General features: G+C 42.7%; 52 protein-coding genes and 1 riboswitch (1 of these 53 cut by a window edge). Of the genes, 36 read left to right on the forward strand and 16 right to left on the reverse strand.

Annotation, left to right across the window (positions count from 1 at the left end; translation table 11 throughout):
- The first annotated feature begins 18 nt into the window (after window positions 1-18).
- Window positions 19-882, forward strand: coding sequence for an alpha/beta hydrolase family protein (locus I6N90_RS13020; RefSeq protein ID WP_232242971.1), 864 nt, complete (start codon window positions 19-21; stop codon window positions 880-882).
- Window positions 879-1,973: a threonine aldolase family protein gene (locus I6N90_RS13025; RefSeq protein ID WP_197936049.1), complete on the forward strand. Its 1,095-nt coding sequence runs from the start codon at window positions 879-881 to the stop codon at window positions 1,971-1,973. Before I6N90_RS13020 ends, I6N90_RS13025 begins: the two co-directional genes overlap by 4 nt.
- Window positions 1,974-2,332: 359 nt before the next feature.
- Here the strand turns inward: I6N90_RS13025 and I6N90_RS13030 are convergent, their stop codons facing one another.
- A complete protein-coding gene (locus I6N90_RS13030; RefSeq protein ID WP_232242972.1) occupies window positions 2,333-3,718 on the reverse strand; it encodes a stalk domain-containing protein in 1,386 nt (461 codons plus the stop codon).
- 470 nt (window positions 3,719-4,188) lie between these two features.
- Between I6N90_RS13030 and I6N90_RS13035 the strand changes: the two genes are divergently transcribed.
- A complete protein-coding gene (locus I6N90_RS13035; protein WP_197936051.1) occupies window positions 4,189-5,112 on the forward strand; it encodes a hypothetical protein in 924 nt (307 codons plus the stop codon).
- A 12-nt stretch (window positions 5,113-5,124) separates the two neighbouring features.
- On the forward strand, window positions 5,125-5,598 hold the full coding sequence (locus I6N90_RS13040) for a hypothetical protein (RefSeq protein WP_197936052.1): 474 nt from the start codon (window positions 5,125-5,127) through the stop codon (window positions 5,596-5,598).
- 69 nt (window positions 5,599-5,667) lie between these two features.
- On the opposite strand, the gene I6N90_RS13045 is transcribed toward I6N90_RS13040, so the two are convergent.
- The 3 genes from I6N90_RS13045 to I6N90_RS13055 are packed head-to-tail and all read right to left on the reverse strand — an operon-like array spanning window position 5,668 to window position 8,235.
- Window positions 5,668-6,339 carry an amino acid ABC transporter permease gene (locus I6N90_RS13045; RefSeq protein WP_197936053.1) on the reverse strand — a complete coding sequence of 224 codons (672 nt, stop codon included), beginning with the start codon at window positions 6,337-6,339 and terminating at the stop codon, window positions 5,668-5,670.
- Between the two features lie 4 nt (window positions 6,340-6,343).
- A complete protein-coding gene (locus I6N90_RS13050; protein ID WP_197936054.1) occupies window positions 6,344-7,189 on the reverse strand; it encodes a transporter substrate-binding domain-containing protein in 846 nt (281 codons plus the stop codon).
- Between the two features lie 41 nt (window positions 7,190-7,230).
- On the reverse strand, window positions 7,231-8,235 hold the full coding sequence (locus tag I6N90_RS13055; protein ID WP_197936055.1) for an oxidoreductase: 1,005 nt from the start codon (window positions 8,233-8,235) through the stop codon (window positions 7,231-7,233).
- A gap of 220 nt (window positions 8,236-8,455) precedes the next feature.
- Between I6N90_RS13055 and I6N90_RS13060 the strand changes: the two genes are divergently transcribed.
- The 6 genes from I6N90_RS13060 (at window position 8,456) to I6N90_RS13085 (ending at window position 13,899) form a co-directional block, all read left to right on the forward strand.
- Entirely contained in the window at window positions 8,456-9,520 is a 1,065-nt protein-coding gene (locus I6N90_RS13060; RefSeq protein ID WP_197936056.1) for an LLM class flavin-dependent oxidoreductase, read from the forward strand.
- Window positions 9,521-9,977: 457 nt separating this feature from the next.
- Window positions 9,978-10,934 carry a LysR family transcriptional regulator gene (locus tag I6N90_RS13065; RefSeq protein ID WP_197936057.1) on the forward strand — a complete coding sequence of 319 codons (957 nt, stop codon included), beginning with the start codon at window positions 9,978-9,980 and terminating at the stop codon, window positions 10,932-10,934.
- Window positions 10,935-11,128: 194 nt separating this feature from the next.
- Window positions 11,129-11,947, forward strand: a complete 819-nt coding sequence (locus I6N90_RS13070; RefSeq protein ID WP_197936058.1) for an amino acid ABC transporter substrate-binding protein — start codon at window positions 11,129-11,131, stop codon at window positions 11,945-11,947.
- A gap of 35 nt (window positions 11,948-11,982) precedes the next feature.
- On the forward strand, window positions 11,983-12,657 hold the full coding sequence (locus I6N90_RS13075) for an amino acid ABC transporter permease (RefSeq protein WP_197936059.1): 675 nt from the start codon (window positions 11,983-11,985) through the stop codon (window positions 12,655-12,657).
- 28 nt (window positions 12,658-12,685) lie between these two features.
- Window positions 12,686-13,285 (forward strand): OsmC family protein, encoded by a 600-nt coding sequence (locus I6N90_RS13080; RefSeq protein WP_197936060.1) that lies wholly within the window; start codon window positions 12,686-12,688, stop codon window positions 13,283-13,285.
- Between the two features lie 155 nt (window positions 13,286-13,440).
- Window positions 13,441-13,899: a hypothetical protein gene (locus I6N90_RS13085; RefSeq protein ID WP_197936061.1), complete on the forward strand. Its 459-nt coding sequence runs from the start codon at window positions 13,441-13,443 to the stop codon at window positions 13,897-13,899.
- Between the two features lie 13 nt (window positions 13,900-13,912).
- Here the strand turns inward: I6N90_RS13085 and I6N90_RS13090 are convergent, their stop codons facing one another.
- From I6N90_RS13090 to I6N90_RS13100, 3 genes are read right to left on the reverse strand one after another with little or no spacing between them, the layout of a single operon-like run.
- Entirely contained in the window at window positions 13,913-14,530 is a 618-nt protein-coding gene (locus I6N90_RS13090; RefSeq protein WP_197936062.1) for a DsbA family oxidoreductase, read from the reverse strand.
- A gap of 23 nt (window positions 14,531-14,553) precedes the next feature.
- Entirely contained in the window at window positions 14,554-15,204 is a 651-nt protein-coding gene (locus I6N90_RS13095) for a DsbA family oxidoreductase (RefSeq protein WP_197936063.1), read from the reverse strand.
- A 37-nt stretch (window positions 15,205-15,241) separates the two neighbouring features.
- Window positions 15,242-15,784, reverse strand: coding sequence for an NADPH-dependent FMN reductase (locus I6N90_RS13100; protein WP_197936064.1), 543 nt, complete (start codon window positions 15,782-15,784; stop codon window positions 15,242-15,244).
- A 244-nt stretch (window positions 15,785-16,028) separates the two neighbouring features.
- On the opposite strand from I6N90_RS13100, the gene I6N90_RS13105 reads away from it, so the two are divergent.
- The 6 genes from I6N90_RS13105 to I6N90_RS13130 all read left to right on the forward strand — a co-directional run bounded on the left by I6N90_RS13105 (window position 16,029) and on the right by I6N90_RS13130 (window position 23,071).
- Window positions 16,029-16,559 carry an acireductone dioxygenase gene (locus I6N90_RS13105; protein WP_197936065.1) on the forward strand — a complete coding sequence of 177 codons (531 nt, stop codon included), beginning with the start codon at window positions 16,029-16,031 and terminating at the stop codon, window positions 16,557-16,559.
- Between the two features lie 213 nt (window positions 16,560-16,772).
- On the forward strand, window positions 16,773-18,587 hold the full coding sequence (gene asnB, locus I6N90_RS13110) for an asparagine synthase (glutamine-hydrolyzing) (protein WP_197936066.1): 1,815 nt from the start codon (window positions 16,773-16,775) through the stop codon (window positions 18,585-18,587).
- A gap of 5 nt (window positions 18,588-18,592) precedes the next feature.
- On the forward strand, window positions 18,593-19,636 hold the full coding sequence (locus I6N90_RS13115; RefSeq protein WP_197936067.1) for a PrpF domain-containing protein: 1,044 nt from the start codon (window positions 18,593-18,595) through the stop codon (window positions 19,634-19,636).
- The gene (locus I6N90_RS13120) at window positions 19,606-20,715 is read left to right on the forward strand and encodes an acyl-CoA dehydrogenase family protein (protein ID WP_197936068.1); all 1,110 of its coding nucleotides are present in this window, start codon (window positions 19,606-19,608) and stop codon (window positions 20,713-20,715) included. The genes I6N90_RS13115 and I6N90_RS13120 overlap by 31 nt, the downstream gene beginning before the upstream one ends.
- A 31-nt stretch (window positions 20,716-20,746) precedes the next feature.
- Window positions 20,747-22,165: a dihydroorotase gene (locus tag I6N90_RS13125; protein WP_197936069.1), complete on the forward strand. Its 1,419-nt coding sequence runs from the start codon at window positions 20,747-20,749 to the stop codon at window positions 22,163-22,165.
- A 90-nt stretch (window positions 22,166-22,255) separates the two neighbouring features.
- A complete protein-coding gene (locus tag I6N90_RS13130) occupies window positions 22,256-23,071 on the forward strand; it encodes a cupin domain-containing protein (protein ID WP_197936070.1) in 816 nt (271 codons plus the stop codon).
- Window positions 23,072-23,423: 352 nt separating this feature from the next.
- Here I6N90_RS13130 and I6N90_RS13135 read toward each other — a convergent pair whose 3' ends face one another.
- From I6N90_RS13135 to I6N90_RS13145, 3 genes are read right to left on the reverse strand one after another with little or no spacing between them, the layout of a single operon-like run.
- The gene (locus I6N90_RS13135; RefSeq protein WP_197936071.1) at window positions 23,424-24,545 is read right to left on the reverse strand and encodes an ABC transporter substrate-binding protein; all 1,122 of its coding nucleotides are present in this window, start codon (window positions 24,543-24,545) and stop codon (window positions 23,424-23,426) included.
- 42 nt (window positions 24,546-24,587) lie between these two features.
- On the reverse strand, window positions 24,588-25,412 hold the full coding sequence (locus tag I6N90_RS13140) for an ABC transporter permease (RefSeq protein WP_197936072.1): 825 nt from the start codon (window positions 25,410-25,412) through the stop codon (window positions 24,588-24,590).
- Complete coding sequence (locus tag I6N90_RS13145; protein ID WP_232242973.1) at window positions 25,381-26,181, reverse strand: ABC transporter ATP-binding protein; 801 nt, start codon at window positions 26,179-26,181, stop codon at window positions 25,381-25,383. The genes I6N90_RS13140 and I6N90_RS13145 overlap by 32 nt, the downstream gene beginning before the upstream one ends.
- A gap of 318 nt (window positions 26,182-26,499) precedes the next feature.
- On the opposite strand from I6N90_RS13145, the gene I6N90_RS13150 reads away from it, so the two are divergent.
- From I6N90_RS13150 to I6N90_RS13190, 9 genes are all read left to right on the forward strand, one after another.
- Window positions 26,500-28,113: a helix-turn-helix domain-containing protein gene (locus I6N90_RS13150; protein ID WP_197936073.1), complete on the forward strand. Its 1,614-nt coding sequence runs from the start codon at window positions 26,500-26,502 to the stop codon at window positions 28,111-28,113.
- A 94-nt stretch (window positions 28,114-28,207) separates the two neighbouring features.
- Complete coding sequence (locus I6N90_RS13155; protein WP_197936074.1) at window positions 28,208-28,993, forward strand: ABC transporter substrate-binding protein; 786 nt, start codon at window positions 28,208-28,210, stop codon at window positions 28,991-28,993.
- The gene (locus I6N90_RS13160) at window positions 28,965-29,207 is read left to right on the forward strand and encodes an ABC transporter substrate-binding protein (protein WP_197936075.1); all 243 of its coding nucleotides are present in this window, start codon (window positions 28,965-28,967) and stop codon (window positions 29,205-29,207) included. Before I6N90_RS13155 ends, I6N90_RS13160 begins: the two co-directional genes overlap by 29 nt.
- The gene (locus I6N90_RS13165; RefSeq protein WP_197936076.1) at window positions 29,204-30,304 is read left to right on the forward strand and encodes a serine hydrolase domain-containing protein; all 1,101 of its coding nucleotides are present in this window, start codon (window positions 29,204-29,206) and stop codon (window positions 30,302-30,304) included. The genes I6N90_RS13160 and I6N90_RS13165 overlap by 4 nt, the downstream gene beginning before the upstream one ends.
- Before the next feature lie 84 nt (window positions 30,305-30,388).
- Window positions 30,389-30,790, forward strand: coding sequence for an RrF2 family transcriptional regulator (locus I6N90_RS13170; RefSeq protein WP_197936077.1), 402 nt, complete (start codon window positions 30,389-30,391; stop codon window positions 30,788-30,790).
- An 88-nt stretch (window positions 30,791-30,878) separates the two neighbouring features.
- Window positions 30,879-31,799, forward strand: a complete 921-nt coding sequence (locus tag I6N90_RS13175; protein WP_197936078.1) for an NAD(P)/FAD-dependent oxidoreductase — start codon at window positions 30,879-30,881, stop codon at window positions 31,797-31,799.
- 33 nt (window positions 31,800-31,832) lie between these two features.
- Window positions 31,833-32,537 (forward strand): class I SAM-dependent methyltransferase, encoded by a 705-nt coding sequence (locus I6N90_RS13180; protein ID WP_197936079.1) that lies wholly within the window; start codon window positions 31,833-31,835, stop codon window positions 32,535-32,537.
- A gap of 127 nt (window positions 32,538-32,664) precedes the next feature.
- Window positions 32,665-33,510, forward strand: a complete 846-nt coding sequence (locus tag I6N90_RS13185) for a sulfurtransferase (RefSeq protein ID WP_197936080.1) — start codon at window positions 32,665-32,667, stop codon at window positions 33,508-33,510.
- Window positions 33,511-33,913: 403 nt separating this feature from the next.
- Entirely contained in the window at window positions 33,914-35,449 is a 1,536-nt protein-coding gene (locus tag I6N90_RS13190) for an S-layer homology domain-containing protein (protein WP_197936081.1), read from the forward strand.
- Window positions 35,450-35,500: 51 nt separating this feature from the next.
- Here I6N90_RS13190 and secA2 read toward each other — a convergent pair whose 3' ends face one another.
- Entirely contained in the window at window positions 35,501-37,792 is a 2,292-nt protein-coding gene (secA2, locus tag I6N90_RS13195; protein WP_197936082.1) for an accessory Sec system translocase SecA2, read from the reverse strand.
- 289 nt (window positions 37,793-38,081) lie between these two features.
- Here secA2 and I6N90_RS13200 point away from each other — a divergent pair, with 289 nt between their 5' ends.
- Window positions 38,082-39,605, forward strand: a complete 1,524-nt coding sequence (locus I6N90_RS13200) for a transglutaminase domain-containing protein (RefSeq protein ID WP_197936083.1) — start codon at window positions 38,082-38,084, stop codon at window positions 39,603-39,605.
- A gap of 102 nt (window positions 39,606-39,707) precedes the next feature.
- Here the strand turns inward: I6N90_RS13200 and I6N90_RS13205 are convergent, their stop codons facing one another.
- Entirely contained in the window at window positions 39,708-40,400 is a 693-nt protein-coding gene (locus I6N90_RS13205; RefSeq protein ID WP_197936084.1) for a queuosine precursor transporter, read from the reverse strand.
- Between the two features lie 10 nt (window positions 40,401-40,410).
- Window positions 40,411-40,456, reverse strand: a riboswitch (PreQ1 riboswitch).
- A gap of 305 nt (window positions 40,457-40,761) precedes the next feature.
- Between I6N90_RS13205 and I6N90_RS13210 the strand changes: the two genes are divergently transcribed.
- The 3 genes from I6N90_RS13210 (at window position 40,762) to I6N90_RS13220 (ending at window position 45,910) form a co-directional block, all read left to right on the forward strand.
- Window positions 40,762-43,041: a YcdB/YcdC domain-containing protein gene (locus I6N90_RS13210; RefSeq protein WP_197936085.1), complete on the forward strand. Its 2,280-nt coding sequence runs from the start codon at window positions 40,762-40,764 to the stop codon at window positions 43,039-43,041.
- A gap of 229 nt (window positions 43,042-43,270) precedes the next feature.
- Window positions 43,271-44,662 (forward strand): hypothetical protein, encoded by a 1,392-nt coding sequence (locus I6N90_RS13215; protein WP_197936086.1) that lies wholly within the window; start codon window positions 43,271-43,273, stop codon window positions 44,660-44,662.
- Between the two features lie 30 nt (window positions 44,663-44,692).
- Entirely contained in the window at window positions 44,693-45,910 is a 1,218-nt protein-coding gene (locus tag I6N90_RS13220; protein ID WP_197936087.1) for a hypothetical protein, read from the forward strand.
- Between the two features lie 100 nt (window positions 45,911-46,010).
- Here I6N90_RS13220 and I6N90_RS13225 read toward each other — a convergent pair whose 3' ends face one another.
- From I6N90_RS13225 to I6N90_RS13235, 3 genes are all read right to left on the reverse strand, one after another.
- Complete coding sequence (locus I6N90_RS13225) at window positions 46,011-46,964, reverse strand: ABC transporter substrate-binding protein (protein WP_197936088.1); 954 nt, start codon at window positions 46,962-46,964, stop codon at window positions 46,011-46,013.
- 148 nt (window positions 46,965-47,112) lie between these two features.
- Window positions 47,113-48,696, reverse strand: a complete 1,584-nt coding sequence (locus I6N90_RS13230; protein ID WP_197936089.1) for an AraC family transcriptional regulator — start codon at window positions 48,694-48,696, stop codon at window positions 47,113-47,115.
- A gap of 120 nt (window positions 48,697-48,816) precedes the next feature.
- Window positions 48,817-49,056, reverse strand: a complete 240-nt coding sequence (locus I6N90_RS13235; RefSeq protein WP_197936090.1) for a hypothetical protein — start codon at window positions 49,054-49,056, stop codon at window positions 48,817-48,819.
- Between the two features lie 397 nt (window positions 49,057-49,453).
- On the opposite strand from I6N90_RS13235, the gene trpB reads away from it, so the two are divergent.
- From trpB to I6N90_RS13265, 6 genes are all read left to right on the forward strand, one after another.
- Window positions 49,454-50,614: a tryptophan synthase subunit beta gene (gene trpB / locus I6N90_RS13240; protein ID WP_197936091.1), complete on the forward strand. Its 1,161-nt coding sequence runs from the start codon at window positions 49,454-49,456 to the stop codon at window positions 50,612-50,614.
- 305 nt (window positions 50,615-50,919) lie between these two features.
- Window positions 50,920-52,644 carry an RCC1 domain-containing protein gene (locus I6N90_RS13245; RefSeq protein WP_197936092.1) on the forward strand — a complete coding sequence of 575 codons (1,725 nt, stop codon included), beginning with the start codon at window positions 50,920-50,922 and terminating at the stop codon, window positions 52,642-52,644.
- Between the two features lie 187 nt (window positions 52,645-52,831).
- The gene (locus I6N90_RS13250) at window positions 52,832-53,665 is read left to right on the forward strand and encodes an imm11 family protein (protein WP_197936093.1); all 834 of its coding nucleotides are present in this window, start codon (window positions 52,832-52,834) and stop codon (window positions 53,663-53,665) included.
- A gap of 526 nt (window positions 53,666-54,191) precedes the next feature.
- Entirely contained in the window at window positions 54,192-55,103 is a 912-nt protein-coding gene (locus I6N90_RS13255; protein WP_197936094.1) for an SDR family oxidoreductase, read from the forward strand.
- Complete coding sequence (locus I6N90_RS24770; RefSeq protein ID WP_232242974.1) at window positions 55,066-55,668, forward strand: MarR family winged helix-turn-helix transcriptional regulator; 603 nt, start codon at window positions 55,066-55,068, stop codon at window positions 55,666-55,668. Before I6N90_RS13255 ends, I6N90_RS24770 begins: the two co-directional genes overlap by 38 nt.
- Before the next feature lie 33 nt (window positions 55,669-55,701).
- Window positions 55,702-56,073, forward strand: a complete 372-nt coding sequence (locus I6N90_RS13265; protein WP_232242975.1) for a VOC family protein — start codon at window positions 55,702-55,704, stop codon at window positions 56,071-56,073.
- A 45-nt stretch (window positions 56,074-56,118) separates the two neighbouring features.
- On the opposite strand, the gene I6N90_RS13270 is transcribed toward I6N90_RS13265, so the two are convergent.
- The gene (locus I6N90_RS13270; RefSeq protein ID WP_197936095.1) at window positions 56,119-56,898 is read right to left on the reverse strand and encodes a DUF817 domain-containing protein; all 780 of its coding nucleotides are present in this window, start codon (window positions 56,896-56,898) and stop codon (window positions 56,119-56,121) included.
- Window positions 56,899-57,381: 483 nt separating this feature from the next.
- Between I6N90_RS13270 and I6N90_RS13280 the strand changes: the two genes are divergently transcribed.
- Window positions 57,382-57,671 carry the start of an MFS transporter gene (locus I6N90_RS13280; RefSeq protein WP_197936097.1) on the forward strand. The gene runs 970 nt beyond the window's last position, so 290 of the gene's 1,260 nt are visible here — the first part of the coding sequence; the start codon lies at window positions 57,382-57,384; its stop codon lies beyond the right edge, outside the window.

Below are 57,671 nucleotides of genomic sequence, written 5' to 3' on the forward strand. Positions count from 1 at the left end.
GAGAGGTGGGGAATGTTGATGTCGTATGTACATGAGGAACTTATGCATGAGAGATTCGAGATGGAGCGGGCGAAGGATGTTTGGATTAGGGGAGATGTTCGGGTATGTATAGAAACAACAACATTAACAAAAAAACCTGTCCTTTTGTTCTTACATGGTTTCAAAGGGTTTAAAGACTGGGGGTTCTTCCCGTATGCTGCGGAGAGCTTTGCAAAGCTTGGGTATGCGGTAATTACGTTCAATTTCTCACATAATGGTGTGAAGGAAACTGATTTCGATGAGTTAGATAAGTTCGGAGGAGCTACTCATTCGAAGGAGCAGTTTGATATTGAGTATGTAGTTGATGCTCTGCAGGATGAAAGATTACCATTATCGGAGTATTTGGATAAAGATAGGCTTCTAATTGTAGGTCATAGCCGAGGTGGAGGGAACAGCGTCATCTTTGCCTCCGCCTTTCCGGGAGTTAAAGCGGCGGTAGCATGGAACGGAATTGCCGATTGTAATCTGTTCGGTGAAGCATTCCGAGAGCAAGTACTTAAAGATGGTATCGGTTATGTCGATAATGCAAGAACGAAGCAGCAGATGCCGATACAAGCTCAGTTTTTTGAAGACTTAGACAGCCATAAGGAGCGGTACGATATTGTTGCCCAGGCGGCGGGATCAACTGTCCCGATGATATTTATCCAAGGTGATCAGGATTCAGAGTTTATTCGATCGGGGTATGAAAGATTGAGAGCAGAGGCATCTCAGCATCAATTCATCACCATAGAAGGGGCCAATCATACATTTGGGGCGAAGCATCCTTTTTCTGGAACGACAGATGAGTTGGAGAAGGCAATTGTGTTGACTGATCAATTTTTGAGAGGGAGTGTTAATCTATGACAAAGCTAATTGATGCATACAATCAAGCAAGTTATCCTTTGGTCGGCCATGGTAAAAGGAATGCTAACGTACTTAAGGAAGTATTTGAGGCTGTAGACGGTTCTTTGGAAAGTGATATGTACGGAACAGGCAAAGTAATTGAGGATTATCAGGAGAAAATGGCAAATCTGCTCGGCAAGGAATCAGCAGTATTTTTCCCAAGTGGTACGATGGCTGGACAGATTGCACTCCGTATATGGAGTGATAGAAAGCAGAATAAGAAAGTAGCTTATCATCCGACGTGCCATTTGGAAATCCATGAAAAGGATGGCCTTAAGGAGTTGCACCATCTGGAGCCTATTCTGCTCGCAGACATGACAAGACCCGTTCTTCTTCAAGATTTACTGAATTTAAAAGAGGATGTTGCTTGTATTTTGCTGGAGTTACCGCAGAGGGAAATAGGCGGTCAGTTGCCGGAATACTCGGAACTTGAAGCGATGTCGGCATTTTGCCGGGAGAGAGGTATTAAACTTCATCTGGATGGTGCTAGACTGTTTGAAGTACTTCCTTACTATGGTAAGTCAGCAAACGAGGTATGTGCGCTTTTCGATAGTGTCTATATTTCGGTTTACAAAGGGATTGGCGGTATAGCAGGAGCTATTCTTGCTGGCGATGGAGACTTTACTGAAGAGTCGAAAATATGGAAGAGACGCCATGGTGGAGATCTAATTAGCTTATATCCATACATCCTTGCGGCCGATTATTATATGGAGCGGCGGTTGCCTCTGATGGACAAATACTACAAAGAAGCGGTGGAGTTAGCCGCTTACTATAATGGTTGTCATAACATTAAGACAAGTCCTGCCGTTCCTGTCTGTAATATGTTTCACGTTCACTCGGATGTCGGGAAAGAGGAGTTGGAACGTACTTTCGCAGAAATTGCGCTACAGACAGGAGTCGGATTAACATCTTCGGTTCGGGAGCGGGATGATGGGGGCTCTAACTTTGAAATCAGTATAGGAGATCGTTATGGATTTGCTCCTAGAGAGGCTGTTACTGAAGCTTTCCGATTGTTGGATTTGAAGCTTTGTGAGGTTAAAGTAAAGGGCTAGTACTTGTGTTGGATGAGGAGTAAGTAGGGGAGTGTCGGTTTTGATAGATGCTCATTAGTTGTTGGGTCTAATCTAAGCGCAAATATACACTTATTTTCGAGTGTTGATTGATATTTTCGGATATTAAACGCATAAATGTTGTTAGTTTCGTCGATTGGTTCGAATATTAGGAATTTAAGTGTACAAATACACTTATTCGTTCGCACATTTCAATAAACTTAGATTTGTTAGGGATGTCTCCTTTTGAGACATCCCTATTTTTATTGAAAGAATGTGTAACTAAAACTAACGTTACCTGTTGGGAAATCCATATTTTCTATAGACATAATGTAGATAAAGTAATATTTAAATATAACAATCTACTTTGTACTAATAGTATCAATATTGACAGACGAACTTTTGTTATCCCAGCTAACGTTTTTACCAAGTGCTTCACCAATGAAACGAAGTGGTACGTAGGAGGAGTTGTTTTTAACTACAGGTGCTACAGTTAGTTGCTTTGCTTCACCGTTCACATAAGCGATCTTAGAGCCAATAGTTAATTTAATTGATAAACCTTCTTTAGTCCCAACTATAGTCTTCGAATTTGGGTCCCAATCTACAGCTAGATCCAAGCTTTCAAATAGTGAGCGGAACGGCACCATAACAGTACCTTCGCTTTTGAAAGGTGAAACTGACATAGGTAAGGATTGATTATCCGAATAAACTTGTATTTGTTTTTTGCCGAATGCAACAAGTCCGATGTCCATGTTCGTAGAATAGATGTTTCCATTGTTCCCGATTAGTACCGAAGTAATCTTATGCCAAAATGCGTTTCTAAGAAAAACGAAGATTTCATGCCCTTCACTGTTCAGCCCGATAATATTGCCAGATCCTGTTGTGAAGTAGACATTACCAATCTTATCGGTAATGAGAGTATGATATGTATCGATACCTTGTTTTTCAGTTTCCCTCGGCTTATAACTCCATAACGATGTTCCTTTGTAATCGATTTTTTGGATACTCCCCCGAATAGTTATGTAATACCCGCCTTTACCATCAGTTGGAATACCTGAGGATTGGATATCAGTTAAATCAGAGTTACTTGATATTGAAACATTTCGTCCATCAGTTGTGTTCAAAGCATACAATCCATCTTTCGTAAGCATATACAGAATTCCGCTGTCAGAGAAATATGGTTCGAACACAGTATAAGGGTCAAGAAAGCGCTGTGGTTGTGAACGCCATCTTACGTTACCCTTTGAATCAATTGAGATGATTTCTTTATCGTCGGAATTAACATAAATGTTTCCATTTGGATCGGAATACACTTTTGATGTATGGAAATTATTTAATAATTCGTGAGCGTTGCGAGATATAACATCTTCATTTACCCAATTAATTTCGCCGTTCGCATTTCGTGAGACTAACCCTTTATCGGAAAAATAAATAAAATTTCCAAGTATGTCTCCAGCAAAATGATTATCGTGCCGGCTGTAAACGTTATCGGATTTGATTTCCCAATTAATAACTCCTTCTGGAGATATGGCAAAAATAGACGTCAGTGCAATGGGATCGGAAAAGTTGTTGCCGGACTCATAGGCGTAAAGGGTTCCATCTTGTCCCATTTTCATATTTATGACACCTAAATCTATGTCTAATTGAAGCTTCCATTTTACTTTTCCGTTCGGATAAACAGCGTATACGATATTATCATAAGTGATCGTGTACAGAACTCCGTTTGGATCTTGAACCAAGCCAAACATAAGGGGGCTATCAATTTTCCATTTGTGTTCGTAGTTTTCCGAGTTTAATAATTTGGGATAAGGACGTTTGGGTGGGGTCTCGTTAATTTCCCAGTTCAGTTGAATTCCGCTGGAATCGGGTAAGTGGGGGTTGGTTGCGGCAAGGGCAGTACTGGGTACGCTTGTAATTGCTAGTATTAAAATGATAGAGGTAAGAAAACTTTTCATAGCTTTAACATCCTTCCATTTATATTAAAATTATTATAGAAGAATGTGGATATTTAAGGTAGTATAATTTCTAAGTAATGCGAACTTCCTAATCGATGGGTTCTATAGTAGTTAACTACTTATTGAGTTAGTGGTGTTTGGAAAAATGTTAATGTGCAAACTACCTCGCCATACTTTTGCCATGTTCAGTCATTCTCATTACAGGCATAATACAGTTAACAAATTTAGAAGGTTTTTAGTATTTCCTTCGAGGAGACGTTAACATGCTAAAACAAACGGTAGAGTTGCAATCTTTTGCCGATATATCAGAATTTATTGAAGGGTTTAACATTGTCTCGACCAAATTCGGAGCGGATGGCCGCGTTTATGTCTTGCTGATTAACGAGATCCCGGAGCGGGAAAAAGGTATGTTCGTACCTGCGACTTTAAAGCAGGTATATACCTACAAAGTGTTGATCGTAACGGATAAATATATTGATGAAGTAGTGATTGGAAATCAGAAGTACAATTATCATTATGTACAGCCACTTCAAAATCATCTTTTGTTAGTTGGAGCTCGTTGCTCGTATTATGCTTTTGGGAAACACGATCTTAATGCAAAAGTGTGTGATTATGATGGACGTACTGTTCGAGAGTTTCTTTTAGGCGACGGAATTCAAAGTGTTCAAGTGACTGAAAAAGGTACAATTTGGACTAGCTACTTCGACGAAGGTATATTCGGTAATTATGGGTGGGATGACCCCGTTGGGGCGAATGGACTTCTTGCTTGGGACGAGTTTGGTAACAAATTATATGAAAATCAAGTTGCTGAAATATGCGACTGTTATGCTTTAAATGTAGTTGATGAAAAGGAAATATGGTTTTACTATTACACAGATTTTTCGCTCGGTTGTATTTCAGGCGGACTTGATCAATCCAAAATTACTTTTATGAACCCAGAGATTTCTGGCTCATCTGGTTTTTGTACGGATGGTTATCACTTTTTGTTCGACGGTGGTTATGGAAAACATGGTACGTTTATTCTTAAGAAAAATGTGAAACCGGGAAGCTTGTCCAATGGGCACAAAATAAACTTTTTAAATGAACAAGGCAAGCCACTCATTGCGGATAAACGAGATTTTCGAAAAAATCGCGTTCTGTTTAGTGAAGGAAGCTTGTTGTATCAGGTAGCGGTTGAACAATTGTAAGGGAGAAACGCAATGAAAAAATTCAGCACCGTAATTATTCTTATGCTGTTGACTGCTATGTTTGTCAGTGCTTGTTCAAAATCTAACAGTGAAAGTAACGAACAATTAATCGAGAAAGCGGAGAGTCTATTTAATGAAGAAAGGTCCCTCTCAGATAAATTTGATGAGGATGTAGTGAAGTTATATTCTGATGAGGCAGAAATTAAATTTGTTATCATTCAATCAGGTAAGAAACAGGAAATGAAATACGGCGGGAAAGAGTTCAAAGAAATGGTCGCTAGGTCTATGTCTCTTGCAAAAGAAAGAAATGATAAAGATGTATATTCTGATGTGAAATACGAAGTTTTGGAAGATAAAAGAGTTAAGATTACTGCAAATAGATATTCGAATCTATACAAATATGATAGTCCATTTTCCTGTATCGTTGGGCCAGATACAAACGGTGAATGGAAGTTTTTAAAAGTGGATTTTGAAATGCACAGATAGATGGGGAAGGCCTCTAGTAATGCGAAAATACATGAGATAGAGGCCTCTAATAAGGTTAAACATACATTATTACCGCGCATAAGGCCTGCCCACTTTCTTCTCCAGCTTTCCTTGGAACTTGCCGAAGAGAAGGGCGACGATGAGATAGAGTAGGCTAACAGAGAGGAACGTTTCCATAACCTTTAACGTATCGGCTGCCATTAGCTTTGCTTGGCCCATCATTTCTGTTAAGCCTAGCGTGAAACCGAGTGACGTTTCCTTGATGATGACGAGAAAGGTATTGCCTAGTGAAGGCAAGGCGATCCGATAAGCTTGCGGAAAAACAATCCGCCTAAAAGCTTGCATACGGGTCATCCCAACAGACTGTGCAGCTTCCATCTGACCGCGGTCAACCGAATCAATCGCACCTCGAAATATTTCTGCAAGATAAGCCCCGTTGTTCAAACTAATTCCTATAATCGTTGCTTGGAACGCATCCATAGCACTTAGTGCAGGGAATATTTGCGGTAGCCCATAATAGAGTAAGAACAGTTGCACAAGCAGCGGCGTCGATCGGAAAAATAAGATATAAGCGTTCGCGGAAGCCGCAATAACTTTTAATGGAGAACGTATCATAGCTTCGAGAATAATACCGAGTATAACCGCGAATAACATGGATAAAACAGCCAGCATGAGTGTAATGGGCAGGTAACTTAATAGCCGAGGAAGGCTGTTTACGAAATAAGACAGATCAAAGTTCATCCCGTTAATCCGCCGGCTTGCTTAAGTCTTGGCCGTACCATTTTTCCGCAAGCTTCTTTAATGTGCCATCATCTCTTAGCTCTTTCAGTGCGACATTCACTTCTTCCACGAAAACTTTGTTTGAGTCGTTAATAAGAAATGGGCTTCCGGCGGGAATAACGACGAATTGTTCGCCTGCGAGTTTAAGCGGTTGGCCTGTCTTTTTGATTTGTGCAAGTGCAGCTGCTTTAGTCGAAAATGTGGCATCAAGCCTACCTAATAACACATCGCGGAAAGCACCTTCGCCAGTTTCGTAGGTAACGACTTCGATCTTCCCTTCTGGGTCAGCTTCTTTTATGTAATTCAGCATAATTTTATTGCCTGCAACAAGTCCGATTTTTTTACCTTTCAAATCTTCAAGCGAATGGACTGTCGAATTGTCTTCCTTCACGACAAGCTGTGCACCCGAATAGACATAGGGCTCAGTGAAAAGGTATTTCTCTTTTCGTTCTTTTGATAGGGCAATAGAATTGACAATCGTATCGATTTTATTTGATTCAAGCGCTCCGAATAAACTTGCAAAATCTGTTAATGTATATTCGATAGAGAGATTTAATTTTTTTGCAATTTCAGCCCAAATATCAATTTCATAACCTTCGAGCTTATCTCCATTTTCCGTATTTTTGAACGTATAAGGGTAGAAAGCCCCGTTCGTTCCGATTCGAATTACTTTTTTCTCATTAGCTGATTCGGCAGACGTGTGTTTCGTTTCAGTGCTACATGCAGACAACAGCAAGAGGGTTGCAAGGGTCCAAATAATTGCTGAGTACCATCGGTTTGACTTATTCCATTGTTTGCGTTTGTTTAACACTGTATTACCGCCTTTTTAGTATGATGGATGACGCTTGTTTTCTATCGTTCAGTGGACAAAAGAGGGTGTTTGCCAAGCAGTCGTCCCGCGAAATCAGGGTCGTCCAGCAGTGGCCGTCCGACCGCTATGAAATCTGCGAGTTGCTCCGAAATTACTCTTTCCGCCAAAGCTGGTTGATGAATACCGCCTACCGCAATAACAGGCAAAGATAGCTTTGACTTCATAATTGCAGCGTATGGAATTTGATAGCCGGGATGAACATCAAGAGGGCGGTTCGGCGTTAGACCACCTGAACTAACATGGACTGCATCAAGTAATTGCGCAAGTCCACTAATGATGTTCACAACTTGTAACGGTATAAGTCCAATTTTGTCATAATCTGAAGCGGATACCCGAATTTGAACGGGATAGTCTGGCCCAACTGCTTCACGTACGGCGAGTACAACTTGCAAGACGAAGTGAAATCTCCTATTTGCGCTCCCGCCATATGAATCTATACGGTGGTTAGTTATTGGTGACAAAAATTGATGGAGCAAATAGCCATGTGCAGCATGTAGTTCGATACCATCGAATCCGGCTTCTTTGCTGCGAATGGCGGCCTGGCGGTACTGATCCAGGATACGTGCGATGTCAGCATCATTTAGAGCATTTGGAGTTCCATAATCGTCGTTGAATGCAAGTGGGCTTGGGGCGACTAGCCTCTCACGGTGCTGCGGATATGATTTTCTGCCTCCATGCGATAATTGGATGAAGATACGTGCATCTTTGTTATGTACAGCCTTCACGATTTTGCTTAACGGCTTAATATGGGAGTCGGAATAAATGCTGATATCATCATGATAAAGCCTGCCTTCCGGTGAAACGGAAGTAGATTCAATAATGACAAGACCGACATCCCCCGCTCGCCGTCCGTAATGTTCTACATGATAATCTGTCGCGTGCCCATCTAATGTACCTTTTCGCTGCTGCATAGGGGCGAGTATGAGACGGTTTTTTAACGTTAATGTATTAATTTTCCCTGACGAGTGTAATGAGGGCGCCATCATTCAACCCTCCTTTCCGTTTATTCTTATAGGTTTTATCGGGTTATTAATGTAATTATAGAGGCATCTAATTACTCAAATCCAATACAAAGTTCGCTATTGCTTTCATTGGTTTGGCCTATGAATTCGATATGGAAATTAATATTGGAGTTTGATGATGACTTCCCCTTATGATTTATGGTAGTAAATGGTTTGATGTTTAGGAGTACAGGAGGGAATAAATATGAGCTTCGAATTTGGTTTATATACATTTGGGGACTTGACGCGTGATCCACATAGCGGGCGGGCGATGAGTGCCAAGCAGAGGCTCGATGAGGTTGTTGCGGCAGCTAAACTTGCTGAAGATGTTGGTTTGGATGTGTTTGGACTTGGCGAACATCATACGCTCAACTTCTCCGTTACTGCAACCCCTGTTGTACTATCGGCAATTGCTCAGTATACGACTAAAATCAGGCTGACAAGTGCAACAACAGTGCTCAGTACGGTTGACCCAGTGCGGCTTTATGAGGATTTTGCAACGCTTGATCTGTTGTCGAATGGGAGAGCGGAGATTATCGCTGGTCGTGGGGCGTTAGTATTTTCAGATACGTACAAGTTGTTTGGTTACGATTTGGCCGATTATGATGACTTATTCGATGAAAAGATCGAGTTGTTGTTGAAAGTTAATGAGAACGAGACTGTGACATGGAATGGTCGCTTTCGACCGGAGCTAGTTGAATCTGAAGTGGGCCCTAGACCACTAGGTGGGAAGTTACCAATATGGATCGGTGTCGGAAGGACACTTGCGAGCGCGGAACGGGCAGGCAGGTTAGGGGCGGGTCTCGCCCTGGCGCAGCTTAGCGGTGATCCGATCCGGCTGAAGCCACTCGTCGAAGCATACAGAGCAGCAGGAAAGGCTGCCGGATTTAAGCCGGAGCAACTGCCTGTCTCGATATCTAGTCATGGATATATTGGACGAACGCCGAGGCAAGCCGTGGACGAATATTTTCCTTACCATGCAAATTATTTCGAACATATTATGCAAAAGCGAAATTCAGCAGATCGGCCTTCTCGTGAAGAGTTCGAGCTTGCAACAGCTCCAGACAATGCTTTGGCTGTAGGAGGCCCTCAGCAAATTATTGAGAAGATTCTCCTTCAGCACGAATTGATTGGGCATAACCGTTATATGCTTCAATTGGATATCGGAGGAGTTCCATACGCACAAGTTGCAAATGCAATCGAGCTGCTCGCAACAGAAGTTATTCCTGTAGTTAGGCGAGAGCTGAACAAAAAAGCTGCCATTGTGTAGGGAGGAGCACAATGAATGCAAGTACGAGTGTGAGAGCCAAACGTTTAGAAAATGTGGTCTTGCAACGCAGATGACACTCTATGGAGGGTAAAAGCAGCATTGAAAGCAGCAGAGATTTGAGCTGCAAAGGTCATTTCGACCCTTGCAGCAGTGAAAGCAGCCTGTAGAAGTGTTACAAGAGTAGTATTACTTCTTGTACAAGAAGCAAAAAACTTCCCCATCAATTGAATTGATGAGGGGAGTTTTTTATGTATAGGATTCCAACTCAATTCATAATTATTTAATTATAGGATTATATTGACCATCCCTATCATTATGTCTAGAATAGGAACAAGTCACAAAAATATACATTTCATTCCACACTTGATGTCGAACAGATAACTGTAGACTCGAAGCGGTTGCTTCGAGTCTTTTTTTGCCCTAAGAAAGCCGCTTCAAAATAGAGAGGAGAATGAGAATGGACCTACTGCAATTAAAATATTTCCAAACGGTTGCTCGCAGAGAGCATATTACACAAGCGGCTAAGGAGTTGAATATTGCGCAACCTTCTTTGAGCCAAACAATCGCAAGGCTGGAGGATGATCTTGGTGTTTCTTTATTTGATCGTCTTGGTCGGAACATTCGGCTTAATGAGGCTGGGAGAACCTTTTTGCAACATGTCGAACGTGCATTTACTGAACTGGAGAAGGGTAAGCGTGAAGCGATTCGGATTTCTGGCAACTATGAAGAGGTGATAACGGTTGCTTCCATTCACTTGCCATTCGTATCAGAGATGCTTGCTGCCTTTGTATCGAAGTATCCTGAGACACGGTTCCGATTTCATCAAGGCTGCTACAATTCGATGAAACAGCTGCTTAAAGATAAGGAAATCGATTTATGTGTTTCAGCGCCTCCAATTGAGTTGCCGAATACGACTAACATTACTTTGTTAACGGAAGAATTGAAACTACTCGTGCCAACCGGACATCCTCTAGCTAACCGAGATTCTGTACAATTAATTGAAGTAGAGAAGGAAGCTTTTATTGGGCTTAAGGCTGGATTTGGACTACGGGATGCGACGGATGGTCTATGCCAAAAAGCCGGTTATACGCCAAATGTTATTTTCGAAGTAGAAGATCCTGCTTTATTGCATAAGCTCGTTCGTGCTGGGATTGGAATTTCCTTTATTCCTTCGTTATGGGAATTAGAAAATACAGATCCGTCTACGGTTGCTGTACGAATTACAGATCCGAATTTCTCACGTACGATTAGTTTAACTTGGCCGGAACGCCAGGAACTTTCGCCTAGTTTTGAACGATTTAGAATATATGTAGTTGAATACTTCCATAAGCTTCAGCAACGTTTAGCAAGCACACCAGCACAGGGTGGAGTGGAGAAACAGCGTTATGTTATAGGTTTGGAACGATTAATATGATATGTATTTTCGTATTGGATAGGTAGTAAGGAGTAACCTTATAATCATTTTGTAGCCAAAATACCCATTAAACTCATAGGGTAACTTTGAAAATTAGGGGATGCAGTTTCCGGTATGCCATTCTACAAAGAGAAGAAAGTAGTAGGTTACGGAGGATAGCGGCGACAAAATGACCGATAAGGGAGTGTTCAGAAATGCACAAAAGGTTTAAAGGGATGGGTGTAGCTCTGTTGTTAGTTTTGCTGACGTTCGTGTTGCTGCTTACAGCATGCGGAGCGAACTCTGAAGAGACAGGGGCGAAAGCCACGGGAAAGAAACTGGTTATTGGGTCGACAGGGGGATTTTATCCTTATGTGTTCCAGAACAGTGAAACGAATAAGCTAGAAGGTTTCGAAGTTGATTTATGGGAAGAAATCGCGAAGCTGACAGGTTATGAAGTTGAATGGAAAACGTCAGAGTTCAGCGGCTTGTTCGGGCTACTGGATACAGGGAAAATTGATACGATTGCAAACTCAATTGCCGTTACTGAAGAGCGAAAGAAAAAATATTTGTTCAGCGAACCATATGTGTATTCGGGTGCTCAGCTCGTCGTGAAAGAAGGAAATACATCCATTCAGTCATTGGAGGATTTAAAAGGGAAAAAAGTTGGCATCCAACTCGGAACAAATTTCGTTAACTTGGTTAAGGAATTTGATAAAGCCGGAGAGATAGAAATCGTTAACTATGAATCGGCAGACGCAGGATTTCAAGATGTAGCCATTGGGCGAATTGATGCAACGTTTGCTACTAAAGCTTCGGCGTTAGGCACGATTCAAAAAACAAAGTTGCCGCTTCAGCTTGGAGGAAAACAATTAACGACGATACCTGCAGCTAACCCTTTTGTGAATAAAGAGGAAAATAACGAATTGGTTGTGCAGGTGAATGATGCACTCAAAAAGCTTCGCGAGGACGGCACATTAGCAAAAATTTCTGAAAAATGGTTTACACAAAACCTCACTAATCCCGAAAACTAGCCTGAATTTCGTGCTGGAGGAGAGGGAGGTCATCGATGTTTGATTTGGCGTATTTGCTGTCGGCGCTGCCAAGGCTGCTGCAGTTCATGTATTTAACGGTTACGATTGCGGTCCTCGCTATCACAATTGGACTTATACTCGGCCTTCTACTCGAAACAGCGATTAGGCGTAACATGTTATTTCTATCCACTTTTTCGAAAATATATATTTCGTTCTTTCGAGCAACGCCCTTGCTCGTACAACTATTTATTTTATATTACGGAATTCCACAAGTGTTCCCTGCATTCGGAGATATGAATGCCTATACCGCAACGGTTATAGGTATCAGCTTAAATTGTGCGGCTTATTTGGCAGAAATTATACGGGCAGCTATCCGCTCTATCGATTACGGACAGTGGGAAGCGTGCCAGTCGATCGGCATGACGCGCTGGCAGAGTATGAGGCGTATAATTTTGCCACAGGCGCTTCGGATCGCTTTACCGTCGTTCGGAAACACATTTGTAACGGTTATTAAGGAAACGTCATTAGGATTCACTTTAGGTTTAACGGAAATGATGGCACAGGCAAAGTTGATGGCGGCTGATACGTACAAATTTCTTGAAGCATTTCTTGCAGCTGCTATTTTGTATTGGCTTGTCGCTATCGTTTATGGCTACATTCAAACTGCTATGGAAAAAAGGGTGAATCGCCCTTATGGCAGTGAAGTGTAGTTGATGATAATTGGAAGGAGTTAGATGGATGAGCAAATTAAATGAATATTTAAAGGATAAAAAGGAGGCAATTGATGCTCGCAATCAGCGTTTAGCACTAGAGAGCACCGTTGTTTCACAGAAGTTGAAGGCTGGAGTAAGAGTTGCAGGACGAAGTGGTGTACGGGAGATTCGTATTCGTGATTTTCAAGTGATTAGCGATAGCGGTCCTGACTTTGGTGGGCATCAGCTTGGTCCTGCATCGCCCGAGCTTCAACTTGGTGTACTGGGAAGTTGCCTTTCACATATTACGTTAATTCAAGCTGCGGTGCGCGGTGTGCCGCTTGATGCGGTAGAGGTGGACGTAACAGGAGATATGCATCCGCTTGCTGGAAAACCTGGCTACGAGGACATTCCTGTCTATGTTCACAATATTGCGTATACACTACGAATTGAGTCAAGCGCTACTGCTAAGGAATTAGCAGAGCTACATGAAGCGGTAGAAATTGCATGCCCAATTCTGAACTTACTGCAACAGCCGCAGCATGTGTCGGGGACACTTTTACATATTCAAACGGAGGAGGCTGCGGTGCAAGGTAAAGCTAAAGTAAGTAGAAGACAAAGCAAACCGAAGACAAGGCAAGCATAAACAGAAATAAGCACGAAGAGAAACAAGCACGAACAGAAACAAGCACGAACAGAAACAAGGATGAACAGAAATAAGCACAGTACAAAATAAGAAGAAACCAAAGTTAGCTGATAGGAAGGAAGGAAGGAAGGAAGGAAGGAAGCAAACAAACAAGCATGCAAACAAGCAAACAAACAAGCAAGCAAGAAAGAAAGAAAAGAAAAGAAAAGAAAAGAAAAGAAGCAAACAAGCAAGAAAGAAAGAAAGAAAGAAAAGAAGCAAACAAACAAGCAAACAAACAAGCAAACAAGCAAGCAAGAAAGAAAGAAAGAAAGAAAGAAAGAAAGAAAGAAAGAAAAGAAGCAAACAAACAAGCAAGCAAGCAAGAAAGAAAGAAAGAAAGAAAGAAAGAAAGAAAGAAAGAAAGAAAGAAAGAAAGAAAGCAAGAAAGCAAACAAGAAAGAAAGAAAAGAAGCAAACAAGCAAGAAAGAAAAGAAGCAAACAAGCAAGAAAGCAAGAAAGCAAAAAAGCAAAAAAGAAAGCAATGAAGCAAGGAAGGGGCAGGCCCAAAAAACACTTTTGGGTTTGCCCCTTCTTTGTACACTATACGTACCCACTATTAGCTAATAACTGACGTCATACATTACTTAGCCAGCCACGGATTCTTTCGCGCGATCAAGCTCGCGCTCGATAGCTTCAAGAAATTGATGTTTAAACGCCATTCCTTTAATGACCGTTTGGCCGATGATGAAGGTAGGAGCCGCACTAATATTAGCAACGTGATAAGCATGGTTTAACGCTTCACGATGCTTTTCACGATACGTTCTTTCTTCAAGCGCTTTGCGATAAGCTACTTGATCTAGCCCAACTTCACCAGCGAGTGCTGTTAGTACATCAATTTCGCCGATGTTTTTACTCTCTAGGAAGAAGGCCTCGTACATCCGTTTATTGTATTCTTTTGCTTTACCATGTTCGATTGCGAACTGATAACCTTCAAAAGCGAGGTGTGTGTAGGGCTGAGGGGAGAAGGGAGGTTTTACAATAGGAATGCCTAGCTCGGCTGCAATCGGGAATACTCGTTCACGCCAATCTTTCGTAATATATTCACCCTCAGGGCGCAAGGTAGGAGTAGGATATGGGCGAAGCTCGAAGGGTAAATATTCGACCTCAACCCCTTTTTCTGCAGCAGCAGCTTCAAGCTCTCCTTCGGCTAAAATACAATAAGGGCATACAAAATCAGAATAAACTTGCAGTTTCAATGTCATAGGTAAAATCTCCTCTCTTTAGGTTAAGAGCAGCCATCAATAGTACAACTAATGCCTGTGCTCCACTGTTCAAGCCTCTGTTTCTTTAATTCAGCATCTATCGCTTCCAGAAATTGCTCCTTATAAAGCAACCACTTAATTGGTGTGTTTCCTATTATATAAGTGGGAGCAGCTGTAATATTAGCTTCGTATAACGCGTGATGCAACGCTTTTTTGTGTGCCTCCTGATAGGTCCCGGACTCCAGCGCTTCGCGGTAAGCAAGGCCATCAAGCCCGAGTTCCACTGCAAGCTCTGTCAACACTTCTGTGTCGCCAATATTTAAACCATCCTGAAAAAAAGCTTTATACATTCGCGAATGATAGGTTTCGCCAACTCCTGCGTTCTTTGCAAATTGATATCCTTCAAACGCCAAATGTGTATGCGGCTGAGGGGAGAGGGTCGGCATTCGAATAGGAATACCGAGTTGTTCCGCTATGGGATACACTTTCTCCCTCCAGTTCGTTTGCATATATTCATCCTCTGGACGGAGAGTAGGTGTTGGATACGGACGGAGTTCAAAAGGCAGATGAGTGACAATGACATCTCTTTCCGTAGCCGCTTCTTTTAACTGACCTTCCGCCAGCAAGCAGAACGGACATACATAATCAGAGTACACTTTGATCGATAACGCCATTAATGTGACTCCTTTATTCCGAAATGTGTAGCTTCGATCATACGCCTTCTTTTACTTTTATTGCGGAAATAAGATCTTGTACGAGCGACTGGAGCGCATTAACACCAGCTTCGTCAATAAAGATGCCATGTGAGTCAATTTGATTTGGATCAGCCACGTATTGGGATGGCAGTACGTTAGCTTGCACACCGCGAAGGACAATACGTAAGTTGTTAAGCGCATTTATGCCTCCTTTGCCGCCGCCAGCTGCTGCTGCAATTGCAACAGGCTTATTCCGGAAGTGGTCACCATTCAAAAAGTCCAGCGCGTTCTTAAGTGCGCCGCTTATACCGTTATGGTATTCGGGAGTAACGATAAAAAAGGCATCAGCTTCTTGAACGAGTTTTCGAAGTTGAATGACGGAATCCAGCTCGTTCTGAGTAGGTTCACCATTAAACAGTGGCAATACATGACGATGTAGATCGAGAAGTTGCGCGTTACCTTGCTTATCCCGTAGCAAACGATAAACGACATTAACGACCGCTTTTGTATTAGCTGCGGCACGGGGGCTTCCACTAATGAACAATACATTTTGACTCATAATTTACACGCTCCACATCATTTGAATTTTTATTAGTCACTCTCGTTAATCCCATCTATTCCGAGTACATTTAAATTATAACGAGGAAGTGAAAGTGACTTCCAATACCAAAATCACAATGGGTTTGATAGCCTGCGAATTATGAGCATATTGTACGGAAACAATCAATTTAATTATGAATTGACAGGCGACAATAATCCCTATTATGATATTTGACAATTCTTATTGGAATAGGAGGGGTAAGATGGCTTATTTACAAAATGGTGGACAATTTGAAGTTGAAACGGAGAGGGATCTTCATCAATTTTTGGAGAAACAAGGGGTGTATTATGAGAGGTTGGAGGAGAACCACACCCCGAAATTTTTTGAAAAAAAACTGGTGTTATCGGAAGATGAGAAGCTAGAGTTACTGCACGTTTATAAGGATTTTATTGCAGATTTTGCGACGCGTAGAGGGTATGAGAAATGGGATATTGCAATCTTATCGGAACAGACGCCCGATATGCTGAAGAAGTTCGGATCCCTGCATTATCATTTGGAGGATGAAGTGCGGATTGTAGTAGGTGGAGGAGGGATATTTACAATACATTCACATGACGGAAGTGGTTATTTTGAACTAAAAGCAATCGCTGGAGATGTAGTCGTTGTACCTGCTAACAGGGCGCACGCTTTCCGTCTTTCCGATCACCTTCAATTTATAGTAGTTCGTTTGTTCGAAGGAGAAGCCTCATCTATCACATTTCCAGTCGATGATCCAGCATTTATTGTCAAATGATGTTGGAACGATAGTTTAATAATAATAGGATTGATTGAGTAAGAAGTATTGGACGATACCAAAAAGGGGGAGTACAGTCTAATTGTAAAACCTAGTAACTATATCGGTATAGTTATTGATTTACTAAACTAATTCAAAGGAAGGAGGGAAATGATGCGATTAAACATAGAAAGTATAGGCTAGGGTAGATAAAGATAATAGGGAGTGGGTAATATGTGCCGTATTTTTGGGTACCTCGGCAATGATTATGTTGACCCTGAAAAGTTGAAGCTCGTTTCCGATCTACAACTCGCAGGCGGTCCCGATCAACAGTCGGTATTGGCAGAGCGGAATTGGGCTATAGGCAACAATAGGTTGGCTATAGTTGGACTCGATGGAGGCGAACAGCCTTACAGCTTAGGTAATTCCATTCGAATTGTATTAAATGGCGAAATTTATAACCATCGTGAACTCAGAAGCAAGCTCGAAGCAAAGGGCTATACATTCAACGATTATTGCGATGGATCGATTTTGCCAGCATTGTATGCGGAATATGGTCTTGATTTCGCCCGGTACTTAGACGGTATGTTCGCGATTGCGGTTATCGACTTAAGAGAGCAGGTAACGTTAACGCTAGCGACAGACCCTTCGGGTATTAAGTCACTGTACTACCACTTTGATGAGCAAAGTGAGACGCTATACTTCTCATCAGAGCTGCCGTCCTTGCTCGCTTTTGGAACCGTTCCTTCAAGCCTTTGGCTGCCGGGAGTTGATTTTTATTTGACTACAAAAGTTGTGTTTGGAGAAAGGACGTTGTTTGACAATGTGTATGCGCTACCACGTTCTTCAATTCTGCAAGTGAAGCTTGGTTCCAAGCCAACGATTCGCCGTTATAAAACGTTGTTGAGGTCAGAGCCTCTTGGTCAAGAGGGAGATGCAGCGGCTGTATCGCTCCGAGAGCAGCTTGATAGAGAAGTAGAAGCATTGTTGTTAGCGGATGTTCCCGTATCAACGATTAATAGCGGTGGTTTGGATTCAAGTCTCATTACTGCGCTTGCAAGTCAAAGGCAGGCTGGTATTCATTCTTTCAATCTGTCTTACGTCGGTAATTGGCCGCTGGATGAAAAACAATATGCAAGACAAGTATCCGAAAGATATGGTACAACACATCACGAAGTTTTAGTTGATCCAAAAGATTTCGAGAAGCTGCTGCCCCTAGTTGCCGAGCGATTAGGGCAGCCGAATGCTGATCCCATTACACTGAGTAGCTATGCATTATTTGAGGCTGTCAATCAAGCAGGCTTCAAGGTGACCATATCAGGTGATGGTGCTGATGAAATGTTCGGGGGGTATGATCGTTTTCTTGAAGCATCGGAGGCAAAGGATGACTGGATTAGACCTTATGTGGCGGCGCTTGGCGTAGCTTCACCGGGGCTACGCAAGGAGCTATACAGTAATGACTATCGTGCTTTCATTCATGATAACGGTTCGATTGAGGATCAGATTGTGGGCAGTCTTCGCACAGCGCATCATAAGAAGGGAAGACTGGACGCTATTTTAGATTTCGAAAGAGAGTATCGTTTGCCGTCCTATCATTTAAGACGTGTTGATCATCTCAGTATGGCGCACTCTGTTGAAGTACGAGTACCATTTTGTCAGCCACGCATTCTAGATTTGGCGGGTAAGCTGCCTGCAGATTGGCGTGTCAGTGAAGGCAAAGTAAAACGATTGCTTTACCGTGCAGCTGAAGGACAGTTACCTGATTCTATTCTTCACCGAAAAAAGCAACCGTTTACATTGCCTATCGATGCGATGATGAGAAAAGGTCTCCCTCTATACGATGCTGTAGCTCGGATATTGGATGGCGATACATTGCGTCGTCACAACTTGTTTAGTTATGAAGCAGTAGAAAAGCTTTTACGTAAGCAAGCCATTCAGCCAGATGGCAAGACGGCGTTGACGTTATGGTCATTAGTTATTTTTCAACTATGGATTAATCATAATGGGGTTGCTATTGGATCTTCCAAACAATATCAATTTGAGGGGTGATCAACATGCAAACGTATTTGGCCCTTGCCGAAGGAAGCGTGTCTTCATCGATCATCATTGACGGAATGGAGCTGCCTTCTTCGCCTGACGCAATCATACCTATATTAAGTGGAATTAATGCTGATCTAGATCATGAGGTCCAGCCCCACGGTCTAATTTCCAAGTTTGTTGTTATTCGTCCGTCTACACATCCCATGTATGATTTAAATTACCGTTTCTTTCAGCTTGTACCAGGAAATCCAGTCACCTTCGATTACTCTGGCAGTTGCGGGCATTCGATTCTAGCAGCGATACAAGTTGCAATGAAATGGGGATGGTTGCCACATGCTAGCCCAGGGCTCAGAGTCCGTGTATATGTGGAAAATGTGGGGGATTCTCTCGTTTGTGAAATTGATCATGCTGTTCGGTCGGGAATGAATTGTACCGCTCATTTTATTGTTGATCCTCATACGACACTGGAAAGTCTGTTGCCAACAGGCACCTTAACGAACCAACTGCAAACGGACAGCGGTGATTATGATGTGTCTATCGTATCCTCTGGAAACCCGTATGTATTTGTAGATGCAGCGGATCTTGGTATTCGTTCGGAGGAGCAGTTGTTTGAAGCGGACAGCGATATTGCTGAACGATTGGAATCTATTCGCCGAGCGGCAGCGCTCGCGCTTGGATGGAATCCAGACGGCGTATTTCCGAAGGTTGCTGCTATTGCTAGCTTTGAGCCCGATACGATCGCATTCAGAGCATTGTCGATTCCGTCCTGGCATCCGACAATTGCACTAACCGGCGCAGCATGTATTGGTGCAGCTGCAGCTATTGAAGGAACGATCATACACCGTATTGTTCAGCAAACAAACAGTACTGGCTATCGATTAAAGGTTATTACAAAAGGTGGCAGTACCGTGATTTCGACGGCTACTACGGGAGGCAAACTATCGGATCAGCTTCTATATAGTAGCATTTCTGAAAAAAATGTACGCCTGCTCGGAGCGTTACCTTTTAAGGAAGGAGCAACTTACGAATGGGAGTCGCAACGCAAGGTGTACGCTTAACCTCTTTATTAGAAGAGTTGGAAAAACACGCAATAATAGCGGATGAAACAGGACGTACACAAGAGCAATCGCTTGATGCGCTGAAAGCATCCGGTCTGCTAGGAGGTCTCGTTCCAAAGGAATATGGAGGACTCGGTCAAGATTCCTTATTTGCAGGGCGGTTGATCGCATCGATAGCGACTGTAGACCCGTCGATAGCTATTATTACGTTTCAACATTTCTCTGTAGTGTCGAGAATATTGGAATGGGGAAGCGCTAAGCAGCGGAAGGATTATTTGCCTAAGCTTGCTAGTGGTCAATGGTTAGCGGCATCAGCTTGGTCAGAGACAGGTGCTGGGGCTAATAAACAGAATCTTTCGACAATTGCAGAGCGCACATTGGATGGCGATTGGATTATTAATGGTGTTAAGTCGTTTACGACTGGAGCAGGTCTTGCTGATCTGTACTTAGTGCTTGTGCAGACGGGTACTAATGATTCCAAGTCGCTTTATGGAAATTCGGGGCAATCATTTTTTCTTATCGAAACGTCGCAGGGTATTACGGCCGATGCAGATACGAATTTGTCTGGGATGAGAGGTTCATCAACTGGATTTATTTCATTGCATCAATGCCAGGTGGCAAATGAGCAGGTGATCGGCCCGCTTGGTGGTGCTCCATCCGTTATTAATGGGATTCGTGAATGCGGTCTTACGTTAGGTTCGGTGTCGCTTGGTATTAGCGAAGCGGCTTATAGCTTAGCGCTTGAACATGTGCGCGGTCGAGGACAGCAAAACAATGCTGTCCTGCAAGCGGCATTGTCGGAGCTGCATATGAATCTTGAGGCAGTACGCGCATTAGTAGACAAGGTTGCGGCCAAAGAGGGTGGAGATCAGTTAAGTCAGATTGCCTACCAATCGAAAATTTTCGCTTCGGAAACGAGTGAAAAAATTGCTCGTGACGCTGGGCAAATCATCGGAGGATCAGGGTATGTGCGCGGCAAAAAAATTGAGCGACTTATTCGCGATGCAAGAGCTGTTTCATTGATGGGGCCGGTTAACCGGTTAGCACGGGAAATTATCGGGAGGGAGCTGATTTCATGAGCGGACAAAGTTATGGAAAGGAGCTGATCTTTTGAGCTCACAAAGGTACGATCTTATCGTTGAAAATGCCCGTATCGTTTATCGTGATCTTGTGATAGATGGAAAAATCGCTGTTCGAAACGGAAAGATAGCAGCGCTCCTTCGAGTGGATGAGCTTGTGGAGGCAGATCAAACGATTGATGCTGAAGGGCGTTACGTCCTGCCGGGGCTTATTGATTCACATGTTCATTTCCGAACACCGGGGTATGAGCATAAGGAAAACTGGTATTCGGCATCAAAGGCAGCTGTAGCAGGTGGAATAACTACTGTGCTTGATATGCCTAATACGAATCCCTATACCGATTCGGTGGAACGTTTGAGGCAAAAGTCTGCTCTTGTGTCCGGACAATCATTTGTCGATTATGGCTTTCATATTGGTGTCGCACCTGGCAAATCGAGCGTGCTTGAAGCGCTAAATCGTGGGGAAGCAGCGAGTATTAAGCTGTTTCTTACTGGTCACCGAACAGCAAAGCACATTATCGATGACGACGCAGAGTTGGACTATATTTTCCGATTGGCAGCAACTAAATCTATTCCTTTGACGCTTCATGCGGAAGATGATGTTGTACTTCGGTTGTTTAGGCAAATAAGCGATGAACCTTCGAATTTGAGCCAATATGAAGCGGCTTATCCTCGTTCAGGGGCAATTGTAGCAGTAGCTCGTATATTGCGACTCATTCGTAAACATGACACATCTGTACACGTGCTTCATGTATCTTCTTCGGAAGAAGCGGATCTGCTAGACGCTGCGGCTGAAGCGGGTTACCCAGTAACGTATGAGACGACTGCACATCAATTATGGTTTGATCATGCAAGCGCTTTGACGCAAGGAACTAGAGCGAAGCTTAGTCCAGCCATTCGTGAGCCTCGGGATCGAACTAGACTGTGGGAGTCGATTAAGCGGGGAACGCTTGCGTCAGTTGGCAGTGATCATGCACCGCACTCCAAAGCGGAGAAAGATTTTGACTTTAACGATGCGCCGCCTGGGCTTCCAGGGGTACAGGAACTGTTGTCCGTCTTGTTAACGGGGCTTAAGAAATACGTTCCCTCTCTTACGAGAGAGGAACGACTTCTTACAGTAGCGAAGTTGCTCGCATCAGGTCCCGCAACTCGTTTCGGCTTTGATCATTTGAAGGGCAGCATTGAAGCAGGGCTTGATGCTGATTTTGTTATTTTGGATGACGAGAAAAAGTGGACGGTATCTGAGGAACATATTTTATCAGGCAGCGGGTGGTCGCCGTACGAAGGTATTGAGCTCGAAGGACAAGTGCTCGTAACAATTGTGAGGGGACAGGTTGTTTACAATCGAGGACAGTTTGGCGAGGAAGTTGGCGAGCCGCTTGTTCTCCAGAAGGAAGTAACAAAATCATTCCAGCATACAGCGGGAAGTCCGTATTATGTGTTGGCTTAGTGTTAGTGGAGTTAGATGAGTGAATAGTGGAGCAAACGATTGTGCTTAGTAGTTTTATAAACTTGAAATAGGGAAGGATGAGGCAGTTAGATGACAGCAACTAAACTATTAACGACAGGTGCAGTGATTAAATGGTCAGAATTAACCTTTGAGGATCGTGGTCAATTATTAGTAGCTATTCCTGTTAGTGAAGAGAAAGGTGCGACGCTTGTTAAAGGGATAGTTGTACGAATAAAACCAGGAGGAACTTGGACTAGTTGCGAGAAAGGGAAGGCGCAGGAAGTTGTTGGCGTCATTTGGAAGGGGAAGGGCAGTGCACGTGTGGGTGAAGAGAGAAGTAGTTTAGTACCTTCGTCTGCCCTATATGCACCGTCTGGGGTTGAATACGAAGTAACCGCGGATCAAGGAGAGGAAATTACACTTTATATTTGGCAGTCGATATTGCCGGAAGGATCTGTAGTCGCTTCAAAGCCAAAGTTATTTAATAGCCTGTATAACGAAGAAACTCAGTTAAAAGGCTTTACAGGCAATGATCCATCGCAAAAGATTGAAAATCCAGCCAATATGAACTTTCTGTTCTGGCCGGGTACTGGCAGTGCTAGACTATCGCTCCATTGCGGCATTCAACAGCCAGGTCAAAGCTTCGCCGTCCACAAACATCCGCATTCCAGTGAGCTGTTTATCGGAGTAGAAGGCAAAGGCGAAATTTATTTGGACGGGGAATGGCATCCATTTGAAGCGGGAGATTTGCTCTATGTTCCGCAGGGAATCTTCCACGGGACACGTAACCTTAACACGGGAGAAGGTGCGGCAAGATTCGTAACAACCGGAGGACCAACACCGTTTGACGCTAGCTTCTATACGTTTGCCGGAGTTTCTCCAGAAGTGCGTAACCCGTCGGAATAATTAAGTAAAACGCAAGAAAAAAAGGGCTTAAACAAAGTAGAACCTTCTTCTCTAATGTTAATTGTTAGAGTGGAAGGTTCTTTCGGGAGATTTTCGAGGACACCAGATCTCTTTTTTGCTAGATACAGCCTATTTGACTAATTTGGAGGATAGCAGATCACTTATTTATCAAAATCCAATGGTTTTTGGCTGCATTTAGGGCAAATAAGTGATCCTATGTCCTCGAAGGTATCATTTTGAAACGGATATTCATAAATAACGGATCCTGTGTCCTCGGGGTAACATCTTAAAGTACCCAAAAGTGTGATAAGAGTGCATAATTTTCGGATCAAGATCTCCATTGCAGTAACCGTTAAGGTATCGTTACAAGCGCTGAATCGACTGCTTTTAGATAAGAAGAATCGATGAACGTCTTGTAGTCGGGCACGGCTTTAATTTTTTCATTTTTAAGTAAAAATTGAGAGATGCCCTCTAAAGAATCGACCAGCTCAGGTGTCAGGTTAAGTGCATAATTGTTGAGCTTGATAACTGTCTTGATGTCTTCTACATTTTGACCTAATGCTTTGCTGATATGTTCTGCCGCCGCGTCTGGACTTGCTTTAATGAATGCGACTGATTTGTTTAGAGCACGGAGTGCAGCTTTGGTCGTTTCGGGATGTTTGGTGAGAAAATCGCTATGACCGATAAGTATGGAGTATGGGTTAATAAGTTGCTGAGGCCCTTCTTCGCCGGGAACATGTGACTCATTACCAGTTAGAAGTGCAACGCCGCCATTTTTGACACCATTCAGGGCAACGGGTTGCCAGATGACGAAAGCATCAATGTTATTGCTTTGGAATGCGGGTAATATTTCAGTAGGTCCAATTTTAAACGGCTCAATGGACTTTAGATCAAGGCTATAGTTCTCAGCTATTCGTAAGAAAAATGCTTCGGATACTGTTCCAGGGACGTAGGAGACTTTCTTGCCGTTTAAATCGCTTGGCGTTTTGATTTTGTCGGGGTTGACGACCAGCGTCTGAACGCCGGATATATCTGCTTGTTGGGCAATAATTTGAATTGGCAAACCCGATGCTTTCGCGATAATCGGAGGAATGTCACCAGAGGAGCCAAGCTGAATGCTCTTCGATCCAAGGGCAGCTACGACGTCTGGGCCAGCGGCGAACAGTTCTATTTTGACATCGAGACCCTCTTCCTTAAAGTAGCCTTCTTCTTGGGCGATAACGATAAGTGGAGAGAGTTGAGTATCACGAGCTGAACCGATGGACAAACTCGTCGTCTCAAGCGTTGGAGTAGGTGCGACAGTTGAAGTCGTTGATGCAGTTGTCTCGGGTGCTGTTGAAGGGGAAGTTTGTGGCTCGGGTGAAGATTTATTAGCCGCCTTGTTCGTTGCTTCTCCGCAAGCGGCAAGTATAACCGTTAGTAGGATGAATACAAGAGTAAGGAGCAATGATTGCGATGTGCGATTTGTTGACATAGTTTTAAGCCTCCATCATAGTAACTTCTTATTTTTCTTATCTTATTTCCAGCGTAGTAGCGCTTTTTCTAGTGCAGTAAGTAACACATTAATAAGAAAGCCGATGATGCCGATCGTAATCATACCAACGAGTACTTGATCGGTTCGGAACATGTACCTGCCTTCTTGAATAAGAAAGCCAAGACCTTCATTGGCAGCGATTAGCTCAGATCCGACAAGGCAAATGAAGGCCATGCCCATACCGGAGCGAATTCCGATCATAATGTTCGGTATAGCTGCACGAAGTGTGACGTAGTAGAAAATATGACTTTTGCGGGCACCGAGCGATTGAGCTGCTCTTACGTGAACAGGATCAACCTGACTAATACCTCCCGTAATGTTAAGTAGAAGCGGGAAGAAGGCGCCATAAATGATAATAGATATTTTCGACCATTCGTCGATGCCAAGCCAAAGAATAGCTAAGGAAATGAAGGCGAGCGGCGGTATTGGGCGAAACAGCTCAATGACAGGATTAATCGCATCTCGAAGGAAGCGGGAGGAGCCAAGCAACAACCCAAGCGGAAGTGCCGCTGCGAATGCAACGCCAAATCCGAAAACGACTCGCTTTAAGCTAGATAAAGCATGAAGGACCAGCGAGCCGTCGCTGAGCATATGAGCCATCGTTTGCAATGTAGCGGTTGGACTTGGCCATTGTGCTGGTGTAACTAAGCCTAGCCCAGTAATAAGGAACCAGATAAGTAGTAATGCCGATAGTCCAGACAATTTCGTAAGCAGTCGTATCCATGTTTTAGCTTGTAAAGGTAGCAAGCGTCCTCTGCGGGACGTACGCAGACCTTTATGCGGTAACGACTGAATGGTATTCTCCATATGAGCCTTCTCCTTCGCGCAATATTCCGCTAATTATTGATTGATAGTGAAGCATCCTCTCGTCATGACGGTTTCGTAATCTTGGCAAGTTGATGTGCAAGTCTAAGGAGATTCTAGCTGGGTTAGGCTGAAGGACAATGACACGATCTGCTAGATAGACAGCTTCCTGAATGCTATGAGTGACAAAAAGACACGTTTTACGCTGCTTCTCCCAAATGTTGAGTAGTTCAGCTTGCAACTTCTCACGAGTCTGCTCGTCGAGTGCAGCGAACGGTTCATCCATAAGCAACACATCAGGTTCGTTGGCGAGTACACGTGCAAGTCCTGCACGCTGTTTCATACCACCGGACAGTTTGCTCGGATAGTGCTTTTCAAATCCAGTTAAACCGACCATCTGAATATAATGATTAGCACGCTCCGCTCTTTCCGAAGCTAGGATGTCATTCACTCGCAGGCCAAACTCCACGTTTTGCTGCACAGTAAACCATGGAAATAAGGCGTACTCTTGAAAGACAACGCCTCGTTCTTTGCCCGGTTTTTCAATCCGAGACTGATTGAAGGTGATATTACCTTCATAGGGCTGGAATCCAGCCACGCAATTTAGTAACGTAGTTTTCCCGCATCCACTTGGGCCGAGCAAGCAAATAAATTGCCCAGCTTCAATAGTAAGGTTAAGTCGATTTAGAACAAGCCTGCCAGTAGAATGGTCAGGACTGGAGAACGCGACAGTAACATCTTGGAACGACAAGATGGGAGTATTTTTAGACAATTGTATAATCACCTCTCAGTCCAATAATTCATACTATTCCGCTAAGTTATATTGTATATCTACATTAATGTAACAGTCTTAATTAGAGCAATCCAATACAAAAAGAGCTATCAGAACGATAGCTCGGGGGCAATATATTGATTTTTGTTTATAGTAAGTATTTATAAATATAATGACTCCACTATACTAGTGATATATGGAAAAAACACACTGTAATGGGCCGATCACAGATTCGGAGTCAATGGAAAAGTTTTAAGTGCTGATACGTTTATAGGAGCGCAAAAAAAAAAAGTAAGATGTCAGGTAGGAGGTTTAAGAATGCAACAAATACCCTCGAAGCGCATTCTGTACGGTATGCGCAATGCTAAGCAGCAAACGGGAAAAACCTTTCAGTCCGTGAGCGCACATGAAATGACATGTAGTCATAGCTTGCTGTTCCTGCTATCTGGGAAGGCATCGCTGATTGTAGGAGAGAATCGGTTGGAGATGAGAAAGGATTCCGTGTATTATTGCCCTGCCAATACTTTGCTTCAAGTGTTGAACAGCCAATCAGAATCGGAAGTACTGCAGCTTGAGTTTGATGTATTGATGGAGCTTATGAACGGGTCTTTTATGCCAATTGATAGTATCCGTGAGCTCGATGAAAAAATGAGGCCTTCCGCGATTGATAAGGCTCTACAACTGGCGAGGCAGGTTCACCGAGAATGGAATAGTAACATACCGGAGGACAAGCTCCTTGCACAGGCAGGATTATATCAGTTAGTTCATCTTGTCTTAACCGCAGCGATCAACTCTTCAGTGGATTTGTTGGAAAAGCTTGATCTGACTAGAAAATATTTGCATTCGCATTACCGAGATACAATCACAATTGCGGATTTGGCCCAGCAGATGGACGTCAGCGTTAAATATTATATGGAGTTGTTCCGACGTTACTATGGAATAAGTGCAAAGCAATATTTAACTGATATACGGATGGAGGCTGCACGTCGTTTACTCGCGAGGGGAGGCGCATCTATGTATTCCGTTGCAAGAGATGCGGGGTACAAGGACGAGTTTTATTTCAGCAGACGCTTTAAGCAGGTAAATGGTGTGTCGCCAACTGTGTTTATGCAAAGCAGAAAGCGAAAAATAGCCGTTTTGGATAGCTCTTTTATTGGGCTGCTGCTACCGCTGAATTATGTGCCATTGGCTGCACCCGTGCATCCGGTGTGGCGATCCTACTTCTATCAAGAAATAGGAGATCAAGTATCTCTCAAACTATCCGTCGGCCGATCGACTGCTGTCGTCAACGCGAATATTAAACTATTGTCTGATCAAAATGAACGGTTTGATATGATCCTGTATCCCGATTATTTAAATGGTGAGCAAATCAAATGTTTAGAGCTAACCGGAGTGGAATTAATTTTGGTGGAATGGAATAGACAATCGTGGCAGAAACAGCTTGCTACAATTGCAGAGCGCTTGGAGGCTCAAGTTGAAGTGGAGCGCTGGATGACAGGCTATCGCTCTAGGCTGGAAACGGCTAGAGTGATGCTTCAGGAACGGACACAATCGCGGAGCCTGCTGTTTATGCTCATTGAAGGAAGCGTTGCTTACCAGTGTTATGACAGAGGAGTGGCTGAAGTCGTGTTTGGTGAGCTGGGACTACAACCGGCAACCTCGGTTAATCCAGACATGAAAATACCGCTAAGCATTGAACAATTGCTCACCATAGATCCTGACTATCTGATGTTATTAATTTATCAGGATGAGGAGACGATGAACTATTGGCAGGAACTGCAACAAGAAGAATCTTGGCATGAACTAAAAGCAGTCCGCAGCGGTCGTATCTATTCACTTGCTCCGTTCCCATGGCGGGATTATGCTCCACTCTCTCTCGATTTGATTATAAATGAGCTGTCAGAACGCCTGTCAGCCGACGTTTGTCCATAGGAATCACCGCTGTTCGTTCATGTACCTTAGGTCATATCCTCTCTATAATTGATAATAATAATCATTTTCGAAATAGAGAGAAGGGAGTATATTCATGATCAAAATGTTGCGTAATTCAATGTACGTATTTTTGCTCACCGGTCTGCTGTTGGGATGCGGTAGCAGGCCAGCAAGTGAGACGGTCACACCAAATCAAACGCATGCAGCTGCAGATAAAGAGGTAAGCACCGAAGAAAGCACTGTACGAACGATCAGCTATCTTGGCGAGAGCTATACGATACCTGCTGAGCCAAAACGAATATTGTTTTTGAGCGCTTTCGAGTTAATGGAAGATGCTGTTTTGATGGGGTATGAGCCGTATGCTGCAAGTGCAATTGGAGATAAACAAGAGCCGTTTCCTGGTTTTTTTGGAAAGGTAACAACACACACGATTCCCTTGTTAGCGGAAAGTGCTGACAGTATGGAATATGTCCTTGAATTAGCTCCCGATCTGATCCTTAGTACGGATATGGAAACGACGGCAGTGCTCGAGAAATTGAACAAGGTTGCAATAACAATTCCAACTTCGCACCACGGACCCAATTGGGAAATAAATCTAGAGTTATTAGGTGAATTGATTGGTGAGCAAGAAAAAGCGAAGCAGTTAATTGCTGACTACAAAAAGGATAAAATTGAAATTGCCGCGCGATTATCGCAATTGAACGACCAGAATGTCGTCTCGATACGCATACGCGGAGGGGAAATGATGATCTATCCTGAAGATCTTTTCTTAAACGATGTGTTGTATGGAGAAATCGGTTTAACGGTTCCGGATCTTATTAAGGACATAAAGCAGCAGACTGTTATTTCACTTGAAGGATTATACGACGCTCGACGCTGATCCAGATTATATTTTTGTGCAATTTGATTTGTATGAGAATAATAGGGATGAAAAAATATTGAAAGAGTTGATGGATAGTCCGATATGGAAGGGGCTAAAGGCAGCGCAAAGTGGTCGTGTGTTTGTTAATGCGGTAGACCCTCTAATTATGGGAGGCGGGACAGCCTATGGTAGAATGTCAATTCTTAAAGGTGTAGAGGAGAAGTTAAGATGATGAAAAGTATACATTCAAATCGGGCTGTTAATCTTCAATTGGATCGACTGTTTAAGGATAAGTATGAGCAGGGATTATTCGATGGGAATGTGCTTGTAGCACACAAAGGAGAAATCATATTCAGCGGCTCTTACGGCTGGGAGTGTTATGAGAAGAAAATACCATTGTCTTTGCATTCACGTTTCGAACTGGCTTCAGTTACAAAACCAATCACTGCTTTAGGCATCAAACTGCTAATACGGAAATCCATGCTTAAGGAGAACGATGCGTTATCAAACTGGATTCCAGACTTTCCTTATCCCGAAGTAACTATTGAGCATGCACTCACACATACATCCGGGTTACCAGATTATATGGCATTACTTGAGGATCATTGGGATCATGCCCGTATCGCGAAAAATCCTGATGCGCTATGGCTGCTCGCAGAACATAAGCCACCCCAGTATTTTGCGCCAGGAAGTGGTTTCAGATATAGCAACACAGCATACATGTGCCTTGCTTTGGTTATCGAAGCGGTATCAGGTCTTTCATACGCGGACTTTATGCGATCCTATGTGTTCGAACCTGCAGGTATGACTGATTCGATGGTTATTAGCAGAAGGTTACAGCCCGAACTTACCGCAGAAAAGTATGCTTTTGGTTATATTCGACTTGAAGACGGTCGTATTTGCTTACCTGATGAATTGCCGGTTCAGCAGTATGTACGTTATTTGGATGGAATCCAAGGAGACGGTACCGTACATTCTACAGTGTTGGATTTGTTACGTCTTGATCAAGCTATTCGAAATGGCGTTTTTTCGGATTTACAAGATTCGATAGTGGATTCCAATCCGGAGTGGCTAGCTCCTATAGATTCAGGCACAGGGCGTCGTTTGGAACATGTTATCGATGGCTGGTTCGCGGAGCGGTCTTCTGTGGGTGGGCGAATGTTGGGACATAGCGGCGGCTGGCCGGGATATGCGACCAGGATGTGCAGGTATATGGACAGCGGTCATACCATTATTCTGTTATGTAATGTAGAGCCGCTCGATTACCGCACCCGTGCCGAACAGCCCGAGGACTGGCAGCTTCAGATTGAGCAACTGTTGATGAGATAGTCATTCAAGAAGCAAAACATTTATTTGCTTTCGAAGTGTATTAAAGTTATTATGGATTCATATAGTCCTTAATGGAGGTCCATAATGAAATATTCCCAAGCGACCGATTATGCGCTTCATGCGATGCTTTATCTGGTAGCATCAGCAACACCTGAGAAGCCTGTAGGCGTGCAACTGCTGGCTGAGAAGTTAGGCGTTTCACAAACCTATTTATCCAAGTTGATGACCAAGCTAGTCAAAGCAGGATTGATTCAATCCGCTCCAGGAGCTAATGGTGGATACCGCCTTAGGAAAAATCAGGAAGATATCTCTTTTCTCAATGTTATTCATGCAATAGAAGGGATAGCTTCATTGTTCGAATGCAGTATTAATCACGGAGAAGAGTGTCTCATTCAGAAAGTTGTACTGGATGCTGAGCGCCAGATGGAGCAGCAACTTGAAAGCAAGAAGTTAGTGGAGTTGGTAAAGTTGTTTAAGACGGAGTAGATTCCGTCCTTTTTTCTGAATCTATTATGGATAAAAAGAATCTATTATATCTATAATAATCACAAAACACTATGAGGGGGAAATTGGTATGATTCAAGATTGTGTAATTGTTGGCGGAGGACCATCTGGTCTAAATGGGGCGCTTGTGCTAGGCAGAGCAAGAAAAAATGTCGTTGTCATTGATGAAGGTCGTCCTCGTAACAGGGTTACTCGCGAGACACATGGTTTTCTTACGAGGGATGGTATCAGTCCTTCCGAGTTCCGTAGAATTGCTAAGGAACAGATTGACGCTTACCCATCCGTCGAAATTGTATCGGATAGTGTTGTTTCTATTACAGGGGACGATGGTCAATTTCAAATAACGACCGCTCAAGGTAACGTCTATTTGAGCAAGAAGGTGCTTTTTGCAGTAGGGAAAAGGGATCTTCCACTTGATATTAACGGTTTGGCAGATGTATATGGTAAAAGCGCCTTCGTGTGCCCTTATTGTGATGGTTGGGAATTGCGAGACCAACCGCTAGTTTTAATTGTCAACGGAGCTAAAGCACTGCATTTTGCCAAGACAATATCAGGGTGGACAAAACATTTTACAATCTGTACGAATGGACCTGATGAGATGACGCAAGAAGACAGAGAGGAACTAGAGAACCGCAATGTTCCTATATTTAACTCACCAATTCGAACGATAGAATCAATCGATGGCATGGTACAGCACGTTGAGCTAGAGGACGGAACAACAATTTCATGTGCGGGAATTTTCTTCGGGCCGAAGCTGGTGGCAGGATCAGAACTTCCTAGTTCATTAGGCTGTGAGATGACGGAGGCTGGAACGGTTGTTGTTGATCATGTTGGCAAAACGAGTGTTCCGGGTATTTATTGTGCAGGAGACGCAGCGACGGAAATGTATCAAGCCATTACAGCTGCTTCTTTAGGGGCTATGGCTGGTATAGGTATAAATAGTGAACTACTGACGGAAGATTGGGATACAGATTCAATCATAAACAGCTAGAATTAACTAAAGCATTGGAGGCAGTTAAACACAATGAAAGAAGAACGTGCATACAATTCCGAAATGGCGAATGCATACGAGGTGAACGCTCGAATTTCGCTACCTTCATACGATGCGATATTTACGATGGTTCAATCTTATTTCCGACTACAATTAGGAGATAAATCAGCAGAAGTACTTGCTGTTGGCATTGGCTCAGGAACCGAACTTTCTGCATGGGGACCCTCAAATCCGAAATGGACAATCACCGGAATTGACCCTAATTTAGAAATGTTAAAAATAGCTAAAAACAAAACGTTCGAACTAGGCTTAGAAAGCCGAGTAAAACTAATACATGGGACAATTGAGGACTTGCCGTTGCAAGACGCGAAGTTCGATGCTGCAAGTTGTATTTTGGTTCTTCACTTCATAAACGATGTTCAAGAAAAGGTGAATCTGCTCAAAACGATTAAAGCTAATTTGAAATCAGGAGCTCCATTTGTACTTGTTAGCGCTTATGGAGATCGTGATGATGCAGAGCTTCAAGACAGAATGAACGTCTGGAAAAGCTTTTGGTTAGATAACGGTCGCGATTTATCCACAGTGGATGGGATGATAATTAAAGCTATTCAGCAGCTTTCTTTTATTTCTGAGAATCACATTATACAGTTATTAGCGGAAGCCGGCTTTACGAATATTACTCGCTTTTATTCTACTGGAATTATGGCGGGATGGATTTGTCATGCGGGTGATCATTAAATGAAAGGTCAAATACACGGTCATAAGGGACGGAAATTTGCATAAATCTGAGGGGTGGTCTTTTTTGATGCGAAAAAATTCCGTATAATAGAACGAATGAACAGATAGTTGGAAGGTGGAATATAGCGTGAACAATATCGTTTCTTTAAAATGGCTATCAGACAACATAGATGAGTCAAACCTCGTAATCGTTGATTGCAGATTTCTAATGGGTAAGCCAGATGCTGGTCGTGAATTGTATGAGGCATCACATATCCCTGGAGCTGTGTACTTAGATTTGGAAAAGGATTTGTCAGCGCCTGTTGGTGAATACGGCGGTCGTCATCCTTTGCCGGACATATTTGATTTGACGGTTGTGCTTAGTCGTGCTGGAATCAGTAATGAATCACGTGTCATTGCTTATGACGATCAAGGTGGGGCGATGGCTTCAAGACTTTGGTGGTTGTTAAAATACTTCGGGCATGAGCAAGTGTTTGTATTGGACGAAGGTTTCACGGCTTGGGTTAATGCGGGTTACGCAGTTTCGGCTGAGCAGAAAGAGCTGGTACCTACTACGTTCCTTGCTACTGTAGAGCATTCCATGCTTGTTGAGATGGATGAAGTGAGCGAGCTACTAGAGGATGAAAATGTAACGTTGATCGATTCGCGTGAAGCTCCTCGTTATCGCGGCGAAGTTGAGCCGCTTGATCGTGTTGCTGGTCACATTCCTGGCGCGATCAACCGTTTCTGGAAGGACGGACTTGCGGAGAACGGTGCTTGGAAGGATGCAAGTGAGCAAACGGAGCGTTTCTCTGACTTGAATAAGGATCATGAGATTATCGTTTATTGCGGCTCTGGTGTTACCGCTACACCTAACGTTATTGCGTTGCAGGAAGCAGGATTTAGTAAGGTGCGGTTGTATGCGGGGAGTTGGAGTGATTGGATCTCGTATGAGGAGAATCCGATTGCGGTTGGGGACGAAGAGAAGGCTTGATCGGTAAAATAGTATGCAACTTGAAGTACATCACTCATGTGGCGATGTACTTCTTTTTGTTATGCTCCGGTACGTCCAATTCAACAGGCGACCAACGCTCACCTTCTGAAAATATTACTCATGCAACAACTCAATCAATTGAAAATCAATGATTGAATCTAAAAAGGAACCTTGTTAACTCTCTGAGTCGGTCCACGGGAATGATATAATTATTTTGTAGTAGTGGAAGTAATGCCCAATTAGTTGGCGGAAGGATATAAAATGTATATACAATCTGAGTTGAAAGTAAAACTATCATGGCTACACTATAACTATTGTATGTAAAAATAATAGATTGATAAAAAATAGTAAATTTTGTTACTATTGAACTAGTTATATACGTAATATTGGAGGGACATTAGTAATGAAAAAAAAGATCTTATTCGTATGGCTTGTTGTTTTTTTATTTTCGGCTGGAACGGTTATGGCAGAGGTGAGGACAAAAAGTACAGCAGATTTTACCGATTTGCAGAATCTGGATGAAGCTACGAAAGCTAAATTTGATGCGTTAATCGCAGCTGGGGTTTTTGAAGGGGTCGGAGAAAATAAGTTTGGGTTGGATCAACAGATGAATCGAGCTCAGTTCGCTAAAGTAGCGGCATTAATTTTTAAACTTAATGTTGACCACTCGCTTGTAACATCAAGCTTCTCAGACGTTAAAACATCTGATCAAGCGAACGCTTTTGCATTGCCTTTTATCGAAGCGGTAAAAAAGGCGGGAATTACTGATGGAGTAGGCAATGGCTTGTTTAATCCGGCGGGGACTGTCACGAAAGAACAATTGGCGACTTTCTTAATTCGAGGTTTAGGATTAAAAGACCAAGTGCCGTCAATCCCAGACATTATGGATTCATCAGTTTCTAATTGGGCTAAAGGTTATGTCGAGCTTGCATTAAAATTGAAGTTGTTAACGGCAGATCATGATGGCAAATTTTCAGGGACTAGTGTAGCGAAAAGAGAAATGCTCGTCATAAGCGCTTACGAGTCTAAACGACAGTTTGAAGCGTTGAAGCCAACACCAACACCACCAACACCGACACCGACACCGACACCAACACCAACACCAACACCAGAATCAACGCCAATACCAGAACCAGAACCAACATCAACACCAGAACCAACATCAACATCAACACCAGAACCAACACCAACACCAACACCAACACCAACACCAACACCAACACCAACACCAACACCGACAATAACACCAGAACCGACACCAGAACCAACATCAACACCAGAACCAACAACGACGCCAATACCAGAACAACCGCCAATCGAATTATATTATCCTGCACATTATTCTATACCGATAGCTGGAAGTAAGGCAGGAACTGCTCAATTCGAAGGATTGAACTTGCCGAGAGGAAGTGCTGCAACGAAGTGGATAGTGAGAACTAGCGATACTCCAGTTGCTACTCCTGCAGCCGGAACTATGTTTGAGGGCATTCATTATTTAGCTGGTGAAGATATTGCTATCAGCGGAAGCGGCCAATACATTGCATTAGCTGCTGTGGATGCTGAAAACCGCGTTGTTGGTTTTAGTCTATTATATTACAGTATCCCAGTTGAGCCTCAGCAAATCGGGAAAATTAAGCTAATACTTGCAGGGAGTAACAGTACTTTTTTAGTAGGGTTTGAACAATCAGATGATGTATCAAGCGAAAAAGTAACCTTTGAATCCATCCAGATAACAGGGTCTGGACCTTTAGGTTTGAATCGCACTATTGATTCTCAATCCTTCATAGTGGAATGGAATAGCATTAATAACCTCGTGGCAGCCCTATCTCTTATTAACGATGAAACCGTCTACTTGTCTGAGGGTGATATTATACGTATTACCTTTAACAATAATGGAGTTTTAAGTTATGCCGAAACAACCGTGAAGTGGTTTGACTAATTTAAATGTGGCAGATTGCTTCTCGCAATCTGCCACATTTTTTAGTGCGCCCTACCCTTTGTTTAGTACAGAATACACCCTATCGAATACTGGCCTCAAAATATTCCGAATATAAAAAGCCAACATCGTATCTGCGGTCCATGAGCTACGCGTGTTCTGGATGTATTGGTCGTTAATAATATAAGTCCGAGTGGAAGTAGGACTCTTCAAACCGAACTTTTCCCACTTCGCTGGATCATTCGAACCTTCGAGCCTTGCAAGCATATTTACCGATTCACTATTTATTTTAGCTGGAATTTGTTCGTATGCATCGACGATTTGCATATGAAATTCGTGGATCGGATTGCGGCTAGAAAGGCTTTCTAAATGGATGCTTTCGCGAAGATAAGAAACATAGGCTAGATGGTCAGCCCAGAGCTCGTCGATATAAAAAAGCCGTACCCGCTGCTCAGAAAGGCTCATCGGCGTCTTACCTGTCAATATTCCGAGCCGCTCCTCGTATAAAATCCGCCTCTGATCTTCGACCATATCCGAATAACAGTTCAGCTCCTTGCGAATATGGAAGTTTTGGCCCATAGCTACACGCTGAATATGTTCAATTTTGCCCCGTAGCATCGGCTTTTCGAGAGCTTCATCCTGTTTAAGATAGCGAAATGCTTTATCGATGCCGAACTGAAGCAACAACTCGTCCTCCAAGCTTACGAAAAATACGGAAGCTCCCGGATCTCCTTGGCGGCCAGAACGTCCGCGCAGTTGGTTGTCGATACGTACACTTTCGTTCACATGCGTACCAATCACGTACAACCCGCCCAACTTGGCGACAGCCTCTGCTTGCATCGGGTTCCCGCCACCGAGTCGAATGTCTACGCCGCGTCCTGCCATATTCGTAGACACCGTCACCGCGCCTATTTCTCCCGCTCGGGCGATGATTTCGGCTTCTTTTGCGTCGTTTTTCGCATTCAGAACCTGGCAAGGTACGTTAGTATTCGCTAGCTCCTTCGCCAGCATATCAGATTCCTCGACGCTTGACGTACCAATGAGAATCGGACGCCCCGTCGCATGGACGGACGAGATTTCTTGTACAATCGCCTTAAGTTTGGCTTCCTTATGAGTATAAATCCGGAGCGGATGGTCGATTCGGATATTTGGTCGGTTGGGCAAAATATGAACAACCTGCAGATCATAGATATCTTCGAATTCCATTGCAGAAGCGAGCGCAGTAGCCGTCATTCCACAAATCTTTGGATATAGGCTTAGGAGGTGTTGAAGGGTAATAGTACCGAGAATTTTCCCACCGACTTTCGAGTGCAGCCCTTCTTTGGCAGCAAGTGCAGCTTGTAGCACTTCAGGCAAATGCCTGTTCTCCGCGACTCGGCCAGTATATTCGTCGATTAGTTCAATTTCACCGTCCCTGACGATGTAATCGACGTCTTTTTTCAATAATGATTCCGCATGCAACGCACAATTTATCGACATTAACAAATGACTATTATGGTTTTCGTACAAATTGCCGCATCCCAGCAGCAATTCCGCTTTCGTAGAGCCCGCCTCGTTCAAATAAACGTTCCGCTTGAACTCGTCGAAGTCGTAATGCTCTACTTGCTCGAGCTGCCGAGCCACTTCTGCAAAACGAAAACCGTCGTTGTCGGAGGAGCCCGGCTCGCCTGCGATAACTAGCGGTACCCGTGCTTCGTCAAGAAGCAGAGAATCCGCTTCGTCGACGATGACGTAATGGAAAGGACGATGCACGGTATCGGCTTCTTCTAGAGCGATCGTATCGCGCAAATAATCGAATCCCGCCTCTTTGGCTGTAACATAGGTTATATCCGCGGAATATGCTTCACGTTTCTCGGAAAAACTCATGCCCGCTTGAACAGAGCTTACCGTTAACCCGAGGAACCGATAGATAGGGCCCATCCACTCTGCATCTCGATTTGCCAAATAATCGTTAAAAGTCAGTACATGAACGCCCTCGCCAGTTAACGCATTTAGATAAGCTGGCATAACAGCAGAGAGTGTTTTTCCTTCGCCCGTATGCTGCTCGATCAAAAATCTTTCGTGCAATGCGATGGCAGCCATGATTTGGACATCATAAGGCTTTAATCCGAGCGTTCTTTTTGCTGCCTCGCAGACTAGCGCATAGGCATCAATAATCAGCTCATCCAAAGGAATTCCTGATTGTGCTGCCTTTTTCAGCCGGAGAGATTCAGCATGCAGTTGCTTTTCGTCCCATGCTTCCAAATTCCGTTTCCTAATGAGCTCGACCTTGTCTCTATAGTCTTTCAACTTGTGCTGGGTATCGTAGTCTTTAAATTTTTTCATCAACTTGGCAGCTAAATTCATAAATTTGTTCTCCTCCCCAGTAGAAATACGCTTAGTTTTGGATATGCAGCCCATTGAATTTTGAATATTCTGATATTTGTTAGGATGTATTGTAATTTATCCAATAAACAATGTAAACCATATATTTCAATTTAGAATGAAGTAGTTGTTCAGCCTGGACATTTGGAAAGTGCACTAAATCTATTAATGGATACGTAGAATCATCAAAATAAGTATAGTCATTATTTTCCATAGTTGATACAATGATGCTACTAGAGTCGAATAATGTCGTCTAATGGAGGTTGCTAAAATGTCTAGAAAGATAGTATCCGTTGTGCTGTGTCTATTATTATTGTTGCCCATGTTAGCTCCAACCACCGATTCTGCGGCTGAAAAAGGGATTACGGTATATGAATTAGCCCAGCTATATTACGGAGATAATGAGCCGAAAGAGTGGTATACGATCGAACATAAAGGCTTCACCGAGGAGACTCCCAACTACTTGAAAGAAGCTTTTCTCTATGGCTTCATTGATGATCTCAGTGAACTTGACCACACAATGACGCGAAGCGAGGCGGCGCAGAGAATTTCGCGAAGCTTAGTTTATGCGCTTGGAGATGAGGTGCCGACGAGAGATTTTGGAGTCATCAAGCCAGAGGATTTCCATGCCGTGGCGAACGTGATTGAGCATAGTATTATTGATGTAATCAACGGCAACTTCGAACCCGCAAAGCTGTTCACTCGCAAACAAGCAGAAGAGGGAGCGGAGCGATTTAGATCAAACAACATAAGAGGGATTTTTCCACTTAACGGGGCAGGCAACGATTCACATATTACAGTCGGAACTAATTACGCTTATTTGGATTTCGAGTCAAAAGATGACGCAACTAGTTATATTGAATATCATCTAGATGAAATTACACAAGGTGTGAAGCTGTCAAGAAGTGCTAATCAACGAGTTGATATCGGCTTTGCTATTCTTGAGCTTTGGGCACCAGATGCCGAGATCAAATTCACGTTTAAGAGCGGTATAACCAACATCAAGTTCCGCCAATCAAAAGCCATGTATGGCACCTTTGTCTATGAAGGCTGGAATGGTGAAGGATATACAGCCGAAGCCCGAGTGCTTAAACCCGGTGAAAAGCCCAATATGACTGTACAACCTGATACCGTTCATCAAAAACTGTACGCGAAGCTAGATCCGATTATTAAAAAAATTATTAAACCAAACATGACGGATGTTCAGAAGGTAAAAGCCATTTTCGACTACGTAGTTACTCATATAAAATATTCGAAAGGTGTGGATTTCCTCTCAGCTGAAAACGCGTTGGAAGCGATCAATACGGGCCGAGGTGTCTGTGCACACTATACAGCGCTTTTTCATTACTTAGCGATGAGAGCTAATATACCAACTGTTCCATTACAAGGAGACTCTTTTGTCGGTAGGCACGCATGGAATATGGTATACGTAAATGGAAAGTGGAGTTATCTAGATGCGACATTGGCTGATGGGAAAAAAACCATCGATTATACCTATTATTTGAAAGATGCTAACTTCATGATGAACACTCGTGAATGGGACGGCTTCGGATATCCAGATATTAATACGTATCCTGAGGTAGACGGTATGAAGCTGAAGTCGACGGAAGAGTATCGGGTATTTTTGCTTCGAACGATCGAAAATGCCGGCTCACGTCCAAAGACGATCAAGTTTGCCGTGACGAATAGCAACGTAGATACGAATCCAAAGTTTCTGGGGATACTCTATAACGAAGCCAATTATAAAGTGACTTACGATTCGAAAAGCAAAGTGTATACGTTGACGAGAGTGTAAGTTCGGCTTCTCGTATTAACAAATAAATCGCCACAAGGCTTATGAGCCTCGGGCGATTTATTTTTATCATCAATATGGACAATAGGGTAGCGATTGAGCGGTTTAGTCCTCTTGTACCTTCATATTTCTTGCCCAGTATAGAACTGGTGTCGCAAGGAACGAAATGAGCAGCTTTAGCAAATAAGTAGTCATAAATATTTGAATCCAAATATCGAACGAGTGTACTTTGTAGAAAGCAATCGTACAAAATACTAGCGAATCGACAAACTGGCTGACTAGCGAACTGCCATTGATCCGTATCCAGAACTGGTTACGCACCGGGAATTTTTTCTTAAGATAACTAAATACCCGTACATCAAGAAACTGGCTGACAAAGTAGGCACACATGCTTCCTGCCGCAACTTGTGGTAAAAAACCAAAGATAGCCGTCAATGGCTCATGAGCAAAGTCCACTGCTTGCGGGGTAAAGGCGAGCGTCATTTGCATCAATATAGTTGAAGCAATAAGCGTAAAGAAACCAAACCAGACAGCCCGCTTTGCTGCTTGTTGGCCGTACCTTTCATTGAGCAAATCCGTCGTCATATAGATGGACGTGTAGATCGTATTGCCCAGCGTCATCACGATGGCGAGCGTACCAATGGACATCTCAATCGTTTTGGTTACTTGGATATTGGCTATAACTGTTGCAAAGCCGATCCAAGCGTACAGTCCCTTTTTGCCGAACAGACGGAAGCAAAGCAAAAAAAGGGCAAAGTGGACGAGCATAAACAGAACGCCCCAAAATAAATTAAACATAACAAAAAATGCCTCCTTAGTTTTGTTAACGCGGGATGGTTACGAACCGCGACTGCCGATACAGACAGCCACTATCATAACAGCTTTTTTTATTGCTGAAAAGGCAGATTTGCATTTTTGCAACGAAGGTGACGTTCCGAAAGACTGTTATAAGCAATAATGGGATTGTATTAGGCTATGACGCATTATATAAAATTTGAATATATCGTCATGTAGACGTTATGCCCAGTGCAGTGTGTTTTTATATACGTTATCTTCTATTATCTATTGATATAGAAAAAGTTGAGAATGATTGTAAGTATAGTAAATATTAGAGTAAAATACTAATTGATAAATTTTGAGTGTAAGGGGGATATATTTGATGGTTATCAGTATTCGAAAAGTAATTTCACTTTTGTTAGTTATGGTTTTATTAAGTACTGGATTAGAAGTATTCGCAAAATCAGCACATAGTAGTGATGATAGTTTGATGACTATTGAGGAAGGTGAGAAGTTAGCAAGGGAAAGTGTGCCTCTATTGAAAGATTTTATTCGTTCTAAAGTCTATGTTGACGATCTGCTAAAAAGTGAACAGTTTGAAATTGTATTTGACCATAAAAATGATGAATATTGGGATATACGTATCAACTTTGATGCAAAAAAGAAAGAGATTATTCAATATGAGGACAAAATCACATACACACCTACTGAAATAATATCCAAACAAAGATTGACACGAGCAGCAGCAAAAAAAGTAGCGGATTCATTTATTACAAATGTTTCGAATAGTAATTTTTCGCGGACTAAATATGTTGAAGAGAGTCAATTGCTGGGCAGAGAGCTGGTCAATAGCAATGACGGGTTTACACATAGTTTTCTATATTTACGGTATGAAAATAATACTCCTGTCAGGTATCATGATGAATATAATAATTTCGCAGGCAAACCCCAGTTTTTTAATGGTGTCCATATAGCAGTCGATATATTTGGAAACGTAAAAAGGTATACATACAAGTGGGACTATGATCTTATATTTCCCAAACCGATAAAGGCACTGTCTAAAATTGAAATATTGGAAAAGTTAGAACAACAGAAACCGTTTATTTTGGAATACCAACCGATACATTCAGCAAGTAATGGGATGGATGAACATATCCCAAGTATACGATTCGCACCGACTACACTAGACGCTGAGACCGGTAGTGTACGCTCCTATGTTTATCTTGATACTGGGCATTCAACAAGATCCACTGAACCATTGACTAGTAACGAGTTAGCAGCAAAACCTTCACCTATCCCAAGTGGACAACATATTACTGAGAAAAATGCTATCGACATCCTCAATAAGATGTTTGCTTTACCCAAAGGGAAAATATCATCATATAGTGTTCTTTACGAATGGAAAATGGAATGGGAATTACAGTTTCAAATTGTTACAGACAATCGGTCCTATTCAGTATTCTCCAGCGTAAATAGTATTACGGGAGAAGTTAATAGTTATGAGATGAAACCAAATACCAATACTAACAAAAAAGTAAAGCTCACGAATCAACAAGCAAAACAACAAGCCATTAGTTTCGTGAAGAAACACTATCCTTGGCTTACTCATAAATTGTATTTAGAAGAATATGGTCTGCCAAAAAGCAATTTTTATAAGTATCATTTTGTACAAAAGCATAGTGGATTAGATGTAGTTGGTGGAGAAATTATCATTCATATTGATAGTGAATCAGGAGCAATTAAACATTTTTCAAAAGGGAAGTCAGTTGCTGAAGAAGCTCCAACACAACTAGTGGATTTAAAGATAGCGAAGAATCAACTTTTAAATAATGTTAATCTCCAATTGGTCTATAATATCGTTCTAGAAATTTGGCTTGGGGATTCAATCGTTTCAAACGAGGAAATGTATGATTTAGAATTGAGTGAGTTATATACAAATGAAGACTTTACGTTAAAAAAGAGGGTAGAGTTCGTCTATAAAATGTATGATGAACCTAGTAATCAAGAAGTCTTTCTTGATGCTGTCAGCGGCCAGTGGCGAAATAAGTATAATGGTAGATCTGTTTCCTTAAATAATGAGAAGCTTAATGACATTGAAGGTCTCCCTGAATACGAAGCCATACAGTTAATGAGTGCTTATGGTGGTTTACGCGGAGAGAGCGGATCAATGAAGCCTAATCAACTCATAACGAAAGGCGAATTGTTTAAAATGATTAGTTATGCAATTAGCGACGGGTATGTTAACATAACACCTCCTTTAGTCAATTTCGGAGTAAGTCCGTTCGAGGATGTGGGGTTTGGTTCTGATTATTATCCTTATGCATATGCAACTCTTGCATATGATCTGATTGAAGTTAAGGAAACTAAGCTTTATCTGGATCGTCATGTAACGAGGGAAGAAATAACTAGCATGTTGATCAACGTACTCGATGAAGAGGAACGGGATGAATACAAGAAAATAATAAAAATAAATTTTAATGATGAAAAAGGGATAAATAATAAGGAAGACGCAGCGCTTGCTGTGGGGTTAGGCCTGTTGCGTGCGAACGATGGTAATTTTATGCCTGAAAAAGAACTTACACGTGCTGAGGCTGCTAATGCTGTTTATCAATTCATGATCGCATATTCCTTATTGAAACAACGGGAATATGGAAGTGATTGATTTTCTCAAAGTGGGAATCCGGTAGTGCTGGGGGAATAGTAAGAGTAAAAAGGTTACATCGGGCGCGAGATTGGGGCAATGGCAGGATTGCTTATCTGTTATTGCTCTTTTTGTGCTTTTTATAAATGTATCTCTCCGAATAACACTGTTGTTTTATCGAGTCGAGATTGACCCTAATTTTCAACTATGAGAAAATAATGGAAAATTTAATTGGAGGGGGAAATAATGTATGAGCAATCTTTTCCGATTCATTCCTATTAGTCAGCTAGCCGATAAATTTCCGGAAGGATCTTGGTGGGCAAGGTTTTATCAGGATTTCAGTGACGAGCAGCTTGCCGCTTATTATGAAGGGGATTTGACGCTGCCTTCTCTTGATCTTGATTGGGAGCAGCCTTTTCCACAACAAAAAGAGGTAATCATCATTTTTATAGATGGGAACCTTACTGTTGACAATCTCTATAATAATGAAACAGATGGTGCCATAGGACTTATGGTAATCGGTAATATGAGTGTGAAAAATATAGCTGTAGGCGGTCAGGAAATTTATGTTTCGGGTAATCTGCTAATTGAGGAAATAGTATGCGGTTCCTACAATCATGGGGAAATGATTGTTAAAGGTGATCTCAGCGCTGCGGTTTTAGTTCAGGATGACGAATATAGCATCAAAGTGGATGGACATAAATCGATCGTATGCTTAGTGAATGTATGGGAGGGGGACGGCGTATTTCAGGAGCTTCCGGTGGGCATTCATGAGGTGTTGATCGATGACCTTTTTCTGGATATGGAAGAGGAGGATGCTGAGTTTTCTTTTTGCACGCTGGTGACCGTCATTAAAGAAGGGCGTTCCGCATTAAAAAAAATAACTGAATCCCCCACTAAAAAGGAAGCTATACCTTTATATTTCACCCATAACACAATCAATGAGGAAAATATATTGAAATTGACTCAGTGTATTTTAATGCCGAATAATAAGCCATCATTTGATTTTCAGGAGCAAGGCGTGTTTTTTAAAGTTCAACTGGAGCATATTGATGCTGACGGGGATAAACGGGATCTTAGCGTTTATATGAATGATAACCGCAATCATTATTATATTTGGGTGGAGCAAGATCATTCCGTCGGTTTGTTAAGTAGAACCATAGATGAAGGATCTGATTGGGAGGACATTACAGAGTCTCAGGAACAACTAGCAGAGATTAGCGATTGCTGGACGATGTTGCTGACCTGCGCTAATATGGCTGAGCTTTATTTACGAAACATTGAGGTACAGTATGTGCAAGACATTTTGCAAAACTCTGTCATTCAGGAATTATATTCGGAAGAGGAGGAAAATGAAGGGTTCTGGGACGGCTCCAAATGTTACAGCTTCCGTCAAACGCATACGGACGAGGACGGCGATCTCCTCTATGGACGGATTGAAATTAAGACTCCGGATGGAGCATATTATTTTTATTCAGTGGAAAATGGAACTTATGTTTCCCGGCATTATCAGCCACCCGATCAATATGGCAAGGAGGACCTGTCTTATTTGAACCTTAGACGCTGGGAGGCATCAGAGAGGTATTTTACAAGATTCAAACAATTTCTTTCTCAGATGATAGAGGCTGGTGTGAATAGTTAGGTCTGTTGTAGCTATGTTTTAGAAGAAAGGATGATAGAATTGCCAAATGATAACCAAGCTCGTCCTTCAGCTGGTTCTGTTAGAGAAGTTGGTCGTTATCCTATCGACCTGACAGGTCCGAGTAGTCACACTCTTGTCATTCAGCCCGGTGTGGGCAGTTTATCCATTGGACCGCTGCAACTTGGGAAGAAAGTAGACCTTCATGTCGCGGCTGATGCGAACATCGATTGGAACGTATTCGATGCCTATGCCACGCCGGCGGGATCTCCCTGGCCGCGATTTCTGCATTATACAGGCAGTGACCTAGGCTTTTTTGACTGGGCGCAGAAACGCCCGATTGAAGAGATGACATGGACTCCGACCCTGTCTGTAGACACGGTGGTGGATGCCAGTCAGTCCAATTTTCATGGCTTTCATATCGAGTTGGACCAGTCCGGGAAGCCTCTGAGCCTGAAGCTTCCGATGCGGCATTTCCGCCTGAGTGTGTCCGGCGATCTATCTCGCTTCTCGGCAACAGGCGATATGCCATCTCTTCTTACACTAGCGCCGCGCACTGGCCGACGCAAGAATGATACTCCTTTCTTGTTGCCTGACTTGGGTGAGTTGCACCAGGTAACGAGCCTAGCGCTACAGAACACTCCGCTGGGACAGCCCATCTCGCTAGAGGGTCTAAACCGCTTTCCAAACCTTAACTCATTAAGTTTATGGGGAAACTTCTGCGATCTGGACTTATTGGCTCATCATACCCAGTTAACGAATCTGGAGCTACGCTTCATGCCTGATCTGGGGGGCTTGCCGACCTTGAACGCGTGGCCGTTGCTTGATAGATTTATTGCCTACAATGTGGAAGAGAACGCTGGTAAGCGACTAAAACAGCAAATGAAAACACGCGCTGTAGCCCGCCCTTGGATTGAGCATGCTTCAGTAAGCCAATTACGGAAGCCTGAATGGTGGAAGATCGAATTCGGCCGCCCGTTCTCGTCCTGGCCTAAACGTCAGGCCAAGCTGGCTAATGAAGCTTACAATGTTGCACAGGTAACCTTGTCCGAGGCTCGTAGCTTTGCCGAAGCCGAGGCAGCCATTACTACTTTCACCGTGCGCTTCAACAACCTAAAAGGCATCGAAACTACCGAACGAGAAGACCTTGGTGAAGCGGTATGGCAACTTAGCCAGTCTGCCCATCGGATTGGCCAGCCTATTGCAGAGGAAATAGCTCAACGCTGGTTCGATGCAGCGCGCGATTACTAAAGAGAATGGAAGTCTTCTTTTAAAGAATATAAATAGCTAGTGTACAAATCAAAGGGGCGTCCTTAGTCTATTATGACTTCTAGGACAGCCCCTACGTTGCTTATTTGGTTAAATGTTCGATGAAAAAGTCTAACTGAGCGCTCATGGAAATCGGATCGTTAAAGTAAAATCCGATCGGATCAAATTCAAATACGCGGTTTTGTTTAACAGCAGGGAGGTCTTTCCATAGTGAACTCTCATACACGGTTCCGCCTGATATCTCTGTCGTCCAAGGCGCTGTAAAAATATAATCTCCTGCAAACTCCGGCAACTTCTCTAGTGAAATTTCCGTATAGCCGACTCCACTGTCGATTGCTTCTTTCTGCACCAAGTCAGGCGCTTTCAGCCCGAACTCGTCGTACAAGATTTCTCCGCCACGGCCATAGGAATTGCCGTAAACGTACATGCCACTCTTCAGCGGCTGAATAATGGATACTGTACGCTCGCCGACCTTGTCCAGAATAGATGGCTTCGCTTGTTCAATTCGCTTATTCCAGCTCGCAATCCATTCGTCCGCTTTCGCTTCCGTCCCGGTCATGACGCCAAGCTCTTTCAGCTGCTGCTTGTAGTTCAGCTTGCCGTATTCGATAAGTACGGTAGGGGCAATTTTTTGCAGCTCATCGACTGCCTTATTGCCAGAGTAAGCGACAATCAAGTCGGGTTCAAGTTCCAATAATAACTCTAACGAAGACCCATCACCCAAGTTGACAACGCCATCGGTTAATCCCTTGTAGAACGGATTTTGGATCGCGTAGTCCGTAACGGCTATCGGATTATATCCCAGTTCCAAGAAATAGCCATAGTACACATCAGCAAGCAAAGCGATTTTTTTCGGTTTTTTTGGAATGACAATATCGCCGTTTGATGCGGAATAGGTAATCGTTTCGGAAACAGGGGAAGCCGTCGGTTCGGATTTCTGTCCATTCCCTTTGTCGGAGCTGCCGCAAGCTGCCAATACGGTTAGTATCGTTACAACGATCATACTTAGTCCGAATCTCTTAAGTTGAGTCTTCATCTAATTGCAACCTCTTTCTCAATGATAATTAATCTCATTTACGAGGTTTAGTTTATCACTTGATTCTGAATCGTCGCAATGCCTTTAGTAGGGCAAAATTATGGATAAAACCGAGGTGGCGTGAAGGTTCACTTGTCCGCCTTCGCAATCATTGCCCGACTGCTGGGTTCAGAAGAGCATCAGCAATCTTATCGAGTTGCCGAACGGACGACAACAGATCTCCCGGGTGCAAGACATTCATATCAATCATACGAATGCGACCGTTACGGTACGCCTCTAATTGTCTCCAGATCGGGCTGCTGGTGATATGCTCGAAGTGTGCCTGGCCTCCATCTTCGTCATATACGCTAACGATCATATGATCAGCGGCATATCTGGGCAAGTCTTCTATTGAAATGTTCTTGTACCACAAACTAGTGTCTGTGAATGCTTTCTTAACAGCTAGAGGAGGATTGAAACCGAACGTTTCATATAAGTTGAATACTCCTCTTCCGAATGAAGGATTGCCAAACACCCATATCTCATCTTGCCATATTTCATATACACCTACCGTCTCGTTCGGTCCGATCACATCACCTAATTGTTCTTTAATCAGTTTTGCCTTTCGTTCGTAGAGGGCTAACAAACTCTCCGCTTCTTCCTGCTTGTTGAACGTTTCCGCCAGCTCTCGAAGCCGACGGACGGGATTGTCGAAGGGGATGACTTTAATTTGTACGGAGCTTGAAAGGTGACGATAGATTTCCGCCGTCCCCCAACAATCCGGTATAATAACGAGATCCGGTTGAAAGCTGCGCAATTGATCGAGCCTATTATCGATTTCGATTACGTCTTTCAGCTCATGTTGCAGCAACTTCAAATTGCCCAGACTATTGCTATGCGAAGCGGCTATCGGCTTTACTCCTAGCGCGAGCAACTCTCCGACAAGTTCAACAACGACGATTCTTTCGGGTTTGTGTACGTAGCGCGATGGCGGTATTCCTACAACTTGTTTGAATTTCCGACTTAAATAAAGACCGTCGGAATAGCCGATACGTTGAGCAATTTCATTTAGATTACGATCCCCTAAGAACAAATACTGCTTCGCTTTATCGATACGAATTTTCGTTAAAATTTCAGTGTAGCTCAGCCCGGTTTCCTTTTTAAATTGGTTGGAAAAATAATCAGGATGAAAGCCGCTCATTTGCGCTAACTGTTCACGGCTAATTTTGTTTTCGTAATTTTCTTTCATGTACGCGATGACTGCTTCAAGCCAACCGGGCTCGGATTTATCTTTGCTATCCTCATAACTAATTGGAAGTAAATCGAGCAACTCGCCTAATTTCATCTGCTTACGATAGGAAGACTCAGCGGCGTTCATGGCAAGCTCCTTCGCAATGACTTCCACACGGCGGATCGCTTTCACTGCAACCGGACCATCCGTAAGCCACTCCGATTGTCTGTCCATATAGAGGGCACGTTTGCCATCCGTTTCCGTTTCTCGCACGATATCGAACGTAACGAGATACCCGGTAAGAGTAGCCCCGGAAACGGAAGTCACCCGAATAATCCTGTCAGGATTGACGAACAGAAGCGAACCCGACTTGGCAGACCAGCTGTGTTTACCGATTTGGACTTCTCCCTTACCACTCGACAATACGAAAATGCCATAACCTTCGATCATACGATGCTCGCTCTGTCCATATTCGTGAAGGTGCAACACTTCTGTGTCGCTCCACATACAAGATTCTCTCAACTCGTTGCCACCTTAATTTAGCGTATTGTCTACCCTTATCTATATTTTAAATATAACATAGGCACGTTACTTTTAAGATAGAGTGGAAAGAATGAACAAATTGTTGCGAATTCGCCTCGCTTATCCTACACCATCACTTTCTAACAAGGAATAGAAATTATCGCGGTCTTCGTCATCAAATGTGCCAAGCGTCCGTACCCTAACAATTTCATGTCCGCCATTCATGTCTATTTCCTCACCGAATCTATTGTAGAGCGCAATCATTCTACCATCCTGATTTAATTCCATGTACCCATAACAATTTGCTGTAGGCACTTCACTGAAAAGAAGTGAAAATCTGATTTTGTCTACTCTGTTCATATAACCCATCCTTTTCTTTCGTAATGACCTGAAGTAAATTTTACGTGAAACCTTATGAATTGGAAAAAGCGATATTGCTCTAAATATGAGGAATTTCATTCATATTACAAGAGCATAAGGGGGGCTCCTCGTTAAGTCGATCATTCTCACATTATCTCTTGACGAGATGAGATTTTGGGAGTAAGATACCGTGCCAATTCATTTAACGAGGTAACTTAATAATAAGACTGACTTTTTGAAGCGGTACGAAGGAGTATGCCATTGCAACGATTGAATTTCTAATCTGTGAAATCAGAGGGATTAATGAATCATGTTTTTCAGTACATAAAATACGATTGTAATTTATGGTAATATATCTTTGATAGATTACTATTTTATTATATGGAGGCGCTTACTTATGGACCAACAGTTGCAGCAAGAGGGGTACTTCGGGGAGTTTGGTGGTAGCTTTGTTCCACCAGAATTGCAAGAAGTACTAAACTATTTGAGCGAGCAATTTTATAAGTTCAAAGATGATCCGGACTTCCAGGAAGAGCTTAGTTATTACCTGCGAGAATATGTTGGCCGTATGAGCCCGCTGACGTATGCGGAGCGGCTGTCCAAAGCTTGGGGAGGACCCAAAATTTATTTGAAGCGCGAGGATCTGAATCATACTGGGGCGCATAAGATCAACAACGCCATTGGTCAGATTCTGCTCGCCAAGCGGATGGGTGCCAAACGAATTATCGCCGAAACGGGTGCCGGACAACATGGGGTTGCTACGGCAACGGCTTGCGCCATGTTTAATATGGAATGCGTCATTTATATGGGAGCTGAAGATATGCGTCGTCAGGCGCTCAATGTATTCCGGATGGAACTGCTCGGTGCTAGTGTCGTGCCGGTTGATAAGGGGCAGGGCCGACTGAAGGATGCCGTGGACGAGGCACTCGGTGATTTGGTTCGCAATTATAAAAATACGTTTTATTTGCTCGGTTCAGCGGTTGGTCCACATCCGTTTCCGACGATGGTCAAACATTTTCAGGCGGTCATCAGCGAAGAGTCAAAACTGCAGATTTTGGAGAAGGAAGGTCGTTTGCCTGATGCGGTTGTGGCTTGTGCGGGCGGCGGTAGCAATGCGATTGGAGCATTCGCTCATTATATCGACGAGTCGAGTGTTCGTCTGATAGGTGTTGAACCCGATCAAGCTCCGACCTTAACGGAAGGTGTTCCGGGCATTATTCATGGTTTCAAGTGTTTGGTACTGCTAGACGAGGAAGGTCAGCCACGGAAGACATATTCGATTGCCGCGGGTCTCGATTATCCAGGCATCGGGCCGGAGCATAGCCACTTGAAGGTGACAGGGCGTGCCGAATATGCGACTGTTACTAATGAAGAAGTACTGGAAGCGTTCCAAGAACTTTCTCGTACGGAAGGGATTATTCCTGCCCTTGAGAGTGCGCACGCGGTTGCCTATGCGAAGAAGTTGGCGCCAACGATGGATCAGGGTCAGATTCTAATTGTTAACCTTTCCGGCCGCGGAGACAAAGATGTTGAGCAAGTGTTTCAGATGATTAAATAATAACAACTGTCGGTTGTATCTATATATTGTTTTATAAACTGAGAGGGAATATAAAGCTGGGGCGATTGGATTAGTTGTGAGGAGAATCCGATTGCAATTGGATAAAAAGAATAGTCAACAGTCGTATCGCAATATGCTTATATTGAATACATCGTCATCTGGCTAATACGCCTAGGCGATGTATTTTTTATGCTTAAGTCAACTACCAAATATTAAAAATACATCTGAAGAAGGTATTTATGAATAGATGCTAGAAGCCTTAACGATTACATTTCAACCGTTAAGCAATAGAAAGGTGTTTATAGATGGGATCAAAATTCGGAAGCATTCACATTTTTACTGAAAAAGAGGTAGAGGCAATCTCCATTTTGGAAAGTATGATCGAAGATATTCAAGTTACTTCATCCTCCTCCGGATGGACTAGCATTTATGGAGAGTCATTACAATGGGGAACTGCGTCCCCCGCTGCTGTAAAGCTTTCAAAGAACATTCATTTTCCCGTTTTGAGCGTTGAATATTTCGACGATGATGTTTTGGAAATACATTTGATACAAGCAGGCAAAAAAATAGCTTCACTAATTCAAGGTGCAGCATTAGAAGGGTATGGATTAAGAAGAAAAAGGCTCAAAGTGGAGAAAATACAAGAAGTTTTAAACGTAAGCATTAACGACAAAGAGTTGAATTGGGTATGCAAAGAACTCTATTTTTGGGAGCTTTGTGATTATCTTCAATTACAATTTAACCTTCCTTTCAGAGCAGAGACGGTAGTGAATAATTTGGAACTACCCAAGACGCCTTGGAATACAAATCTGCCAACAAAACCTAAAGGGAAAAGCAAAGATAAGAAATATGAAGTTAGTATTTTGCGACCGGGCTCACTAACGATGGCAATGGTAACAAAGGACAAGGAGCTTTACACTTGGGGGTCCAAAAGTTACGGTGTTCTGGGTGATAAATCTATAATAAATAGAAAAAAGCCGGAAAAGATTTTGGATAATATCGTAGATGTTACAATGGGAAGCTACTCGGCGTATGCTATCAACGATAAAGGGAAATTGATAGGTTGGGGTGAGGATTCACCGCATGGAACATCAATGCCAAAGATAATGGCTTTAACTGATGTAAAGGAAATAGGTGTGAGAGCGAGCGACGCCTATTTCTTACTTAATTCTGGGGAACTGTATAGTTATGGTCAAACGTGGAATGGTAGCGATTTTGTATTGCTTCGTAGTGACGTTAAAAGCATTCATGTAACGGAGTACGATGCATTTGCTATTACAATTACAGGAGAACTTTTCGGATTTGGGCAAAATGCATATGGTCAACTAGGACAAATGTCAGATGGTAAAAGCGATTGCCTATTAAGGAATGTTAGAACCGTTGACAGCGACAGATATGATGTTCATGCTATTACCGATAACGGGGATCTATACATTTGGCGTAATGAACACAAACGTGGCTTGGAAAATCAAGTACCGAAAAAGGAATTCGAACATGTCGTTCAAGCGGTGCAGTCTCAAGATTTCGTATATGCCGTAACAGAAAATGGAGACTTATATGCTTGGGGAAGATCTGGCGCTTATATTAGCGATAGTTACTATGAGGAAAGATATGCTCCAACCAAATTGCTGGAGAAAGTAAAGAAAGTGGTCAAAACGACTTACAGAATTTTCGTTATGTTTCAAAACGGGGAAGTATGCAGCTTTTTTGTTAAACGCGATCAGCCAGGGGATGATGGATATCTTACTAATATGCATGCTTCTCCTCTATATCGGCTTGGTGAAGGTAATAGAATCATTATTGGTGATAAAGCGGCAATAGAATGGCTTCAAAAGGGTAGACTTCATATAAAAGAAACGGAATTAGACTTTTTACCCGAATGGCATATGGCGGATTCTCGGATTCAAGATATTGTCTCTGTATCATCTGGAATATTCGGAGTAGATGAAGCTGGAATAGTATGGATGGTTGGAACTAGTACTTCTATAAAAATGAATAAGCCAACACGTGTGAAGATCCAAGAGGTTTAAAATATTCTGATCTCATAATTAAGGAAGGTCAAAAAGCTTATTTAAACTCAAAATACAGAGCATTCGAGGCGGAGCCTCAGTTGCTCTGTATTTTTATTTTAAGGTTATAAAGTAGCCAATATTGTTGCGATCGATTAAACTAATAATAGAATAATTAAGGAAATAATTAGCAGTGGAGGCGTTCATTGTGAAAGTTTGGTGGCTTGATTATCATCCATCATTTAATACGACAGAATTTGTGGAAATCGAATCATACTTTGAATTAAGGAAGTACTTTAGTCAAGCTATGCCATTGTCCAATCAATGGGTTCAACACGAAGTTAAGTTGGTTGAGAAGGGTAAACCAGCAGACTTTCTTAAAGAATTGGGAGGCGCACTCATTGCAAGCCGAAGAGCAAGAGATGCAATTGAGCAAATGCCCAACCTGAACATTGAGTTTTTGCCACTAACAAGCACGGATGGAGAGTTCAGTATATTAAACGTGCTTACTGTGCTTGACTGTGTCGACCATACGAAGTCAAAAGAAAGCCGCATTGGAGATTCTCTCAAAGATTATGAGGAGCTTGCTCTAATAGAAGACAAGGTCAAAGGACATAACATGTTTAAAATAAAGCTGCATGAAGGCGAGCGAATTCTACCTCAAATTTTTGTTTCAGATAAGATTAAGGAGTTAATTGAGAGTCAACTTGAAGGTTATCAACTCGTTGAATGTTGGGATTCAGAATTTTCGTGGCAGCAAAAAGAGGCAGTCTATCATTCAATGTGCGAAGAGGTTGATAAATCTCTTAAAACTACGTTTACATTTGAAAAAGCATTAAAATACGCACAAAAAAATAGTGGTAAAACCGTTTATAGCGGTAAATGGGCTTTAAAGTCTGATTCAAATAAAGATATTTGGATAGGCCATCTTTTGCTAGATGGCACTTATTCGTGGTTAATTCCAGTTTATTATGCACCGATTTTGTTGGAGCTAACTTGGGGCATTAAAGAAAAAAAGAAATTTATTGCTTTTTTGCGTTAATTGGAAACCATTAGTAAAGTATGTGGCATTCGGTACATCGATTAGTATTTTTTTAGAATTATGATCTAATATTGCTATATAGATAACGGAAATATCTAAAACAAACTAGAAGATTCACCTAGTGGAGCAAAAGTAGCTAAAGCAGCAAGTATACATTGTGTTATCGTTTCAATGTCAAAGGTCATTGACTTGCTGTCGTAAAAGAATAAGAACCGAGAGGTCGCATTGTAAGCGAGTTTGTGGTCTATGAAAGGTTGCCGGTAGGCAAGCTGTCACAGACCTTTTTGGCGTTCTGTTTAATAACTTGAGAACGTGAAGTTGGAGAATTTATTTAGAGGAACTTTAGGCTCAGCTTGAGGGAATAGGTGAAGAAGGGTTAGAATTTGTGCTTTGTTAAATAAATAGTATTGTGCGAAGTGACGACATAGTGGAAGTAATAATTATTGCTAGTTCCTAATACGACATACCCTGTCATATTAGAGCTTTATAATAAAGAGACTATCGTATAAAGGAGCTGTAACAAATCATGAAACCATTAGACGGAAAAGTTGCATTGGTAGCAGGCGCAACACGAGGTGCTGGCCGTGGAATAGCGATTGAGTTAGGAGCTGCGGGAGCGACTGTTTATGTGACTGGTCGAACGACAAGAACAAAGCGATCGGAGTACAATCGTCCTGAAACGATAGAAGAAACTGCAGAACTTGTAAGTCTTGCGGGAGGCAGAGGTATAGCGGTTCCAGTGGACCATCTTGAACCTGATCAAGTTCAAGCTCTAATTGCACGAATTGAAAGCGAACAGGGTCGACTAGACATTCTCGTCAACGATATTTGGGGAGGAGAAAATCTCATTGAGTGGAATGTGCCGGTATGGGAGCATTCGCTGGGTGGGGGACTTCGGATGCTTCGACTTTCGGTTGACACACATGTCATAACGAGCCATTTTGCATTGCCACTGCTGATCAGGAGCGGGAACGGGCTTGTTGTGGAGATGACGGACGGTACGGCGGCGTACAACAATAATAACTACCGACTATCACTGTTTTACGATTTGGCGAAAACGTCCGTTATTCGGCTGGCGCAATCGCTTGCCCATGAGCTGAAGCCGCATCATTGCACAGCCGTAGCCGTTACACCAGGCTGGATGCGTTCCGAGATTATGCTCGAACACTTTGATGTTCGTGAAGACAACTGGCGTGATGCTCTTGAGAAGGAGCCACATTTTATTATCTCGGAATCGCCGCGATTTGTAGGACGTGCTATTGCTGCACTGGCAAGCGACCAAGAGGTTGCCCGCTGGAACGGTCAATCTGTATCGAGTGGCGAACTTTCGCAAGTGTATGGTTTTTGTGATGTTGATGGATCACAACCAGATGCTTGGCGATATATTGTGGAAGTTCAGGATGCAGGCAAACCAGCGGATGCATCGGGGTACCGATAATAGTCACCTCTTAAATTTTTACAATAAAATAGTTGCAATAGCATCCTATATCGCTTATATTACTATTAGTTGCAATAACATCCTACTTAAGGAGACGAGTAATCTGAGCGAACGATGGAAGCATACTGACAAGCACGAAACGGAATCTCATGGCCAATACATCTCTGCCATCTATCGTCACATGCAGGTCTTAATTTCAGCCGAGCTGGAACCTTATCGAATTGGGAGTGGACAATACATTTTCCTAATGGCGATAGCTTCTCAGCAGCCAATTACTCAGAAAGCGTTGAGTGAAAAACTGCTCATTGACAAGACGACGACAGCAAAGGCGGTTGCCAAGCTAGAATCAGAAGGATATGTGCGGAGGGAAGTTGATTCAAGCGATAACCGCTATCAGCAGTTATATTTGACAGAATCGGGTCATGAAGTTGCACCAAAAGTGCAGGAGGTATTGGATCGTGTCAAAAGCAAGACCAAACAGGGTATCGCAGATGATGAATACGATCTATTTGTAAGCCAATTGAAAATTGTACTTCGTAATCTGAGCAGACAGGAAGAAAGGTAAACTTATGATCATTTGAACTTTAGGAGGATGTTAATGATGATAGCATACCCGTTTATCGCTGTAGAAAACTGCAAAGATGAAATGAAGTATTATCAAAGCGTGTTTGGCGGTGAAATCAACATTTTGCGTAAGCAAGGGGAAGAAGTGCTAAATGCGGATCTGATTGTAGGGGATGCAATTCTAAAGTTTGCTGATACTAAAGCGGCAAAACCTGTGCTACAAGGTGATTACGTGAGAATTTTTTTGAAAATCGAGACGGAGAAAGAGTTCCAAGCGATCTATAGTGAATTTGCAGCCAGCGGAACAATTCATACAGAAAGGTATGAAGCTCCTTTTAACGGACTACTTGCTATCGTTACCGACCGAAATGGCGTGTGCTGGGTGTTGTCCCATTATCGGGACTAATCAAATCGCTCCTCACAATTGAGGTGAGGAGCCATAATCCAATGATTATGAATTTCTGTGACGATTTCGATTTGCTTTCACATGTTTAAGCTGGGCGACGATGATGACGCTAATAATGACTAGAAGGAACCATGAACTGATTTTACTGAAGCTGACCAGCTGCCAGGTTTGATGTTGGTCAGGGTACTTCCATGCATCAAAAAATGTGGCAATATTTTCAGCTAACCAGATGAAAAAACCTACAATAATAAAGGCAACCGTGAGCGGCATATAATATGTTTTAGCTCGCACCCGATAAATAATTCTTGTTTTCCAAAAAACAATGAATACAAGCCCGGTCAACCACCAACGAAAATCGGGAATAAAATGATGGGTGAAAAAGTTGAAGTAGATGGCTCCTCCAAGCAGAACAGAGGACATAAAGCCAGGCCAACCTGTCATGTCCATCCGCAATCTTCGCCATATTTGGCACATAAAGCTTGCTACACTTGCATACATAAATCCGCTGTATAGTGGGACACCGAGTACCTTCGTAAATCCAGGTTCAGGGTATGACCACGATCCCATCTTCACCTTATATAACTCAAGCGCCAATCCTATAAGGTGAAAGAGACAGATGACTTTGAGTTCATCGCGTGTCTCAAGTCCACTACGGTACATCATATATTGAACGCCAAGCAAAATGAGCAGAATAGCATCATAACGATGAATGAAAGGCATATCTATTGCAGTTGAGAGAGCTAACGTTCCGAATATGGCGACAGGAAAGATGCAACTCATCGCTTGATGATAGCCAAAATGTAATAGTTGAATAATAGATTTCACTTGATCTAATCTCCTTGTACTTTTCTTAAAATATTTTTGATTTGTTAATGATAATGGTGTAATGAGTTTGGAAAAAGAGAAATTAGCTAGTTTTAAATTGCTTATTTTCAATATCCGCTAGTTGCGGGCGTTTAGTGGACTTTGGAAAATATAACTAGGTGCCGACATGTGCAAAGTGATGGTAGTGTTTTTTTAAAATCATTATTTCACTACCATAAGAATGTATGTTCGGTATATAATGAATAAATATCGAGCAGATGGTCCTGTCTCGTAGGTGCAGCATTGGTTTAAGCGGCTCAGTTTGGCGTGAAACTAGATGACTTTAAGGAAGAAGAAGAAGGGGATATTGATCTTGATGGATTTCTGAACTTGTTGGAAAGCAAATGCACTCTCGAGAAAAGTATAGGGGTTGTTTCCAAAGCTTCAATTATGGTAATGACTTAATAGTAAGAAATAGAAAGTAGAGATTAGAGGGGGAAAATCATGACTCACACGGAAGACCTTAGTAAACTGCATTGGAAAAGAAACATCATTCTTTTTCTAAGTAGTCAAACTTTTTCATTATTTGGTTCTGCCTTAGTTCAATACGCGATTATGTGGCACATTACGCTCACTACAAAATCGGGTATGATGATGACATTATTTATTATTTGCGGATTTATTCCGACCTTTTTGTTATCACCATTTGCAGGGGTATGGGCGGATCGGTTCAATCGTAAATATCTTATTATAATTGCGGATTCTATGATTGCTTTTGCAACGTTGCTTCTCGC

It is taken from the genome of Paenibacillus sp. GSMTC-2017, assembly GCF_016019935.1.
GTDB lineage: Bacteria > Bacillota > Bacilli > Paenibacillales > Paenibacillaceae > Pristimantibacillus.

Excerpts from the sequence above, each read along its gene's own strand:
- I6N90_RS13020 (WP_232242971.1), top strand. The coding sequence starts at position 19 with ATGTCGTATGTACATGAGGAACTTATGCATGAGAGATTCGAGATGGAG.
- I6N90_RS13025 (WP_197936049.1), top strand. The coding sequence starts at position 879 with ATGACAAAGCTAATTGATGCATACAATCAAGCAAGTTATCCTTTGGTC.
- I6N90_RS13030 (WP_232242972.1), bottom strand. The coding sequence starts at position 3,718 with ATGTTTGGCTTGGTTCAAGATCCAAACGGAGTTCTGTACACGATCACT.
- I6N90_RS13035 (WP_197936051.1), top strand. The coding sequence starts at position 4,189 with ATGCTAAAACAAACGGTAGAGTTGCAATCTTTTGCCGATATATCAGAA.
- I6N90_RS13040 (WP_197936052.1), top strand. The coding sequence starts at position 5,125 with ATGAAAAAATTCAGCACCGTAATTATTCTTATGCTGTTGACTGCTATG.
- I6N90_RS13045 (WP_197936053.1), bottom strand. The coding sequence starts at position 6,339 with ATGAACTTTGATCTGTCTTATTTCGTAAACAGCCTTCCTCGGCTATTA.
- I6N90_RS13055 (WP_197936055.1), bottom strand. The coding sequence starts at position 8,235 with ATGATGGCGCCCTCATTACACTCGTCAGGGAAAATTAATACATTAACG.
- I6N90_RS13060 (WP_197936056.1), top strand. The coding sequence starts at position 8,456 with ATGAGCTTCGAATTTGGTTTATATACATTTGGGGACTTGACGCGTGAT.
- I6N90_RS13065 (WP_197936057.1), top strand. The coding sequence starts at position 9,978 with ATGGACCTACTGCAATTAAAATATTTCCAAACGGTTGCTCGCAGAGAG.
- I6N90_RS13070 (WP_197936058.1), top strand. The coding sequence starts at position 11,129 with ATGCACAAAAGGTTTAAAGGGATGGGTGTAGCTCTGTTGTTAGTTTTG.
- I6N90_RS13075 (WP_197936059.1), top strand. The coding sequence starts at position 11,983 with ATGTTTGATTTGGCGTATTTGCTGTCGGCGCTGCCAAGGCTGCTGCAG.
- I6N90_RS13080 (WP_197936060.1), top strand. The coding sequence starts at position 12,686 with ATGAGCAAATTAAATGAATATTTAAAGGATAAAAAGGAGGCAATTGAT.
- I6N90_RS13085 (WP_197936061.1), top strand. The coding sequence starts at position 13,441 with ATGCAAACAAGCAAACAAACAAGCAAGCAAGAAAGAAAGAAAAGAAAA.
- I6N90_RS13090 (WP_197936062.1), bottom strand. The coding sequence starts at position 14,530 with ATGACATTGAAACTGCAAGTTTATTCTGATTTTGTATGCCCTTATTGT.
- I6N90_RS13095 (WP_197936063.1), bottom strand. The coding sequence starts at position 15,204 with ATGGCGTTATCGATCAAAGTGTACTCTGATTATGTATGTCCGTTCTGC.
- I6N90_RS13100 (WP_197936064.1), bottom strand. The coding sequence starts at position 15,784 with ATGAGTCAAAATGTATTGTTCATTAGTGGAAGCCCCCGTGCCGCAGCT.
- I6N90_RS13105 (WP_197936065.1), top strand. The coding sequence starts at position 16,029 with ATGGCTTATTTACAAAATGGTGGACAATTTGAAGTTGAAACGGAGAGG.
- asnB (WP_197936066.1), top strand. The coding sequence starts at position 16,773 with ATGTGCCGTATTTTTGGGTACCTCGGCAATGATTATGTTGACCCTGAA.
- I6N90_RS13115 (WP_197936067.1), top strand. The coding sequence starts at position 18,593 with ATGCAAACGTATTTGGCCCTTGCCGAAGGAAGCGTGTCTTCATCGATC.
- I6N90_RS13120 (WP_197936068.1), top strand. The coding sequence starts at position 19,606 with ATGGGAGTCGCAACGCAAGGTGTACGCTTAACCTCTTTATTAGAAGAG.
- I6N90_RS13130 (WP_197936070.1), top strand. The coding sequence starts at position 22,256 with ATGACAGCAACTAAACTATTAACGACAGGTGCAGTGATTAAATGGTCA.
- I6N90_RS13135 (WP_197936071.1), bottom strand. The coding sequence starts at position 24,545 with ATGTCAACAAATCGCACATCGCAATCATTGCTCCTTACTCTTGTATTC.
- I6N90_RS13140 (WP_197936072.1), bottom strand. The coding sequence starts at position 25,412 with ATGGAGAATACCATTCAGTCGTTACCGCATAAAGGTCTGCGTACGTCC.
- I6N90_RS13150 (WP_197936073.1), top strand. The coding sequence starts at position 26,500 with ATGCAACAAATACCCTCGAAGCGCATTCTGTACGGTATGCGCAATGCT.
- I6N90_RS13155 (WP_197936074.1), top strand. The coding sequence starts at position 28,208 with ATGATCAAAATGTTGCGTAATTCAATGTACGTATTTTTGCTCACCGGT.
- I6N90_RS13165 (WP_197936076.1), top strand. The coding sequence starts at position 29,204 with ATGATGAAAAGTATACATTCAAATCGGGCTGTTAATCTTCAATTGGAT.
- I6N90_RS13170 (WP_197936077.1), top strand. The coding sequence starts at position 30,389 with ATGAAATATTCCCAAGCGACCGATTATGCGCTTCATGCGATGCTTTAT.
- I6N90_RS13175 (WP_197936078.1), top strand. The coding sequence starts at position 30,879 with ATGATTCAAGATTGTGTAATTGTTGGCGGAGGACCATCTGGTCTAAAT.
- I6N90_RS13180 (WP_197936079.1), top strand. The coding sequence starts at position 31,833 with ATGAAAGAAGAACGTGCATACAATTCCGAAATGGCGAATGCATACGAG.
- I6N90_RS13190 (WP_197936081.1), top strand. The coding sequence starts at position 33,914 with ATGAAAAAAAAGATCTTATTCGTATGGCTTGTTGTTTTTTTATTTTCG.
- secA2 (WP_197936082.1), bottom strand. The coding sequence starts at position 37,792 with ATGAATTTAGCTGCCAAGTTGATGAAAAAATTTAAAGACTACGATACC.
- I6N90_RS13200 (WP_197936083.1), top strand. The coding sequence starts at position 38,082 with ATGTCTAGAAAGATAGTATCCGTTGTGCTGTGTCTATTATTATTGTTG.
- I6N90_RS13205 (WP_197936084.1), bottom strand. The coding sequence starts at position 40,400 with ATGTTTAATTTATTTTGGGGCGTTCTGTTTATGCTCGTCCACTTTGCC.
- I6N90_RS13210 (WP_197936085.1), top strand. The coding sequence starts at position 40,762 with ATGGTTATCAGTATTCGAAAAGTAATTTCACTTTTGTTAGTTATGGTT.
- I6N90_RS13215 (WP_197936086.1), top strand. The coding sequence starts at position 43,271 with ATGAGCAATCTTTTCCGATTCATTCCTATTAGTCAGCTAGCCGATAAA.
- I6N90_RS13220 (WP_197936087.1), top strand. The coding sequence starts at position 44,693 with ATGATAGAATTGCCAAATGATAACCAAGCTCGTCCTTCAGCTGGTTCT.
- I6N90_RS13225 (WP_197936088.1), bottom strand. The coding sequence starts at position 46,964 with ATGAAGACTCAACTTAAGAGATTCGGACTAAGTATGATCGTTGTAACG.
- I6N90_RS13235 (WP_197936090.1), bottom strand. The coding sequence starts at position 49,056 with ATGAACAGAGTAGACAAAATCAGATTTTCACTTCTTTTCAGTGAAGTG.
- trpB (WP_197936091.1), top strand. The coding sequence starts at position 49,454 with ATGGACCAACAGTTGCAGCAAGAGGGGTACTTCGGGGAGTTTGGTGGT.
- I6N90_RS13245 (WP_197936092.1), top strand. The coding sequence starts at position 50,920 with ATGGGATCAAAATTCGGAAGCATTCACATTTTTACTGAAAAAGAGGTA.
- I6N90_RS13255 (WP_197936094.1), top strand. The coding sequence starts at position 54,192 with ATGAAACCATTAGACGGAAAAGTTGCATTGGTAGCAGGCGCAACACGA.
- I6N90_RS24770 (WP_232242974.1), top strand. The coding sequence starts at position 55,066 with ATGCAGGCAAACCAGCGGATGCATCGGGGTACCGATAATAGTCACCTC.
- I6N90_RS13265 (WP_232242975.1), top strand. The coding sequence starts at position 55,702 with ATGATGATAGCATACCCGTTTATCGCTGTAGAAAACTGCAAAGATGAA.